Source organism: Ursidibacter sp. B-7004-1 (assembly GCF_053654055.1).
This window is the reverse complement of the sequence record NZ_JBSIUP010000010.1, coordinates 1-57,671: the sequence shown is the minus strand read 5'-3', so window position 1 is coordinate 57,671 and position 57,671 is coordinate 1. Positions and strand designations below refer to the sequence as shown.

Sequence of the window (57,671 nt, the reverse complement as noted above, 5' to 3'; positions counted from 1 at the left end):
CGATTGTCGCCATAGCGAAACCACGCTTTAAAACATTGCTTACTCGTTTCACGAGAGCCTCCCACAATTAAAATCAAAATGATAACTTTTCTTATTAAAACAATAAGATAAATCTATTAATACAAAATGAAGATTACTTAAAAACAGAGAAATTTACTAGGATTTACCTTCTGCTTTTTTTGAAATACATCAAACTTTTTGCAAAAAAATAACGGAACGGAATAAGAAAAACTAATTTGCTCTAAAAATAATCAACTATCGATTTTTATCTCTTTGTTTGATCAAATTCGTAAAAAACTTATCAGAAAAGACCGCTTGTTGTTCAAAAGTTGGTTGGATCGTTTAACAACCTATATTAAAATAGCTCTTTTTAACCTAGGGATTTCCCTTTAACCACAGAGAGCTTAAAATGAACTCAAACCGTAGTTTACTGATTATGGGCTTACTTCTTGTGTCGTTCTTGATTTTTACGCAATGGCAGCAGGACTATAATCCTGAAATCCAAGCACAAAAACAGGCACAAGCCCAACAACAAGTTGCCCAATCGAGTGATGTACCTGCATCGTCTAATGCAAGTTCACCTATTACTGAACAATCAACTAAAGGCAAAACAATCACGATTGAGAGTGATGTATTACGTTTAACCGTTGATACATTAGGTGGTGATGTTGTTGATTCGGATCTATTAAAATTCAATGCGGAACTTAATTCTCAAAACCCATTTGAATTGTTACAAGATAACGGAAAAATCCAGTATATCGCCCAAAGTGGTTTAGTCGGTAAAAACGGTATTGATACCAATTCTGGCCGTGCTCAGTATCAAGTAACAGCGGATAATTTCCGTCTAGCCGATGATCAAAATGAACTTACTGTTCCGTTAGTATTAGAAAAAGATGGTGTAACTTATACCAAAACCTTCACATTAAAACGTGGTAGTTATGATATTGCGGTAAATTACACTATTAAAAATAACAGTGCTGAAACTGTGGAAGTTCAACCTTACGGGCAAATTAAACATACTTTAATTGAAAGCTCAGGTAACTTCGCAATGCCAACTTATACTGGCGGTGCTTATTCATCTTCAGAAGTAAACTATAAAAAATATAGTTTTGATGAGATGGCAAAAGCAAACCTATCTATTGATACCAAAGCTGGTTGGGCGGCAATTTTGCAACATTACTTTGTATCTGCTTGGATCCCAAATCAAGATGCCGAGAATAACCTTTACACTCGCACAGCAAATGGTGTAGGTACTATCGGTTATCGTGGCCCTATTACTCAAGTTGCTCCAAATAGCGAAGCAACCATTAAGAGCAATTTATGGACTGGCCCGAAAGACCAAGATGCAATGGCTGTAGCAGCAAATAACTTCGATTTAACCGTAGATTATGGTTGGGCTTGGTTTATTGCAAAACCACTATTTATGCTTTTAACCTTTATCCAAAGCCTTGTAACTAACTGGGGTATTGCAATTATTGGGGTAACAATTGTAGTAAAAACAATTCTGTACCCACTCACCAAAGCTCAATATACCTCAATGGCAAAAATGCGTATGTTACAACCACGCATTCAAGAAATGCGTGAGCGTTTCGGTGATGACCGCCAACGTATGAGCCAAGAAATGATGAAATTGTATAAAGAAGAGAAAGTAAACCCAATGGGTGGTTGTTTACCAATTCTGTTACAAATGCCAATTTTCATCGCACTTTATTGGACATTTATGGAAGCAGTAGAACTTCGCCACGCTCCATTCTTTGGCTGGATTCAAGACTTATCGGCACAAGACCCATATTACATTCTGCCATTACTAATGGGTGGCTCTATGTTCTTATTACAAAAAATGTCGCCAACACCAGTTGCAGATCCAGTACAACAGAAAGTAATGAACTTTATGCCTGTACTCTTTACGGTATTCTTCTTATGGTTCCCGTCAGGCTTAGTACTTTACTGGCTAACATCTAACCTAATTACGATTGCACAACAGTGGTTGATTTATCGTAACTTAGAGAAGAAAGGTTTACACACTCGTGTGAAAAAATAATTCTATTTAGTTGAAAAACCTGTGTTCTTGAGCACAGGTTTTTTATTTCAAATTCATATAAGCATTCAACCCTAACAAGCGGTCAGTTACCGCCGATTTTTTACAAGTTATGACACAATTATGCCCTTGCCAATCTGGAAAAACCTATCAGGAATGTTGTCAGCCATTTCATCTTACACAACAATATCCTAGTACAGCAGAACAGCTAATGCGTTCACGTTATTCTGCTTATACTCAAGTAAACATTGATTATATTGTGGCAACCACAGTGCCAAACCAACAAGCTCTACTTGATACGCAAGCGATGGAACAATGGGGTAAATCAACTCGTTGGGCAGGATTAGAAATTTTGGAACATAGGCCTGCTATTTCAAAACAGCATAGCACCGTAGAATTTAGAGCCTTATTCCAAACTGAATCAGGTATAGAAGCTCATCACGAAATTTCGCTATTTGTGAAGATCAATAATCGCTGGTTTTTTGTCGATCCTACTGTTCCACTACCTACACAGAAACAACCTTGTATCTGTGGTTCAGGCAAGAAATTCAAGCATTGCTGTGGGATATTAGCTAATTTATAATGAAATTTAGGGAGGTAAACACACCTCCCCATAGTACATTTGTTAATAATCTTGGAACACAAGAGTGTATTACTAGTACTACTTTTTCCCGAACATTCCACCTAAGCCACCAAGTCCGCCTAGACCACCGCCCATCATTCCTTTCATTCCACGCATCATTTTAGCCATTCCGCCTTTACGCATTTTTTTCATCATACGTTGCATTTCATCAAATTGTTTGAGCAATTTATTCACATCTTGAACTTGAGTGCCTGAACCTAACGCAATTCTACGACGGCGAGAACCTTTGATAATATCAGGGTTTGCTCGCTCTTTTAGTGTCATTGAGTTGATGATCGCTTCCATTTTGATGAACATCTTATCATCAACTTGGTTTTTAACGTGATCAGGTAAATTTTTTGCACCAGGGAGCTTTTCAAGCATTGACATCATTCCACCCATTTTTTTCATTTCAACAAGTTGATCGCGGAAATCATCAAGGGTGAAGTCATCGCCTTTTTTGAATTTAGCTGCCATTTTCTCAGCTTTTTCTTGATCGACCGAACGTTGTAGATCTTCAATCAGAGAAAGCACATCACCCATACCTAAAATACGAGAAGCGACACGATCAGGGTGGAAAGGCTCTAAAGCATCAGTTTTTTCACCCACCCCTAAGAATTTAATTGGCTTACCTGTAATTTGACGAATGGAAAGTGCCGCACCGCCACGAGCATCACCATCTACTTTGGTTAAGATAACCCCTGTTAATGGTAGTGCTTCATTAAAGGCTTTTGCGGTATTAGCTGCATCTTGCCCCGTCATTGCATCAACCGTAAAGAGTGTTTCAATCGGGTTTAATACGGCGTGAACTTGCTGAATTTCACTCATCATTTCACTATCAACGTGTAAACGACCTGCGGTATCAACAATCAGCACATCAAAGAAATTAAGTTTAGCGTGCTTTAAAGCATTTTCAGCAATTTCAGTGGGTTTTTGGTTGGTTTCACTTGGGAAAAACTCAACTTTTAAGGCTTCAGCTAATGTTTGAAGCTGTTTGATCGCCGCAGGGCGATAAACGTCAGCCGACACAACCAGCACTTTCTTCTTGTGACGTTCTTTTAAGAATTTTGCGAGTTTCCCCACAGATGTCGTTTTACCCGCACCTTGTAAACCCGCCATTAAGATAACTGCAGGTGGCTGTGTGGCTAAATTCAGCTCCTCATTTGCTTCGCCCATCGCTTTTTCAAGCTCGGCTTGTACGATTTTTAGGAACTCTTGTCCTGGCGTTAAGCTTTTATTAACTTCTTCACCAATAGCACGTTCTTTGACTTTATTGATAAATTCACGCACCACTGGTAAAGCTACGTCAGCTTCTAGTAATGCCATACGCACTTCACGTAAAGTATCTTTAATGTTGTCTTCGGTTAAACGCCCTTTACCCGTAATGTTTTTTAGTGTTTTGGATAATCTATCCGATAAATTCTCAAACATAGTTCTCTCGTATGTAAAATTTTGTGGAAATCTGACCGCTTATATGCAGTGGAATATTGTCATTATACAAAAAAAGAGTGGAAGGCGGAGTTATATCTTTGCATAATCTTTGATTTCCCAACGTAAGTTATATTGTTCCTGTTATTCAACTTGAATAATTTTCATAATAAATACTAAAATTTATCATTTTGATTCACCAAAAAATTGTGATTTAATTTACCAATTTTAAAAAATAAGTAGGAAAAAACAGAATGACAACCCAATTCCAATGCCGTGTGCATACTGAAAGATTTGATGAAAATTACGAGCCTGCGAACAGTACTCGCTTAACCACCAACTTTGCTAACCTTGCTCGTGGCGAGAACCGTAAAGAAAACCTGCAAAACGCAATTGCAATGATTGATAAACGTTTTAACGATTTGGCGAATTGGGATAATCCGACTTCGGATCGTTACTCTGTCAATTTGGATATTGTTTCTATTGATCTTGATGTAGAAGGTAAAGGTGAGTTTTTCCCTGCATTAGAATGTCTTAAAACATCTGTAATTGACAAAAAAACGGGTAAAACTATTGATGGTATAGTGGGTAACAGTTTTTCTTCTTTCGTGCGAGACTACGATTTTAGCGTATTACTGCTCGATCACAACAAAGATAAGCCTGAATTTACCGTACCAGAAGGCTACGGAGATCTGCACGGTAAATTGTTCAAACATTTGCTAGCTTCTCCTGAATATACTGCACAATTTAAAAAGCTACCCGTGATCTGTTTGAGCGTGGCAACTACCCGTACTTACCACAAAACCACCAATGTTCATCCGATTTTAGGTGTAGAATATGAACAAAACGACTACTCATTAACCGATGCCTACTTTGCGAAAATGGGTTTAAAAGTGCGTTACTTTATGCCACCGAAATCAGTTGCACCTTATGCATTCTATTTTGATGAAAATGCGGATTTGTTGAACGATTACACCAACATTGAGCTAATCAGCACGATTGCGACAATGGAAGCGTTCCAAAAAATTTACCGCCCAGAAATATATAACGCGAATTCAGTGGCAGGGCAGGTCTATAAACCGAGCCTGACGAGCAAAGATTATTCTCTAACTAAAGTTGAATATGACCGTATCGAACGTGCTCAACTTGCCGTTCAACAAGGAAAATATGCCGAAGAGCATTTTATCAAACCTTATAAAGCGGTATTAGATGCTTGGTTAAATGAAAAATAATGAATAAAGGACAACATAAATTATGAGCAAAATTCTTTTACCCACTTCCACCGCAGGCAGTTTGCCGAAACCGTTTTGGCTTGCTGAACCTGAAAAACTGTGGTCTGAATGGAAATTTAATGGCGATGAGCTGTTACAAGCTAAACGTGATGCGTTGTTGATCTCCCTTGCGGAGCAAAATGCAGCAGGGATTGATATTGTTAGCGATGGTGAGCAAACTCGTCAGCACTTTGTGACAACATTTATTGAACACTTAGAAGGCGTAGATTTTACCAAGCGTGAAATTGTGCGGATCCGCAATCGCTATGATGCGAGTGTACCCAGTGTGGTTGGAACGGTTCGCCGTCCAAAATCAGTATTTGTGGAAGATGCAAAATTCTTACGTCAGCACACCGATAAGCCGATCAAATGGGCGTTACCAGGCCCAATGACAATGATCGACACACTGTATGATGGTCACTACAAAAGTCGTGAAAAATTAGCGTGGGAATTTGCCAAAATTCTCAATGAAGAGGCGAAAGAGTTAGAGGCGGCAGGTGTGGATATTATTCAATTTGACGAACCTGCATTTAATGTCTTTTTTGATGAACTCAACGACTGGGGTGTGGCAGCACTAGAGCGTGCGGCGGAAGGTTTGAAATGCCAAACGGCAGTACATATCTGCTACGGTTATGGTATCAAAGCTAACACCGACTGGAAACAAACGCTCGGCGGCGAATGGCGTCAATACGAAGAGAGTTTCCCGAAATTGCAACAATCTAAAATCGACATCATCTCGCTTGAATGCCAAAATTCAAAAGTGCCGATGGACTTGCTTGAATTAGTTCGTGGCAAAATCGTGATGGTCGGGGCGATTGATGTTGCCACCAACGTAGTCGAAACGCCAGAACAAGTCGCAGATACACTGCGTAAAGCGTTGCAATTTGTTGATGCAGACAAACTCTATCCAAGCACCAACTGCGGAATGGCACCTATGCCACGCCATATCGCTCGTGCAAAACTCAATGCCTTGAGCCAAGGGGCTGCGATTGTAAGAGAAGAATTGATCGGGAAATAGTGAAAATAGGGTAGATAGGATTGTGAATACCGTAGGGTTTACCTATGGTCAGATTATTGACAAAGTAATTTGATAGCTTCTTATCTTCCTTACTTCATTGTATATTCTGCCAAATCTCCCCTAACCCCTCTTTGCTAAAGAGGGGGATTAGATCACAGAAAGTTATACATTCATCAGAAAACTCAAAATCTTTTTAAAGAACTTCGATATTGAATTTTCGTTTGTACCAGTTCCCCTCTTTAGCAAAGAGGAGTTAGGGGAGATTTGGCAGAATATACAACGAAGTGAGAGAATGATAAGACAAGCGGTGCGTTTGTAGAGGAAATTTGCAAAATTCTTTATAAATCTCACCGCTTGCCAATGTATTTAATTATTTTTGCGTAATTCCTTTAACAGAGGAATAAACAACGTCTTCTGTGAAGCACTCAACTCTTGCCAATGGCGATCTAACTCCATTTCATCATTATTCCAACCAAACTCTTCCATACAATCCGCAAAAAAGTAGCTTATCGGTGTTTTTAAGAATGTTGCAATCGCAACCAAATGAGCCATATTGATTTTATTTGTCCCACGTTCGTAGCGGGAGAATTGAGGTTGAGAAATATCCACACATTCAGAAAGTTTTTCTGCCGTAAAACCCAACTCCTTACGTCTTCTTTGAATACGTTGCCCTATTAATCGATCAATCTCACTTGGAACAAATTTCGCCATATACACACACTTAGAATTATTCTATAAGTGCATATTTTCGTAGTTTTTATTCTTGCAATAAGCATCATAAAAGCATAGAATTTCAATAAATTCATTTATGTAATATTTTGAGATAAGGAGCATAAAGATGAATAAATTTGTTGTAACGCAACTCAGTATACTCACGCTTGTAGGCTGTGCATCATCGGGTACTTATGTCAACTCCAGTTTGCTTGCTCCAGGTATGACAAAGCAAGAAGTCATTTCCGTATTAGGAAAACTACCAGATAAAAAAGAAGCGAGAGGTAAAAAAGAACGGTATGACTACGCTAATGTTGAAATCTGTTTTGATGAAAATGGGAAGTTATATGAAGCTTCGGTAATTTGTTCTATTTAATAAAAGGAAGAACTGATGAAAAAACTATTATCTATTTTATTTGTATGCACGTTTCTTTCAAGTTGTGGCTCTATCCCTCCTAACACTAACTATGAAACACTATCAAGAAGTTTAGTGGTAGGAATGACAAAACAAGAAGTCATTTCTATCTTAGGAGAGCCTACTTCTAAAGAAATAAAAGGGAAAAAAGAAACATATAACTATAACTCTACAGGAGTATATCGTGTCATATATCAGATTTCTCCAGTCCCTCTACCTCGCCAAAGTACGTCTTATTTGCACGCCTATTTCAATGAAAATGGGCTATTGGAGAGCTTTAATGCGAGTACTTATTAAACCAATAACCTTTATGATACTTCTTGCTGGGTGCCAACAAACACCTTCTCATATTGCTATTCCAGAGATTAATAAACCGATTAATGATGTCGAAAAAATTATTAACAATATTCATATTGGCATGAATAAGAAACAAATTATAGAAATTTTGGGATCCCCACTTACTACTGAAGCGGATAAAAATAAAGAATGTTTAACTTACCCACTCACCACAAGATATAGCACAGAATTCATCTTGTTACTCGAGAGAGGTGTTTTGACTAAATACAACAAAAGTCAAAAATGTATTGATTTATTTAAATAGGAGAATATTGTTATGAACACTAATATTTTTTCTGTAAAGCAAAGTTACGTTTAATTAATAATAACGTTAAAACTCATCAGGAATTTATCGATTTACTAAAAGAATATAATTATTCTTTTGAAAAAATTGAAAACGAAAAATTAGAAACAAACAATGATGTACAACAAGTCCTTATATTTACCAAAATATTTGATATATCACATAGAAATAATTTAGATTATGAAGCAAGAAAAGAGTTATCTCAAATTCTCCCTATGCTAGAATATGATCAAATCATTGTTGAAGACATTGAAAAAAACTGACTTTTAAGAAAAAATCACTAGCACCTTTTAAAAAGTTAAAAACAAGCGGTCATTTCGCTAAAAAATTTTGCAAAATTTTCTGCAAATCTAACCGCTTGTTTTACAACGCCTCAACCCAAAACCGTTTCACTCTTTTGACTTGATTGAACTCAACGACAGACTCAAACTTTCCGCCGTTATTTAAAATCACCTTTTCAGAGCCTACATTACTTTCTTCACAGGTAATCAGCACCTTATCTAAGCCCAGCGTTTTTACCTTTGCTAAAGCTAATCTCAACATTTCCGAGCCGTAGCCTTGCTTACGAAAGTCCGGATGTATGGAATAACCGATATGTCCGCCAAATTGTCGCAGATAGTCGTTACTGAGATTGTGGCGGATATTAATTATTCCAACCACTCGATGTAATTGTGTATGCCACGCAAGATAGGTCGAATCTTGTACCTTGTTAAATCCCCAAGGGGTTAGATAGCCTTCAGGTTTTGCTAAATAATCCAGCCATTGAGAGAAATCACCAAATTTCTCTAACATTGCTCCGCTATCAATTGCATTATCTGAAAAAGCCTGTCGATATGCCATCACTTCGGCTTGATGAGTTTTATTTGGGACTAACAATGTGATACAGCTCATATTCTCTTTCCTTGATGCAAAACTGGTTTATTCTTTATAACAATTCTTCTAGAATAAACCGATTTTTTTACAATATGAGTATGCTATGTCGAAATCTATTTGTATCATCACAGGTAGCACCTTAGGTGGTGCGGAGTACGTCGCCGATCATCTCAATGATGTACTCACCGAACAAGGCTATCAGGTTGAGTTATTTAACCAAGCCGAATTAGCCGATATTCAACATCAAACTTCCCTTTTAGTCGTAACATCCACACACGGCGCTGGGGAATTGCCCGAAAATATCCAGCCACTTTTCCAACAACTTGCCGAAAGTAATCTTGATTTCAGCCAAATGAAATTTGGCGTGATTGGATTAGGTAGCTCCGATTACGACACTTTCTGTAATGCCGTGAATATTGTGGAAGAGGCGTTAAACTCTCTCGGTGCAACGCAAGTGTGCGAATCTTTACGCATTGATGTGGTAAACGATTTTGATCACGATGGTAGTGCTGAAGCGTGGTTACCAAACTTTATTGAGAAACTATAAATGAAAATCGGATTAGTACTAGAAGGCGGGGCAATGCGGGGAATGTTCACTGCAGGGGTGCTTGATGTTTTCTTAGATGAACAGGTTAAAATTGATAGTATTGTGAGTGTTTCTGCTGGTGCGTTGTTTGGGGCGAATTTCCCATCGCAACAAAAAGGTAGGGCTTTACGATATAACAAACAGTTTTTAAATGATAAACGTTATATCAGTTTACAAAGCTGGCTGACAACAGGTAATGTTGTGAATAAGGAATTTGCATTTTATGACGTGCCTTTTAAGTATGATCCTTTTGATAATGAACGCTTTAAGCAATCAGGCATTGATTTCTATGCGACCGTAACTAATGTGGTTACAGGAAAAGCAGAATATATCAAAATTAACGATCCTTTTGGTCAAATGGAAGCACTGAGAGCAACATCAGCAATGCCTTATGTTTCTAAAGTAGTCGAATACAACAATCAACTTTATTTAGATGGTGGTATCGCTGATTCTATTCCGATAGAAAAATGCCAAGCGTTAGGTGTGGATAAAATGATTGTGATATTGACTCGCCCATTGGAATACCGCAAAACACCATCGAATAAATTGATGAGTAAACTCTTTTATTACCGCTATCCAAATTTAGCTCGCACGCTAGATAATCGCTATCAAGAGTATAATCAAAAAGTAGAAAAAATCATTGCGTTAGAAAAACAGGGTAAAATTTTTGTGATCCGCCCCTCGCAAACTTTAGCAATTAAACGTATTGAAAAAGACCTTAGTAAAGTGCAAGCGATGTATGATCTTGGTGTATCTGATGCCAAGAACATAATGAGTAGGCTTAATCAATATTTATTGGGGGAATAATAATGGCAATTATTAAATTACAACTTGGTGGATTACATTGTAGCCACTGTGAAAAAAGCGTAAAAAATGCACTTGCAGAAGTTGCTAGTGAAGTAAAAATCGACTTAACTACCCAGATTGCTGAAATTGATAGCGATGAAACCGTCGATAAGCTAATTGACTGTATTGAAGCTATCGGCTTTGATGCTAAAGAGATCTAAATGCCTAAAGAACAACAATTTTTGCTTTCTGGTTTGCATTGTGCCGCTTGTGTACATCGTGTCGAGAAAGTGGTAGGAAAAATTCCTAATGTGGAGTTTGTGTCGGTTAATTTAGTCGATCAAACCGCTTTTATCGAAGGTGAGGTTTGCTCACAAGAGATTATCCAAACTATCACCAAAATAGGTTTTGGAGCGGAATTACTTGAGAGCGAAGAAACCCGTCGATCTAAACAACAAGCTCAAACCGCTCAGTTATTGAGAGCGAAAAAATGGCAATTTATCTTTTCTCTTGCAGTTGGAGCATTGTTAATGCTTTATGGAATGCTCGCAGAGATGCACCTTACTCCCGAAAATCAGCCGATTTGGTTTGGTTGGGCGGTTGTGACTGCTTTGACGCTCTATATCAGTGGTAAGCATTTTTTTATTGGAGCTTGGACAAGCCTGAAAAATTACTCTGCAAATATGGATACGCTCATTGCGGTAAGTACAGGGGTAGCGTGGCTTTATTCTTTTTATCTTACCTTAAACAGCCAATGGCATTCCCATCTATATTATGAAGCCAGTGTGATGGTTGTTGGTTTTGTGAATTTAGGTAAGTATTTAGAGTTAAAAGCCAAACAACGTTCTTCTTTTGCATTAGAGAAATTATTAGATTTAGCTCCGCAACAAGCGGTTGTTTTTGACGGGGAATTTGCAAAAAGTATTTCGGTAAAAGGCATAAAACCTGAAATGAGAGTGCAAGCCTTAGCGGGAGAACGCATAGCCGTAGATGGGCGTTTGGAACAAGGTGCTATTTGGGTTGATGAATCAATGCTAACAGGAGAAGCCTTACCCGTTGAAAAACATATTGGGGACAAAGTTCGAGCGGGTACGGTAGTGCAAGATGGTGCGGGTATTTATATTGCCGAACAAGTAGGTTCACAAACCGCTTTAGCTCGCATTATCAATGCAGTTCGCCACGCTCAATCAAGTAAGCCACCCTTAGCAAAATGGGTGGATAAAGTTGCCTCTATTTTTGTGCCTGTGGTTATATTGATTGCGTTATTGAGTACAGCCATTTGGCTTTGGTTAGGTAAAGAGTTTCAATTTGCGTTGTCGATTTTTACTACTATATTGATTATCGCCTGCCCTTGTGCTTTGGGCTTGGCAATCCCTCTTTCAACCATTGCTGGCGTTGCTCGATCCGCTGAGTTTGGCGTATTAGTGCGTAATATTGATGCATTACAAGCCTGTAATGAGCTTGATACCTTGGTCTTTGATAAGACAGGGACGCTAACCACTGGTGAAATGGAAGTAATCAATATTGAAACCTTGAATGGTTTTGCTCAAACTGAGTTACTTAGTTTAGTAAAAAGTGTGGAACAGCAGGCTACTCACCCAATTGCTAAAGCAATCGTAAAATTTTGCGATAATCATACCGCTTTTGAAATTGAAAATAGGGAAATAGATAAGTTACAAATTATTAAAGGACAAGGGATTATTGCCACCTATCAACAGCAACAAATTAAAGTGGGTAACCAGCAATTTGTTAATTTTACAGCGAATCTGACCGCTTATTCCCCTGCAACAACCTTTGTTTTTGTGGCGATTGATGAACAAGTTGTCGGAATTATTCAGTTACAAGATCGCTTACGCTCTGAAAGCCAACAGCTTATTCAACAATTCCAACAGCAAGGCTATTATTGTGTAATGCTAACGGGAGATCGCCAAGTCACTGCAGAGTACTACGCTCAACAGCTTGGGGTAGATCAGGTTATTGCGGAAGTATTACCTGAGCAAAAAGCTGAACAGATATTCAAGTTACAGCAACAAGGCAGAAAAGTTGCGATGATTGGTGATGGTATCAATGACAGCCCAGCTCTCGCTCAAGCAAATGTGGGGATTGCGATGTATAACGGGAGTGAAATTGCAATTGAAACGGCGGATTTATCCTTAATGCGTACAGGTTTACAGCCCCTAGCAGAGATTTTACCCTTTTCTAAACGGGTAATGCGTAATATGAGGCAAAGTTTAGTTGGAGCGTTTATTTATAACGTTATCAGTATTCCTGTGGCGGCAGGCGTATTTTATTCTCTAACTGGTTGGCTACTTAATCCGATGCTTTCTGCGATTGCAATGACGCTCTCATCTATCACAGTGGTCTTAAATAGCCAACGTTTGTTGAAATGTACATATATAAAATAGTCAATCATCTTTTTATTGAAAATCATTGACTATCTTATGTAATGTTATCACTTAATATTCCACAATCTCCTCAAAATCTAACAATTCTGGTGAAAGAATAATTCCTGTCAGATCCGCATAGACGTAGTCTTCAGGTAGGAAAGTTACGCCACCAAAATTGACAGGGGTATCAATTTCACCAATAGAGGTGTCTTCTGCACCTACTGGGATTGGTGCCAGTGCTTGAATACCAATATCTAAGGTTTCTAGCACATCAATTTGGCGTACAGCACCATTGACAATAATGCCTTCCCAGCCGTTATCTACCGCAAGTTGAGCCAATTCCGCATCAATCAATGCTCGGCGAACAGCACCACCACCATCAATTAATAAGACTCTGCCCTGACCGTCTTCTTCTAAAACTTCAGCAATTAAGCCATTACTTTCAAAACATTTTACTGTGGTAATTTTTCCGTAGAAGGTAGAGTTTCCTCCAAAGCTCGAAAAAATAGGTTCGACTACATCGACCTGATCGGAATAAATATCACAGAGTTGAGAGGTATCGACACGCATAGCGTCCTCCTTTTTATTATGAATATTGGGGTTGAAGTATAAACCTTTGCAAAAAATTGAGCAAATCTAACCGCTTGTTTTTGTATCTTGATGTTCTCGATGAATTCGCCATAACATTCTTGCATCTAAATTAGATGAAGATATCATCGTCAAAAAGACCGCAGCACCAAAATAGAACGCTGCATCGCCCACTGAAAAGCTAATAATTTGCCCACGTTCTACTAATGACATCATCAGTGCTAACACGAATAAATCCAACATCGACCAACGTCCCACAAAATGAACATAGTGCAGTAGCTTCATTTGCCAATGAATTGAGTGTTTCCAACGGAAATGGATAGCAAGTAATAAATATAAAATCACACCTACTTTGCTAAATGGTACTGCAATACTCGCAATAAATACGATTGCGGCTACCGTATAACTACCCATTGAGATAAATAATAACACACCGCTAATGAGCGAGTCTGCGGAAGTTGAACCTGCAAACTCAGTTGATGAGATGGGTAAAATATTCGCAGGGATCATCATAATCACCCCTGCAACAAGTGTTGCCCAGACACGTTGTAATTTTACACTATCAGAAATTGCTAAGTTAGTTTCACAGCGTGGGCAACGTTGTCGTCCTTTTTTATCGACAATATTTTCATCAAAAGTGTAATCACATTCAGGGCAGAGTGTTGGCTGTGATGGGTGATCGGGGGAAAGCGAATGATATTCAGGGTAAAATTCATTCCACAGTCGGTTCGGATCAATTTTGATAAACAGTAGAATTGTCAGAACAGTAGTTAATACAAAAGGAAGTAAATAAATATCAAAAGAAAGTGGAGCATATTCACGCACTTTAAATGCTGCAACCGCTAGAGCAACCAAATAAACATCAAGCATTACCCACTGTTTTGCCTTTTTGAGGAAAATCAGGGTGTAGCGAGGACGATGGCCTAATAAACGTTGTAAACGTAACGAAATCACTAATAATGCAAAAGAGATAGGCATTATTACTGAACAGATTAGGATCATAAATGCGGTATAAGGAAAGCCAGACGTTGCCATCTTCCATACACCGCCCCATACTGATGCATAAATAGGCACGCCTAGTAGATCGATATTCATCAACGGGAATAGTAGGGCAAAAGGTAATAAGATCAAAATAGAGATCGCAATAATCGTACAACGTCTTAGCCCCCAACGATTACCCGATTGCAAGACTTCATCACAATTTGGGCAACAAGCGGTCTGATTGTGCAGATCTTTTGCAATATTCACAACCGTATCGCATTCTAAGCAACGTTGTAAGTAGTGTTCTTCTTTTTTCATTTCATTAGAGCTTTAGCGACAGGAGCAAAACTTTTACGATGGAAAGGAGTTGCTCCCAATTTGGCTAATTTTTCAAAATGTAATTTGGTTGGATAACCTTTATGCTGTGCAAAACCATATTCAGGATAACGTTGGTCGAGTTCTGTCATTTCAAGATCTCTTGCTACTTTCGCAAGAATAGATGCAGCACTGATTTCAGCCACCAAGCTATCGCCTTTAACCACCGCTTGAGCAGGCATTGTTAATTGCGGAATACGATTGCCATCAACCAATACAAAATCAGGCTGAATCGCCAATCCTGCCACCGCCCGTTGCATTGCTAACATTGTTGCGTGCAAAATATTGAGTTTGTCGATTTCATCAGGTTCCGCACGCCCTAATGACCAACAGAGTGCTTTTTGTTTAATTTCTTCGGCTAAGGCCATTCGGCGTTTTTCAGATAATTTCTTAGAATCAGCTAACCCTGTAATAGGATTATTGGGGTCGAGAATTACCGCAGCAGTAACGACCGCCCCTACTAATGGCCCACGTCCTACTTCATCAACACCAGCAATAAGAGTCGCTTGTGGATAGACAAAATCGCTCATTATTTTTCTTCCAAAGAATATGGCAACGGAGCGATTGAGAGCATTACATTACCAAGGCGGAACACGCTATCTGCTTCAACCTCTTTATTCATTACCACTTGCACCCAAAGTTGCCCTTGATATTGCTGAGCGGCTAAAATTGTGCCTGTGGATTTCCAGTTTTGTTCAATTTGCATCTCAACACTTGAACTAATTTCTGGCAACGTGATTTCACCTTGAACATTACCCACTAACGTGAATAACGCTCGTTTATTTGCCCCACGATATTTTGCTCTTGCGACTGTTTCTTGCCCGATATAGCACCCTTTTGTAAAGGAAATTGCTTGATCAAGTTGCTGTAAATTTGTGGCTTGTGGTATCAATTCAAACTGATTTGCTTTATACAATAAAGGAATACCTTGTTGAATATCGAGTAAATCCCAATCGCTACCTTTCCCTGTGGTTTCTAAGGTTAAATTACCCCATAACAGATAGCGAGTCGGCTCAGTTGATATGCGACAAGCGGTTACATTTTCGTGAAATTTTGCAAAAATCTCACCGCTTGTTGTGCCATAAATCGCGTCCTCTGTTTCCGTAAAAGTTACTTTAGAAAATACAGCATATTTTTTTAATTGAATTAAGGCCTCAGGTAGCAAATCGACAGGCATAATTGCCACAAATTTTGTTGCAGATTGACGGAATAGGCGGAACAGAGCACTCATTTTGCCTTTAGGATCACAATGGCAAGTTAAGGTTTGTTCGCCTTCTGCAAGTTTTGTTACATCGCAAGTTAATTGACCTTGTAAATATTTTTCAGCATCCGCCCCTTCAATATCAATAATGCGATATTGTTCAAGCTTGACACATAAATCGGGTTGAGATGTTGTGATGAAAGAAAGTGTATCGCTCATATTTTGCTCTGTTTGTATTACGAGAATTTGTCGGAAATCATACAACGATTTTAGTAAGACAACAAATGTTGTTGTTTTGATAACCATAAAAACGGTATGCTGCCTAAAACTTTAACCAACATTGAAATCAAATTATGGCAGCTTTAGCTAATAAGGTTCTGTAAAAGACAAGAATTAGATGCCAATCTAACATATAGTGCTTGGAAATTATTCTCCGTATCTTATCGCAACAAGAAAAAATATTTTCCATAAAGAAAGGGCATAATTCATTACATCAAATATGATAAACTCCCCGATTATTTTTAAATGAGAGAATAGTATGACAACAATCACGCTTGCCAAACAAGCTAAACAAGCAAGCATTACCCTTGCTCAGTTTGGAAATGCTCAGAAAAATCAAGCCTTATTCGCAATCGCTGATGCGTTAGAAGAACGTAGTGCGGAAATTTTAGCTGTCAATCAACAAGATATTGCCTATGCCCAAACACAAGGTATTTCTCCTGCGATTATTGACCGCTTGTTACTCACGCCTGAACGAATTCAAGGAATAGCAAATGATGTACGCAATGTAGCGAAACTAGCAGATCCTGTCGGGCTGATTATTGACGGTGGCGTATTGGATAGTGGATTAAAAATCCAACGACAACGCGTTCCACTCGGCGTTATCCTTACCATTTATGAAGCTCGCCCAAATGTAACGATTGATGTAGCATCACTCTGTTTAAAAACAGGCAATGCTGTCATTTTGCGTGGCGGAAAAGAGACCAAGTTTACTAACGGTATTTTAGTTGATGTGATACAAAACGCATTGGAGCAAACAGGATTACCAAAACTCGCCGTACAAGCCGTTACTGATCCTGATCGAAACTTGCTCTTAGAATTACTTAAATTAGATCGCTATATTGATATGCTGATTCCACGCGGTGGAGCAGGATTACATCAATTCTGTAAAGAAAATTCAACAATCCCTGTGATTGTTGGTGGCATTGGGGTCTGTCATCTTTATGTGGAGCAGACCGCAGATTTATCTCGTGCGATTCAAGTGATTGCGAATGCAAAAACACAGCGTCCAAGCACCTGTAATACCCTTGAAACTTTATTAGTAGATAGGGCAATTGCCGAACAATTTTTACCAATGTTGGCAGAAAAACTCACAGCCTTAAAGGTTACATTGCATAGTGATGATTTCCCAAGTGAATTGCAAAAAAATGCCAATATCCAACCGCTTGATCTAGAGAAACTGTCGCAAGAGTGGCTCTCTTTAGATCTCAATGTGGTCGTTGTAGAAGGTATTAAGCAAGCGATCGAGCATATTCGTACTTACGGCAGTCAGCATTCTGAAAGTATCTTAACGGCGAATTACGCACTGGCTCAGCAGTTTGTTCAACAAGTTGATGCGGCGGCGGTTTATATCAACGCAAGTACTCGTTTTACCGATGGGGCACAATTTGGCTTAGGGGCTGAAGTGGCGGTAAGCACACAAAAACTACACGCTCGTGGACCTATGGGATTAGAAGCACTCACTACTTACAAATGGGTGTGTGAAGGGGATTACTTAACAAGAGCTTAATATGACATCACGAATTCTTTTTTTCATCAAACTGTTTTTGTTTCGTTCAGAGCAGAACCGCATTGCGATCTACTCGGGTTACTTAACTTATAACACATTACTATCACTAGTACCTTTGATTATGGTGGCATTTTCAATTTTTACCTTGCTCCCCATTTTCGACCAAGCCACGACACAATTAAAAGAGCTCGCTTATGATAACTTCGCTCCTAATGCGAGCCATATGGTGCAAGAATATCTTGATCTGTTTGTCGAAAATTCCAAAAAAATGGGGATTATCAGCATTCTCGGTTTAGTGGTGGTCGCAGTAATGTTAATTTCCAGTATCGACAATGCTCTTAATGAAATTTGGCACAATACCAAAAAACGCTCAGTAGTACTCTCTTTTGTGATCTACCTTGCGGTGCTAATTTTTGGCCCGATGTTTGCAGGGGCAAGTATTGCTATCAGTTCTTATATTTTCTCCTTAGAGATGTTTGAAACGGACGGTATCTTCTCATTTAGTCATCATCTTCTGAAGTTAATGCCTTTTTTCCTAATTTGGTTGTTATTTAGCTTTGTCTATCTCATTGTGCCGAATACCAGCGTTAAATTTAAACACGCTGCTATCGGGGCGTTAATGGCAGCATTATTCTTTACTTTGGGTAAACAGTTATTTGTTTGGTACATCACCACATTTCCTTCCTATCAAGCGATTTATGGCGTGTTAGCCACTATTCCGATTATGATTGTGTGGATTCATTTAAGCTGGAAAGTCGTGCTATCAGGCGGGCAAATTGCATCTGTTCTTAAAGATATGGAGATGATTAAGCAAGGCACACTAGAAAACCCACTTGCTAAGGAGACAAAATGATCGCACTTATTCAACGTGTAAAATGGGCAAAAGTAGAAGTTGAGCAACAAGTTGTCGGGAAAATTGCCACAGGTTTATTAGTGTTACTCGGTGTTGAGCAACAAGACGACCAAGCCAGTGCGGACAGATTACTTGAAAAAGTACTAAACTATCGTGTATTTGCCGATGAAAATGACAAAATGAATTTAAACGTACAGCAAGCTCAAGGAAGTTTATTAGTCGTTTCACAATTTACTCTTGCGGCAGATACGCAAAAAGGCTTGCGTCCGAGTTTTTCTCGTGGAGCCTCACCTAAACAAGCGGAGGCTTTATACGATTATTTTGCAGATCAAGCAAAACAGCGGATTACAACTCAAACGGGGAAATTTGCTGCGGATATGCAAGTAAGCCTTCAAAATGACGGCCCTGTTACGTTTTGGCTACAAGTTTAACCGCCGATAAATCGGTAAATTTTTTTGAAAAACTCACCGCTTACTATGCTAATTTCAACACTCCGCCAACAGTTAGCTATCCACACACCACAGCAAACCGATTTTTTAATCGGGTTAAGCGGTGGCGTGGATTCTGTGGTGTTACTTCATCTACTTTGCCAACTTCGTCAAGAAAACTCGCTAAATTTACAAGCTATCCATATTCATCACGGCTTAAGCCCAAATGCAGACAGCTGGGCAGAATTTTGCCAACATTTATGCCGAAAATGGCAAATTCCCCTAACCGTCTGCAAAGTAACCGTATCAGGAAAACAAGGTATAGAAGCGAATGCTCGCCAAGCTCGTTATCAAGCCATTGCACAGCATATTCAGCCCAATGAGATGTTAGTTACCGCCCACCATTTAGACGATCAAGTCGAAACCTTTTTCCTTGCGTTAAAACGGGGAAGTGGCATTACAGGGTTAGGAGCGATGCAAGCGGTCAGTTATTGGGAGAAAAATGCAAAATCATCATTTCCTATTTTCCGCCCGCTTCTTACATCACCAAAATCAACTATTCAGGCTTATGCGGCAAAGTATCGCCTAGAATGGATTAACGATGAAAGTAATGCAGATAGTCGCTACGAACGTAACTTTTTACGCAATGAAATCTTACCCTTGTTAAATCAGCGTTGGCAACAGTTTGATCAAATGGTAGCAAGAGCTGCACAACATTGTGCAGATCAACAACAATTAGTGGAAGAGCTGCTGAATGATGAGTTTCACTCACGTTTAAATCTTACCAAACAGAGTTTCAGTATTGAGAAATTCAACCTGCTTTCCCATTTAAAACAGCAACAACTGATTCGCCTTTGGCTTAAAAAGTGCCAAATGCCGATGCCAAGCGAAGTACAGCTTGAACAAATTATTACCAATGTGATTTTTGCCGAGCAAGATAAAAATCCTGAGTTTAGGTTAGCGGATAAAATGCTTAGACGTTACCAGCAACATCTTTTTGTAACTGAGATATTCTCTGACACACCACCGTTTGAACAGATTTTATTAGCAACACAGGGACAAGAATTCACCCTACCTGAAAATATCGGTACCTTAATTCGCACTAGCGATACTCTCATTTTTCGCAAAAAATCGGGGCAAACACACCGCTTGTTATTACCGCCAGAATTACAGCAAGAACCATTAACCATTAAATTAAACTATCGTGGTAAAGTGTCTCTTTATCCACATTCAAAACGAGAAGAGATGAAAAAAATTTGGCAAAAAAATAACGTGCCAGTCTGGGAAAGAACTCGCACGCCATTAGTCTTCTTTAATCAACAGCTCGTTGCAGTACTGACAACGCCTTAAACGCTTTTCACAATATAAATAAATATCCCGTAAAAGAGTATAAAACCTAAAGTGAGTAACCCTTTTGCGAGCGGTTTATTTGTTTGATAAATCTTATGTAATATTCCTGATAGTGCAAACAATACAAAAGGATAAACCCAAAATATGACCGAAAAACTATTGATTTGAAATTCACTTAAATTCGGGCTATCCGAAAACTTGGGTGAAACAAATAATGCTAATGGCCATAATGCAATGGGTAAACAGAAAAGAGCTAATGCCCAGCTAAATTTAGAAAAACCGTGTTGCATATTATCCTCTTGGGTGAAATTGTTGATGAAGTGATTTCAAACGTGCTTTGGCAACGTGAGTATAAATTTGTGTGGTAGATAAATCACTATGCCCTAATAACATCTGAACCACCCGCAAATCCGCCCCATTATTGACCAAATGTGTTGCAAAAGCGTGGCGTAGGACGTGGGGTGAAAGTTTATCACTATCAATCCCTGTTAGTAAGGCGTAATGTTTAATTCGATGCCAAAATGTTTGGCGGGTCATCTGTTTTGCTAAACGACTTGGAAATACAATATCCGATTGTGTATCGCCGAGCAAAGTGGCGCGTCCGTACTGAAAAAACTCACGCAACCAGTAATTTGCCTCTTCCCCCATCGGCACAATTCGCTCTTTATCGCCTTTACCAATCACTCGAACTAACCCTTGAGACAAACTGATATTTTCAATGGTTAGCGAAACCAACTCCGTTACACGCAAGCCTGTGGCGTAAAGTAGCTCTAACATTGCTTTATCTCGTAGTTCAATCGGATCGGCAGTGTTCGGCATATTGAGTAAATCCAATACTTGCTCTTCACTTAATGATTTGGGTAAATGAATCGCTTTGCGTGGTGATTTTAGTGTTTCAGTCGGGTCATCACTACGGTAATTTTCCATATAAAGAAAGCGGAAAAATTTGCGTAAACAGCTTAACATTCTTGCTGAACTTGATGATTTATAGCCTTGCTCCAACCGCTCACCAAGAAAGGTTTGCACATCGACATAATCTACCGTTAAAAAAGCCCTAGCTTCAGGCAACCATTGCACAAAGGCTTCTAAATCTAACCGATAAGATGCAATAGTATTTTCCGATAAATTATGTTCCAACCATAAATTATCCAAAAATTGTTCAATAATGGTATCGAGTTTAATCATATAAGCGGTGGGATTTTCTATACAAAGAGCATCGCATCATTTGGAAATAAACAAGAACACTCAAACCTGTCGTAGTATTTAGCTGTTGTACAAACATTTAATTTCTTTCATAGCACCCTCTACGAAGGAAATTAAATGTTTACCATTACGAACGTTTCATTACTTCAAAGAATTCATCGTTCGTTTTAGCCACCATCAGTTTATCAATTAAGAATTCCATCGCTTCAACTTCACCCATTGGGTTAAGAATTTTACGAAGAATCCACATTTTTTGTAATTCATCAGGTGTAGTGAGTAAGTCTTCTTTACGAGTACCTGAACGGTTAAAGTCGATTGCTGGGAATACACGTTTTTCAGCAATTTTGCGTGAAAGGTGTAATTCCATATTACCTGTTCCTTTAAACTCTTCAAAAATAACTTCGTCCATTTTTGAGCCGGTATCAACAAGAGCAGTCGCAATAATGGTTAAGCTACCGCCTTCTTCCACGTTACGCGCAGCACCAAAGAAACGTTTTGGACGGTGTAATGCGTTGGCATCCACACCACCTGATAAAATTTTACCTGACGCTGGAGTAACTGTGTTATAAGCACGAGCTAAACGGGTAATAGAGTCAAGTAAGATCACAACATCTTTTTTGTGTTCTACTAAGCGTTTTGCTTTTTCGATTACCATTTCAGCAACTTGAACGTGGCGTGTTGCTGGCTCATCAAAGGTAGAAGCAATAACTTCACCACGCACTGTGCGTTGCATTTCTGTTACTTCTTCTGGACGCTCATCGATCAAAAGAACGATCAATTCACATTCAGGGTAATTATTCGTAATGCTTTGAGCGATATTTTGTAGAAGAACGGTTTTACCTGCTTTTGGTGGTGCAACAATTAAACCACGTTGCCCTTTTCCGATAGGTGATGCTAAATCTAAAATACGAGCGGTTAAATCTTCGGTTGAGCCGTTACCACGTTCCATTCTTAAACGAGAGTTAGCGTGTAATGGCGTTAAGTTTTCAAATAAGATTTTGCTACGAGAAACTTCAGGCTTATCATCATTTACTTTATCGACTTTTAAAAGTGCGAAATAACGTTCACCTTCTTTTGGCGGGCGAATTTTCCCTTCAATCGAATCACCTGTTTGTAAATTAAAACGGCGAATTTGGCTTGGGGAAACATAAATATCATCAGGGCCTGCTAAATAAGAGCTATCGCCTGAACGTAAGAAACCAAAACCATCTGGTAAGATTTCTAACACGCCTTGCCCGAAAATGTCTTCACCACTTTTGGCGTGTTGTTTAAGAATAGCGAAAACGATGTCTTGTTTGCGTAAACGAGCTAAATTCTCTAGCCCCATTTGTTCTTCACCGATACGGACAAGCTCCGAAACAGGTGTATTTTTTAGTTCTGTAAGATGCATAGAAATGTTATATATGTTTAAGATTGGATTAAATATTAGATTAATTCAGGAATTTCAATAGAATTGAGTTGCTGAAGAATACAGCGAAATTGGCTTTTTTGCAAATTTTTTCTGAAATCTTACCGCTTGTTGCTTGAATTTTTATAAAATTCCCCCATCTTGCACGCTATTGTTTTGCTAAAGTAACTTGATAATGAAACAAAAAGAGACCGAAAACAACGATATTCGCCTAGATAAATGGTTATGGGCAGCTCGTTTTTATAAAACCCGTAGCATTGCGAAAGCTATGATAGAAGGTGGAAAAGTGCAATATAACGGACAACGAGCGAAAGTCAGCAAAATTGTTGAAGTTGGGGCAACCATTAAACTTCGTCAAGGGAATGAAGAAAAAGAGATTTTGGTTATTGCTTTAAGTGATCAACGTAAAGGTGCGCCTGAAGCTCAAAAACTTTATCAAGAAACTGAAAAAAGCATTCAAGAACGTGAGAAATTAGCTTTTGCTCGTAAAGCAAATGCACTTTCTATGCCACACCCAGATCGTCGTCCAAATAAAAAAGAACGTCGAGATCTGATTAAATTTAAACTGACTAACTCGGATACATTATGACCCAAATTCAAGCTCATCAAGATAATGATAAACTCTATCGCTTTCTTTTCCAAAATCGTGCCGTTCGTGGTGAATGGGTGCGTTTAAACAATACGTTTACTGAAACCCTTAATACTCATCACTACCCTAAAGCGGTACAAAATCTATTAGGGGAAATGTTGGTAGCAACTAGCCTACTCACTGCAACACTTAAATTTGAAGGGGCAATTACGGTACAAATTCAAGGAGATGGTGCATTAAAATTAGCGGTAGTAAACGGTAATGATCAACAACAATTTCGTGCTTTAGCTCGAGTTGATGGTGATATTGCAGATAACGCTACATTGTCTGAAATGATTGGCAATGGTGTCTTGGTGATCTCAATTATTCCCGAAAAAGGCGAGCGTTATCAAGGAGTTGTGAGTTTGGACAAACCAACTATTAGTGAGTGTTTGGAAGATTATTTTGCTCGTTCAGAGCAGTTAGCCACACAATTAGTGATTCGTGTTGGGGAGTATGCTGGACAAGCTGTCGCTGGAGGAACTTTATTACAAATCGTTCCAGATGGTACAGGTACGCCTGATGATTTTGAACATTTAGCCACACTAACATCAACAATCAAAGATGATGAATTATTTAGTTTAAGTGCAGAAGAGTTACTTTATCGCTTATTTCACGAAGAAGTGGTGGAAGTTTATCCTGCTCAACAAACTGAGTTTAAATGTGGTTGTTCAAGAGAACGTTCAGGAGCTGCGATTATGCTCGTTCCTGACGATGAGATCGCTGAAATGCTGGCTGAAAAAAATGGTGTGATTGATATGCAATGTGAATGTTGTGGTACACAATATTTCTTTGACGAAAACGCTATCAATGCACTTAAACAACAGGCATAACGAACTTCTCTTTCAAGCGGTTAGATTTTGTAAAAAATTTGCGAAATCTGACCGCTTAACGTCTATAATACCCCACCTATTTTACTAGCCTTTGAAGATAAAATGAGCGAACAACCAATACTACGCCAAGTAGTCCTTGATACTGAAACAACAGGAATGAATTTCAATGGTGCACCACATATTGGGCATAACATTATTGAAATTGGTGCGGTAGAAGTGATTAACCGCCGCTTAACAGGGAAAACTTATCACGTCTATATCAAGCCACCACGAGAAGTGGAAGAAGATGCAATAAAAGTTCACGGTATTACCAATGAAATGTTGGTCGATAAACCCACCTTTGCCGAAATTGCAGATGAGTTTCTTGAATTTATCAAAGGTGCTGAGCTAATTATTCATAATGCTCCCTTCGACGTAGGTTTTATCGATCACGAATTTTCTTTTTTAGATAATCCCCCTGACAAAGTTGCCGAAATGTGTACGGTAACAGATAGCTTGCAGCTCGCCCGAAAAATGTATCCTGGTAAGCGAAATAACTTAGATGCACTTTGTGATCGATTAGGGATAGATAATAGTAAACGTGTACTTCACGGGGCTTTACTCGATGCAGAAATCCTTGCCGATGTATTCTTGATGATGACAGGCGGGCAAATTGCTCTACTGGCAGATGATGAGACAGAAACAAATGCTATCGACAGTGATAGCCATTTTGTGCAAACCGCCATCAATAGTGAAGGTTTAATCGTATTACAACCGACAGAAGAAGAACAACAAGCACACTTAGATTATTTGAAGTTACTTGATAAAAAATCTAAAGGAAATTGCTTATGGGCAAAAATAGCCACTGATGATAATACTACGATAAACTAAAAAATGTGCGAACTGTATAGTAAAAAAGCAACCAAAATAAATTTTGAAAAAAGTATTTGACGCTACATAACGAAATTATTATTATACGCCTCGTTCGCTGCGGAGTGGTAGTTCAGCTGGTTAGAATACCTGCCTGTCACGCAGGGGGTCGCGGGTTCGAGTCCCGTCCATTCCGCCAACTAATTTAAACGTCATAATATACCTCCTTATTACGTTAGAAAGAGCCACTTAACAGTGGCTTTTTTCGTATTTGGCATTTATCTAGTTACTCCAACAACGATTTCAGATTCGCTTTCATTTTTGTGAGTTGTTCTGCATAAATTGCTTTATTTTCAAGCTCATCAATTAAGTAATGAATCGTTTCTGATAAAGTCATTCCCATATCAGTGGACTGTTTAGATAATCTCAGCCAGCTTGAATAGTCTAAATCAATGGATTTCTTGCGTGTCGATTGTTTCTCGGCATTAAAAAAGCGTTTACGTCTAGCACGAATAGATTGACGCATTTTTTTGCGTTGTTCGGAAGTCATTTCAGCCTTAATCCATTGCTCGATTTCTTCTGGTTCTTGTAATGTTGTCAGCAGCTGGACTTTTAACTCAATCAGCGTTTGCTCCGTATGTTTGGTAATGTTTTCGCCTTCTCGATGTTTTTTAAGTAGATATTTCCATTTCCAATTGGCTTCTTGAATTTCTAGTTTCTGATATCTCATTTTGCCTCCGAATAGATAGTCGATGAAATTTCCAAAATCCAGCGACTATATTGTGAAGTATAGCGGAATTCTAGGTATAATGGGGCAAATTTCTATAATGAGGCAATCTTGTGCAGTTCTCTCCGATTAAATGGCAATCACTAAATATTGAATATTCATTTTCAGATAAGCATAGCCCTGTCAGTTTTTTTGATTTTCAGAAAAATGCTCAAAATGCAATACAGCAATTTGGCTTAGCTGATACAGGCTCTTGTTTAATTCTAAAAACAGAAACACTTCCTGAATTTTTAACAGAGATAAATAGTTTCTTAGCTAAACAGCATATTCAGGTAACGATTAAAAATGAATTTAATCGTAATAGTTTATTTGGATATTATTTTTATTTAGAGAAAGAAAATCGAATTGAAAATGTAGAAGGTATTTTACAAACATTAGAGAACGGTGTTTTACTACTAAATATCAATAGCCTATTACTTGATCTCACTCAATGGGATAAGTTAAAGCAAGCCCTGCTGTTTAAACATTATGACCTCTGTATGGTTAATGCAGTTCCTAAAGCACAGCCAACCATTCAAGCGGAATTTAAACTGATTTTAGTGGGTAGCCGAGATGATATTGCAACACTCTACGCTTACGATGATTCACTATATCAATTCTGCCAATATGCAGAAGTGGAATCTTATCTCACTGTTTCAGAGCCAATACAAATTGAACAATGGGGCGATTATGTGCAAACTTTTACTCAAAAAATGTTGAATAAGAGTTTCTCACATAAAGCACTTAACCAATTACTTCGCCACTATATTCGTGAAAGTGAAAATCAGAAACTAATTTCAATTTCGCCTACATTGTTGAAAAAACACATTTTGGCAATTGCGACTTTTTATCCAAACCAAAATGAATTTACCGATATTCAGGATTATTTAACTACATTGGAACGACAATCTGCCGTATTAAATCAATATGTACTACAAGATATTTTAGATAACCAGCTTTATATCGAAACAGAAGATGAAGTTGTTGGACAAATAAATGCACTCTCCGTTGTTGAGTTTGATGGTGTACCTTACGCTTTCGGCGAGCCATTGCGTATCAGCTGTAACATTCAATATGGCGATGGTGAAATTCAGGATATTGAACGTAAAGTTGAGCTTGGAGGTAACATTCATTCTAAAGGGATAATGATTGCAGAATCCTGTTTAGCAAATTTACTTGAATTTCCAACTCAGTTACCGTTTTCAGCCTCTCTTGCATTTGAACAATCTTATGGGGAAGTCGATGGCGATAGCTCATCATTAGCAATCTTCTGTGTACTCATCAGTGCCTTAACAAAGCTCCCTTTACCTCAATCTTTTGCCGTAACAGGAGCAATCGATCAATTTGGAAATGTACTCAGCGTAGGTGGTGTAAACCAAAAAATTGAAGGCTTTTTCAATATTTGTCAAGCTAGAGAATTAACTGGTAAACAAGGGGTGATTATTCCAAGTGTTTGCTTATCTCATTTGAGTTTAAAACCTGAAGTACTTGCTGCAATTAAAGAGAAACAGTTTCATATATGGGCAGTAGAAAATGTGTCCGAAGCGATTCAAATCTTGTTACAACACGCATTTTATGATGAAGATCTCCCCGAAGACAGTGAGCAATCGTCGATCTATGCTTTAGTACATCAACAGATTGAAAATAATCAGAATGAAGGAACAAGCGGTTCGATTCTACAAAAATTTTGCAAATTATTTTTCGCAAGTCGCTAACTGATCCGACAAGTCAGCTTACAACTGTACGCTATTTTATAACTCTGTTACTATGATGGCATATAAACTGCCTAATATAATAGGCTTCTACCCATCTATTACAGGAAAAAATAATGAACAGTTGTACACCCAACATTAAATCTAGCTATGATTATCAAGATTTACTCGCATCAGGTCGTGGTGAATTATTCGGTGCAGAAGGCCCACAATTACCTGCACCAACAATGCTAATGATGGATAGAATTACCAAAATGGCACAAGATGAAGGCTTATTTGAGAAAGGCTACATTGAAGCAGAATTAGATATTCACCCAGATTTACCTTTCTTTGGTTGCCACTTTATTGGCGATCCTGTGATGCCTGGTTGTTTAGGCTTAGATGCAATGTGGCAACTTGTTGGATTTTATCTCGGTTGGATCGGAGGTAAAGGCAAAGGACGTGCATTAGGTGTTGGTGAAGTGAAATTTACAGGGCAAATTTTACCAACGGCGAAAAAAGTAATTTATCGCATCAATATGAAACGAGTAATCAACCGTAAATTAGTAATGGGCGTTGCTGATGGTGAAGTAGAAGTAGATGGTAAAGTCATTTATACGGCAACAGATCTGAAAGTAGGCTTATTCCAAGATACTAGCTCATTCTAATTTTTCGATCACGATCGCAAAATTATACTAACTTGCTATACAAATTTATACTCTAACTTAATATCTCCTTACCTTTTGGGAGATATTATGTATAGAGCATTCACTATTATTGAATTATTAACAACCCTAGCAATTTCAATTATTGCTACCTATTTCATTTCTCCTATATTTTTCAAAATACAAGATTACTTTATTTTGAACAACCATATTAACCAAATTAGATCATTCTTCTATCAGGTTCAATCAAAAGCCTATTATTCTAAACAGAATTATTCATTTACTATTCATTCGGATAAAAAAGATTGGTGCATTATTGCATTAGAGAAAGTCGATGACAAAAAGAAACTAAGTTGTGATTGTTTAAATCTCCCTAGCTGTAATATATCAGGAAATTATTTAATATATAAGCATAAACATTACGGTGTTAATTTTAGAAGTAAAAGTTTATATCCAAATACATTTATCAATTTAGATGGTAAATCAGGTCGAGTAGAATCAAAATGTTTAGGTTTATCAATTAACAAATTAAGTGAAACATTACATTTTGAACAAAATGGAGTAGTAAATGTTATTCAGAAAAATAAAAGATCAAACTGTAATACGAACTTATAGTGCTTTTACGCTTATTGAAATACTAGTTGTACTCTTTATTGGAACAATTATCTTATTCTCTATTGCTAACTTACTAAATAATTTTTACTTTAACCAATATAGACAAGAGAAATTATTTAACTTACAAAAACAGTCTCATCAAATTATCAATTATTTGCAACAAAACATACAACATCTTGCTTATCAAGGTGATTATCGAGAACAATCTAATTTTGAGTTATTCTCTGATAATGATCAATATTATTTCTTAAATAAACAGTGCTTTGCTTTTCTCTATGATCTCAATGGTGATGGTTGTATTGGTAATAGAAATAAAAAGCGAAGTTGCACTATCAATCAATTAAATAATACGAAAGAGATAAGTAAAGAGTTTTTCGGTTTCAGATTTGAGCATAATACTATTTATGTGTTTGAGGATAAGAATATTGATAGCTGTTATAATGAAGAATGTAAAACCTATTTACTTAACTGTCAAAAAGGAAATTGGCGTAAGATGTCTGATTTAGCTGATTATTTTGTTGAAAAGTTGATATTTAGTTGGAAAAAGAAAGATCATTTAATACATATTCACCTTATTACAGCTAATACTAATGATCCTAAAATCAAATATGAAATTAACAGCTATATTCATATATTAAATGGAGAATAAAATGAGCAGAATATCTCCTGCAAGTGCATTATTAACTTCATTACTACTCATTGTGAGCATTTTGGCTCTACTATTCTTATTTCAGCAAGATATTTTATATCGTGATCGCTATACACAGAATATCTATCATCAATATCTTAATCAGAAGTATCAATTATTACCCGAGTTACGGAAGTCTTTACCTGAACGAGATAATGAATGTAATCAAAATAAAAAAGAAAAGATCATTAAACAAGCTGGTGATATTCAATATCAATATAGCTGTGATTTTAAGAGTATTTTTATTCAACCTAAGCCAACTAAAGATAAATATATTCAAGTAGATAATATTCTTAATTGGCTAGATTTGAAAACATATCAAGCTGCTCTACATTATGTTTCTTCTTTAGATGAATTACCCCATAGTAGCGAAAATAACCCACAGATTGTCATAATGCAAAATGATATAGACGAGAGCCTAAAAAAAGATTTCTATGGAATTATTATCACCGATTATTATTTTGATATTAAAGGGAAAAAAATTTATGGTGTACTTTATTCATCTTATAACAACCTTCGTGAAGAACGTAATTTGACTTATAAACGATCTGTTGTTGATACCATAGAAAAACAATTCTCCTATTGGCAATATCTCCCAAACTCAAGGAATATATTAGCAAATGACTAAAATACTAAAAGCAGAAACACTAACAAGCCTACTTGTCACAATTACTCTCTTTATGGTTTTATTTTTAACTTATGCTAATTGGCAATCTTTACAAAATAAACAGGCAACCTATCTCTATCAACAGCAACAGGCCTTACAGATCGCAGAAAATCAGCTCAATTTGAAAGCCGTTAATGAACCTTGCGAAAAAATGGTTAAACAAAATAATCTTAATTTTGAAATCAGCTGTTTAGAGCAAAAAATTGCTGTTATCTTTCCGCTTGGAAAGGTAGAAATTGGTACTGCTGAGTAGGTAGATCATTCAAAGTGAAGAGGGTAAAATAGGCTATCACACAAAAGGAATGGCTATGTTTATTGTTTATCATTCAGATCAATTAGATCTACAAAAAGAACTCCTTATCCGTATTTTACAAGAAGATCCAAATCCTGACCCCTTTGAACCTGAAACTATTTTGGTACAAAGCCTAGGAATGGCACAATGGTTACAAATTCAAATTTCGGATAAGCTTGGTATTGCTGGGAATATTCAGTTTCCTTACCCAACAAGTTTTCTATGGCAACAGTATCGTTTACTTTTTCCTGAGCTACCTAAAGAGAACATTTTTGAACGTGATGCAATGATATGGCGTTTAATGCGCTTAATTCCTAACCATTTAGAACACCCTAATTTTTCACCACTCAAAGCCTATTTAAGTCCTTTTGAGCAGCTCAAATTGTTTCAACTCGCCAGTAAAATAGCTGATCTATTTGACCAATATTTAGTTTACCGTCCAGATTGGCTGATTGACTGGGAAAAAGGAAATCTCGAAAGCCATTTTGCTCAACTTAAACAACAGAGTCCCTTTATTTCCAAAGATGAAACCGAAATCTGGCAAAATATTCAATGGCAAAGTCTATTATGGAATGCGTTAGTTACCGATTTAAAACAGGATAGTGATGAAATTGTTTTTAATACTTCTCATCGTGCCTATTTACAACAACGTTATTTTGAGAAATTAGATAATTTAACTGAAATAGAAAAACAGAAACTACCCAAACGTATTTTTATTTTTGGTATTTCATCTCTGCCATTAACACAAATCAATGTCTTACATAAATTAAGTGAACATTGCCAAATACATCTATTTTTTACTAATCCTAGCCAAATTTTTTGGGCTGATAATCAAGAAGAGAAGTTATTAGAAAAGTTAGTATTAAAACATAAATTATCAAACCAAGAATTAGAAAATTCACTATATCAGGGAAATTATTTACTGAACGCTTGGGGGAAACAAGGTAAAGAATTTTTAAATTTATTAGTTGAAAAACAGCATCAAGAAGTCAATTTATTTACACCAATAGTGCAAGAAAATAGTGTGCTTTTAACACAGATAAAACAATCTATTTTAAATTTTGATCATAAACCTGAGTTATTTATTGCAGAAGATGATCACTCTATTCAAATTCATTCTTGTCATAGCAAAATGCGAGAAATTGAAGTTCTGCATAACCAACTTCTTTTTATGTTTGAGCAAAACCCAGAGCTATCACCTAAAGATATTATTGTAATGTCTGCAGATATTGATAGCTACGCACCTTATATCAATGCAGTATTTTCACGCTATGCTTATCAAGATCCCCGCTTTATACCTTTTACATTATCCGATCAAAAAATTAGCTATGTAAATCCGATTATTGCGAGTTTCTTACAATTACTCTCCTTTAAAGAGAGAAAAATGACAACAGAAGAAGTGCTAGATTTATTTGATGTAAGAGCTATAAGGGATAAATTTAATTTATCCGAAGAACAATTTTCGATAATTAAACAATGGGTGGTTGCATCAGGTATTCGCTACGGATTTAATAAAGATAACCTAGATTGGCAAAATTATAACTCTTGGGAAAATGGTATTAACCGACTATTACTCGGAACAAGTTTAAAAGAGCAAAATAATAGCTGGCAAGATATTTTAGCATTTAATGAGAGCTATGGGCTAAGTGCTGATCTTGTAGGTAGTATTGCAAAATTTATTGAACATCTCACCGCTTGGTTTGGTTTTATTCAATATGCTCAAGAAATTGATGATTGGAAAAGTCAATTAACAGAGTTAATTACCCAATTTTATTCAGATAATAATGAATACGCAGAAACAATTTTAGTATTACAACAAACTATTGAAAAAGTTGTTAATTATATTAAAACAGCTAAATTCACTGAAAAGATCAATATTGAGGTTATCGCCCAATTATTTGAACGCTATTTAAATCAAGAACGTAGTAATTTAAACTTCTTAATGGGTAAAGTGAATTTCTGTACATTATTACCAATGCGAGCAATTCCTTTTAAAGTCGTCTGTTTACTTGGAATGAATGAAGGTCATTTTCCACGTCAGCAAACCTTAAACAGTTTTGATTTAATGCAATATGCACCACAAAAAGGAGATCGAGCAAGACGTGATGATGATCGTTATCTATTTTTAGAAGCCTTATTATCAGCTCAAGATCTTTTTTATATTAGCTATATTGGGCGTTCTTTAACAGATAATTCAGAAAAATTACCTTCGGTGCTAGTATCACAGCTACTAAATTTTGTCCAAGACAATATTATTTCTGAAAAGAGCCACTATAAAGAGATCGAAATTATACATCACCCAATGACAGTATTTAGCCCTAAAAATATTCAACATAACCATATTAGTTATGATAAAGAATGGTTAGAAAATAATAAGCAAAGTACTGAAACTAAATCTTTTATTACTCCAATTCTTATTGACAATGTTGAATTACCAGCTGAAATTGATATTCAAAATCTAATTCAATTTCTACAATCACCTGTTAAATTCTTTTTTAATATTCATCTTGGGGTTAATTTTGATTGTTACGATGATGAAATCTCTGACACAGAACATTTTTCATTATCCCATTTAGATAAATTTATTTTATTAGATCACTTAGTTAAAGAAGATAAAGAAAATTTTGAACATTTTTTTACGAATGAACGTTTAAAAGGAAATTTACCTATAAAACATTTTGAAACATTATCTAAAGAGAATTTAATTGATAATGTAGAACTAGTTAAAGATAAAATTGATAGCTATTTATCTCAACCAAGTGAGATCATCGAAATTGATGAGAGATTTACACTATTAGAAAATAATTTTAGATTGGTTGGTAATATAAAAAATAAATTTAATGATGAAGTTGTTTTGTGGCGAGTAGGAAAATTGCGTGATAAAGACATAATTCAGATATGGATATATCATCTAGTCTTAACGTTATCTAATTCAGGGGTAAAAAAAATTAAATTCTATTATTGTGATAATCAAAATGTAAAAGTATTAACATTCTCAGCTATTAGCAAAGAAGAGGCGAGAGCATTACTTTCTCGCTATATTAAAGACTATTTAAATAGTGGAAGAATGTTACAAATTGCTATTAACTATAATCTTATCGGTTATTTTAAAGATCTAAATAAAAAGGATATAAATATAGAAAATTATTGTGCTAATGCAGTGTCTATATTAGACGATAATTATATTGGGCGTATTTTAATGCAACAAAATAAATTAAATTATCTTGAAATTCACCAACGTACACTTGATTGGTTTTCCACAATGATTGAACATATAAAAGGAGAGAAATAATGAGAAAATCTGCATTAAGCTATACATTGCAAGCCATTCTTGCTTTGGGAACAGTTAGTTCTACGCAAGTTTTTGCAAATTCTACGCAAAATCCAACCGCTATCACCGTTAGCCAACAGCAAAAAGGCTTTGAGCTGATTAACATCGCTATCAACAAAAGCCCCACAGATAAAGCCATTTATCAAGGGATTAAATTAGCAAATGGAATGGAAGTATTGTTGATTTCTGATGAGAAAGCGAATAAATCGTTGATGTCTGTTGGCTTACCAATTGGTTCAATGGAAGATCCGATATTACAGCAAGGGCTTGCTCACTACCTTGAACATATGATCCTAATGGGGTCAAAATCTTTCCCAGAAACCAATAGTTTAGATGGCTTTCTAACTAAAAATGGTGGCTACAATAATGCTTATACAGCATCAGATCGTACAGTCTATTATCTTGAGGTGAATAATAATGCTTTTGATGAAGCAGTGGCTCGTTTAAGTGATGCTTTCGCTCAACCACTATTAGCTGAAAGTAATGCGAAAAAAGAAGTCAATGCAGTGAATGCTGAAATGGTTCGAGCCAAATCAAACGATGGTTTTTTAATGCACGATGTTAATTTAGCTACTGCAAATCCTAATCACCCAATTACTAAATTTGCAGTAGGAAATAATATAACCTTATCAGATAAAGCAGATAGTAAATTACAAGAAGAATTAGTCAAATTCTACCAAAAATATTATTCTTCAAATTTAATGAAAGCCGTCTTATATTCTAACCAACCAATCGAAAAACTTGCTAAATTAGCTGAAAATACCTTAGGCAAGGTAGAAAATAAAAAATTATCTGAACCTAAAGTTACTGTGCCATTTTTTAGAGCAGAAGATAAAGGGGTATTTATTTCTTATAAACCTGTTAAACCTAATAAAATGTTAGCTATTTCTTTTGATTTACCTGAAGATAAATCAGCTTTTAAGGAAAAATCAGGGAGTTATTTATCTTATGTATTCAGCAATAATAGCGATGGCACATTATCAGATTATTTAATTAAACAAGGTTTATCCGATAGCGGTATTCAAGCAGCTGCATCTGATGATGTTAGCCGTAATCGTGGTGATTTTACTTTCTATATTCAATTAACTGAAAAAGGGCTTGTTGAAAAAGATAAAATTATCTCATTGGTATTCCAACAAATAGAAAAAATAAAACAAGATGGTATCCAAGATAGCTATTTTAAGGAATTAAAAGAGAGCTTAAATCAAGAGTTCCAACATTTACAAGTTGTAAAAAGTGGAAATTATGTTGCTCAACTTGTTAGCCAAATGTTGAATTACCCATTAGAACATATTATCGACCAACCTTATCTCGTTGAAAAAATAGACAAGAAAGCCATTCAAGCAAAATTAGCTGAAATGCACATTGATAATGCCAGAATTATGTTGATTGACGATAAAGCATCAACTGATAAAAAAACCAAATACTTTGAAGCCCCTTATTCTGTGGCAAAATTTAGTACGGAACAAAAACAGAAATGGTTGAATTTTGCGAATAATCCACAAATTAAACTACCAGAATTAAACCCTTATTTTGCAACAGATTTCTCACTAAATAAGGTGGATAATTCTCGTAAAAAACCACAGCTTATTGATAAACAAGATGGCACAGAAATTTATGCAATGCCGAGCCAGTATTTCCCGAATGAGCCTAAAGTTGCACTATTATTAGGATTAAAAATTTCACCCGAAATCATAGATTTAAAACAAGGGGTAAGTGCAGTATTACTGGGTTATATGGCAGATTTAGCTCGTACTAAATTAGCATTTCAAGCATCGGTTGCAGGAATGTCACTTTCCCCAGTTTTAGGTGAAAATGGAATTGCTATTAGAGTAGAGGGTTATACGCAAAATATGGCAAAATTTTTACAAGATAGTATTTTAAACTTTAAACAGTTTGAATTAAATGAACATTTTCTTGCACAAGCAAAACAGCGTTATTTAGAAGCATTGGATCGTTTAGATAAAGATAATGCAGCTCGTCAAGCAAATATGGCTTTAGGTAATTTTGCAAATTATCCTTATGCTGAAAATAGCAAAAAACGAGAAATGATTGCTCAAGTTAAATTATCGGATATTGCTTTTATTCGTGAAAAACTTTTAACTCAACCAACAAGTTTGCGTTTATTATCTGTGGGTAATTTATCTGATGAACAGGTAAAAAACATTGCATTAGAAACAGAAAAACTACTCAAAAATAATAATAAAACGTTAGATTTTGGTCGTTATTTGGATATTAACCAAAGCCAGCGTAAAATAAATTATATTAAACAAATTCCACATCAAGATAATGCTTTTGCTATTGCCTTTTTCCCAACGAATTATCTAGAGTTAGAAGGCATCAGCCGAGCATCATTACTGAAAAGCATTATTTCTCGTTGGTATTTTGACGATTTACGCACCGATAAACAGCTCGGCTATGTGGTCTATGCAACAACGACAACCGTAGGTAAAACATCGGGATTGCAATTCTTGGTGCAAAGCCCAACGGCATCAGCCCAAACCATTATGCAACACAACCAACGTTTCTTTACAGATACCTTCACTAAACTCAAAGAGATGCCACAAGCTGAGTTTAATAAATATCGCAATAGTTTGATTGAGCTATTACAGCATAAGCCAGAGTCACTAGAACAGGAGTTCGGCGAATACCTTGTTGATTTTACTCGTGGAAATAGCAAGTTTGACCGTAAGGCTCAAATTATTGAGCAAATTAAACAGCTAACCCAGCAAGATATTATCTCGTTTTACCAAAAAGCTGTGATTGAACAAAGTGGTTTTGTTTTTGCCAGTCAAGCGATTGGTGTTAATGACAAAATCAATCAACCTGCTAATTTGAACGGCTTCGAGAAAATCGACAGCATTGAGAAATTACAGCAAGAGTTTGAAATCAAGGCTTATTAGTTTTGAGAGATAATCAATTAAAATTGTAAAAAAGTCTCAGAAACTTACCGCTTGTTGAATGGCTCTGATTGCTCAATGTATAGCACTGGCTGAGTTTTTCATAAGCGGTAAGTTATGTTGTGTTTTTTGTAAATCCTAAGTGATAAGATAGTTTTTTGATATTTAAATCACTACATTGATAAAAAAGGAAACTTGAAGCTTGTAATATAAAACATCAAGTCTCCCTTCTAGTAACTATTTTTCTGCAGTACCTTTAAAGGCATTGTTAATTATAAGTCATTAAATCACAATCTCTGCAACGGCAATACCCACTAAGCAAGCCACGACAACACCAATTAAACCAGGCATCATAAAACTGTGGTTGAAGTAGTATTTACCAATTTTGGTTGTACCTGTTACGTCAAAGTTTACTGTGGCAATATCAGACGGATAGTTCGGGATAAAGAAGTAAGCATAGGTTGCTGGCATTAAACCAATCAATAATGGTGCAGGCAAGCCTAATCCAATACCCACAGGTAACATCATTACTGCGGTAGCAGCTTGGCTATTGATCACCACAGATACCGCAAAGAGTGCAAGAGCGAATGTCCAAGGATAGGCTTCAACCATACCTGTAATGCCAGCTTTGAATTGTGGCATTGCATATTGGAAGTAAGTATCGCTCATCCACGCGATCCCGAAAATGGCAATCGCTGCAACCATTCCAGATTTAAATACCACGCCGTTTGGTACGGTTTGTGGGTTAGTTTTAGTCGCAAGTAAAATGATCCCACCAAAGCAGAGCATCATCATTTGAATAATCAATGACATTGAAATTGGTTTGATTTTATCCCCTTCTCCAATTGTGCGAATTTCAGGGAGCATAGCAATAACTACGATTGCAACTAGCGAGAGCAGGAATAAGTAAACAGCTTTTTTAGCATTAGGCGGTAATGCATCATTTAAGGTTGTACTTGTGGTACTTAGAATACGCTCACGCCAAATAGGATCTTGTAAACGGCGTTGATATTCAGGATCGTCTTCTAACTCTTTACCACGACGTAAGCTATAAAGCGAAAGAGCCACAGTACCTGCAAAAGTCGCTGGCACAGTAACAGCAATAATGCTTAATAGGGTAACGTGTTCAAAGCCAGGTAAAGCGGAGATTTTTGCAAGATAAAATACCACTGCCGCAGAAAGTGGGCTTGATGTGATCGCTAATTGCGATGCGACAGAAGCAGCTGCCATTGGGCGTTCTGGACGAATGTTATTTTTAAGGGCAACATCAGCGATAATCGGCATTACAGAATAGACAGAATGACCCGTTCCAAGCATAAATGTCATTACATAAGTAACTAATGGCCCAAGTAATGTTACACGTTTAGGATTTTTACGCAGAATTTTTTCTGCCACCTGTAACATAAATTTCAAGCCTCCTGCTGCTTCTAAAATAGATGCACAGGTTACAACGGCTAAAATAATCAGCATTACATCAATAGGTGCTTTTCCGACAGGCATTCGAAGGATAAAAACTTCTACAACTAAACCAATTCCAGATACCACTCCTAAACCAATACCGCCATAGCGGCTACCTGCATATAAAAATGCAAGTAATAACAAAAACTCAAAATAGAGCATATTGACCTCGTTAAAATTAAAAAACTGACGCTATTTTACATTTAATTATTTTGATTAGTTTTAACTAAATCAAAGAAACTGATAATTATTCATTGAGAAGGAAAAATAGGCTGATTAGAATAGCCACCCTTGACTTAACTATTCGGAGTTTACAATGAAATTACTTACCAAAACGACAATGGCAACTATTCTTGGGTTAGTGATGGCGGTTTCTGCACAAACAGCCCCGAAAGAACCTTATACTCAAGCAGGGTTTAGTACAAGACAAGCAGAAGAGCAACAAGCACCGATCCACTGGGTTTCAATTGCACAAATTAAAGAAAGTTTGAAAGATAAGCCACCAATGAATGTTAGCTTTGATATCGATGATACGGTATTAGCGAGTAGTGGTTGTTTCTACTACGGTAAAGAGAAGTATTCGCCAAATGATTATAGTTATCTGAAAAATCAAGATTTCTGGGACGAGATCAATGCAGGTTGCGATAAATACTCTATTCCAAAACTGGTTGCAAAAGAGCTGATTGATATGCACCAAGAGCGTGGCGATCAAATCTTCTTTATTACTGGGCGTACAGCAGGTAAAGATGATCAGGTTACCCCATTGTTAGAGAAAACATTTAAGGTAAAAAATATGCAGCCTGTTAATTTTATGGGCGGACACGGTCAAGAACAGTTGAAAACCAAATATAATAAAGCAGCAGGTATTTTAAAACATAATGTACAGCTACATTATGGCGATAGTGATGATGATATTCTTGCTGCTAAAGAAGCAGGTATTCGTGGTATCCGAGTATTACGAGCAACAAATTCAACCTATACACCTTTCCCACAAGCGGGAGGTTATGGCGAAGAAGTTATTGTAAATTCTAGCTATTAATTCAGCGTCTATTCATTCTTAAGCGGTTAGATATGCGATATTTTTTGCAGATCTAACCGCTTTATTTTTCTCTGACATCTCTATTATTTTTGCTAAATTTGCTAAAAATGTGATCTAGGTTACAAAACTAAAACGTTTTAGCAAATTTTGCTTTTTAAGCTAAAACGTTTTAGTTTAGAATGTACACGATTAATTTTTATATTCAACACTCAAATAGGTGGTAACTATGAACTTCCCTCAAATTGCTCAGCAAGTGATAGATAAACTTGGTGGCAAAGAAAATATTTCAGCGGCGGCACATTGTGCAACCCGTTTACGTATGGTTGTAAAAGACGAAAATCTTATTGATAAAGAAGGTATTGAAAATATTGATGGCGTAAAAGGTCAGTTTTCAGTAGCAGGGCAATATCAAATTATTTTCGGTTCAGGCACAGTAAACAAAGTACACGCAGAATTAACTAAAATTCTTGGTATCGGCGATATGACAACTTCGGAAGTTGCTAGTGCTGGAGCAGAAAAACAAAATCCATTACAACGTGCAGTTAAAGGGTTAGCTGACATCTTTGTTCCGATTATCCCTGCAATCGTTGCAGGCGGTTTGCTAATGGGTATTCACTCAATGCTAACGGCAAAAGGGTTCTTTGCTGAAGGGGTTAATGTTGTCGATATGTATCCGGGTATTGCGGATCTAGTCGATCTAATGAACACCTTTGCTAACGCACCTTTTGTGTTCTTACCTGTATTACTTGGCTTCTCGGCAACTCGTAAATTTGGCGGTAACCCATTCTTAGGGGCTGCATTGGGTATGTTATTAGTTCACCCTGCATTAGCAGATGGCTGGAACTATGCTCTTACACTGGCTAACGGCAATATTCAATACTGGAATGTACTTGGTCTAGAAATTGAGAAAGTTGGCTATCAAGGTACTGTTATTCCAACCTTAGTTTCTGCGTGGGTATTGGCAACCTTAGAGAAAGGTTTCCGCAAAATTGTCCCTTCTTTCTTAGATAACTTAATTACTCCGTTATTCTCGTTATTTATCGCAGGATTCTTAGCATTTACTGTAATCGGGCCTTTAGGTCGTGAAGCTGGTTCATTGATTAGTGCAGGATTAACTTGGTTATATGATAGTTTAGGTTTCATCGGTGGGGCAATCTTCGGTACTTTCTATGCACCGATTGTTATCACAGGTATGCACCAAACCTTCATCGCAGTAGAAACGCAATTATTAGCAGAAGTGGCAAACACTGGTGGTACTTTCATCTTCCCAATCGCTGCAATGTCAAACGTAGCACAGGGTGCAGCTTGTTTAGGAGCGGCATTTGTAATGAAAGATGCGAAAACGCGTGGTATCGCAGTGCCTTCTGGTATCTCTGCTTTACTTGGTATTACCGAACCAGCAATGTTCGGTGTAAACTTACGCTTCCGTTACCCATTCATCGCAGCAATGATCGGAGCTGGTGTATCAAGTGCCTTTATCGCTTTCTTCAATGTAAAAGCAATCGCATTAGGTGCGGCAGGTTTACCAGGTATTCCATCAATTAAACCTGAAAGTTTAGGTATGTATTGTGTGGGAATGGCAATTTCAGCAGCATTAGCCTTTACTATTACGGTTATTTTGGGTAAACGTGCTCAAGCAAAAGCGTAAAAGTTAAATTAAGCTGATAAAAAAACCACCTAATCGTAAGAGAAGGTGGTTTTTTTGTTACTGTACGTCCTAAAATACGAGCCATTCTTGTCCTTGTTATGGTATATCGCTAAAGAAAACCATCAAACACAGGCAAATTTTATTAAAATGAGTTTTATACGACTGCATAATACCCAATTTACTCTCCCATATACAAACAGTGTAATGGGTAAAGTAGTGCTATTCATTACACCTATAAATTAGATGCCTCAATTAGGCGTTTAGTATAAGCGTCTTGTGGTTGTTCAAAAATTTGTTTTGAATCCCCCGCTTCTACTACATTCCCTTTACTCATTACAATCACACGATCGCTTAATGCTCTTACCACCGATAAGTCGTGGCTAATGAAGATGTAACTCAAGCCATATTTTTTCTGTAAATTATTAAGCAATTCAACTACTGTAATTTGCGTTGAGCGGTCAAGGGCGGAAGTTGGTTCATCAAGTAAGACAAACTTTGGCTCTAAAATAATCGCACGAGCAATTGCAATACGCTGACGCTGCCCACCTGAAAATTCGTGTGGATAACGGTTAATCATTGAAGGAGATAAGTTTACTTCTTCAAGGGTTTTCATTACTTTTTCACGACGCTGCTCTTTGCTCATTTGTGGATAATGCACTAACAAACCTTCGCCAATAATTTCACCAACGGTTAAACGAGGGGAAAGAGAGTTAAATGGATCTTGGAATACCATTTGCATATCTTTCTTCAATGCTTTACGTTCTTCCGCTGATAGTGCCGCAATATCTTGGTCTGCAAACGCAATTTTTCCACGATAGCCTAAAATTTGCATAATCGCTCGCCCAAGTGTTGATTTACCCGAACCCGATTCACCCACAATCCCTAATGTTTCACCTACTTTTAGATTAAGTGAAATATCTTTAACGGCAGTAAAGACTTTTTTCGGTTTACCAAATAGAGAACGTTTTAAAACGTAATCAACAAAAACATTTTCAGCGTTGATCAATACTTTAGTATTTTCATCAAGTGGCTGTTTAAGATTTGCTGGGATTGGCGTTAATAATTCAACAGTATAAGGGTGCTGCGGATTATTGAATACTTGTTGCGTATCACCACGCTCAATAATTTCCCCATTCTGCATTACACACACATAATCACTATATTTTTGTACTAGACGTAAATCGTGTGAAATTAGAATAATTGCCATACCCATATCTGCTTGTAAATCGTGCATTAAATCAAGAATTTCAGCTTGGGTAGTAACATCTAGTGCAGTAGTCGGCTCGTCAGCAATCAATAAATCTGGCTTATTGATAATTGCCATTGCGATCATAATACGTTGTAATTGTCCGCCTGAAAATTCGTGCGGATAGCACTTCATTTTTTTCGCTGCATCAGGAATTTTAACTTTTTCAAGCATTTCTAATGCGTGTTTATGTGCTTCATCTTTACTCATTCCTTGATGATGGGTACTCATTGCTTCAGCAACTTGTTCACCAATCGGTAAATAAGGATTTAGAGAAGTCATTGGTTCTTGGAAAATCATACCAATGCGATCACCACGCAATGTTCTCATCTCTTTTTCAGATAGACGTAGAATTTCTTTATCTTCAAAAACGATTGATGAATTTTCACCGTAGGTAACGATATTTTTTGGTAACAACTGCATAATCGACATTGATGTTACAGATTTACCTGAACCTGACTCGCCCACGATAGCGAGTGTTTGCCCTTTTTCGACACCAAAAGAAATATTACGAACAGCGTGAACCAATTCTTCATCTGTTTTAAGATATACGTCTAAATTTTTTACTTCTAATAATTTCATTTCGTTACACCTTATTTGTCTTTCGGATCGAATGCATCACGCAAGCCATCGCCAATAAAGTTAAAGCAGAACAGCGTTAAGCAAAGGAAAAATGCAGGGAAAGCTAATAGCCAAGGCGATGTTTCCATTTGGGCGGCACCATCACTCAACAATGCCCCCCAGCTACTCATTGGCTCTTGTGTTCCTAACCCTAAGAAACTCAAAAATGACTCAAATAAAATCAATGATGGTACTTCTAAAGAGGCATAAACCACAACAATACCTAATACATTTGGAATAATATGTTTCCAAATAATTTGGCGTTTCGGTACGCCACAAACAATTGCCGCTTCAATAAACTCTTTATTTTTTAAGCTGAGTGTTTGCCCACGAACAATACGAGCAAGGCTAAGCCACGCAATCATTCCAATAGCCACAAAAATTAACAAAATATTTTGCCCGAAGAACGTAACTAACAAAATAACGAAGAACATAAATGGGAACGAGCTTAAAATTTCAAGTAAACGCATCATTACCATATCCACTTTGCCGCCTACATAGCCAGAAATTGCCCCATAAATTGTACCGATAATAACGGCAATAAATGCACCTGCAATTCCAACCATTAACGAAATTCGCCCGCCCATTGCAATACGAACGAGCAAATCACGCCCTGAAGCGTCCGTCCCTAAATAGTGCTGAGATTCAATACTTGGCGGTGCACTCATCATATTCCAGTCTGTTTCGTCAAAAGAGAACGGCATTAACATTGGTGCAAAAGTAATAAATAGCACAATGAAAAATAAAATAATAAGGCTAGCTACCGCTGCTTTATTACGGAAGAAACGGCGGCGAGCATCTTGCCATAAGCTACGACCTTCAATAACCGCTTCGGTAGATTGTTGAACTAATTTATCTGCAAGTTCTTGATTCTTTTTATTTGCTAACATCTCACACTCCTTATGAATAACGAATCTTCGGATCGATAACTGCATAGAGAATATCGACAATAGCATTAAATAAGATAGTTAATGAGCCAACCATAATGGTTAAACTTAATACTAGTGAGTAGTCACGGTTTAATGCACCGTTTACGAAAAGTTGCCCAATACCAGGTAAACCGAACACGCTTTCAATTACCATTGAGCCTGTAATAATTCCCACAAAGGCTGGGCCTAAATAAGTAATAACAGGTAATAGTGCTGGGCGTAATGCGTGTTTGAAAATGATTTTATTCATAGGCAAACCTTTAGCGATTGCGGTACGAATAAAGTTTGAGTGAAGCACTTCAATCATTGAACCACGAGTAATACGCGCAATCCCTGCCACATAACCGATTGTTAAAGAGAGAACAGGCAATACCATATAATAGATCTGCCCACCGTTCCAGCCACCTGCAGGTAGCCATTTTAAATAAATAGCAAAGAAAAGGACGAGTAATGGAGCGAATACAAAACTTGGCATAATCACCCCAGTCATCGCAAAGGACATTATGATGTAATCCCACCTACTATTTTGTTTCAACGCTGCTACTGTACCTGCTAATAAGCCAATGGTTACCGCAAAACAGAATGCAATAATACCTAATTTGAATGAGACAGGGAAAGCAGACGCAATTAGATCATTCACCGTTTGATCTTTATATTTGAATGAAGGCCCAAAATCACCTTGAGAGAGATCTTTCAAGTAAATGAAATACTGTTTATATAACGGCTCATTTAGATGATATTTGGCTTCAATATTTGCCATAACTTCAGGGGAATAAGCACGTTCAGAAGTAAATGGGCTACCTGGTGCTAATCGCATTAAAAAGAAAGAAAGGGTAATAAGGAGAAAAAGCGTTGGAATCGCTTCCATAATCCTTTTCAAAATAAATTTCAACATTGGTAAATACTCCAATCCGTTCGGTAAAATAAAAATAAGCGGTAAGATTACTTAAAAAATTTACAAATTTTAAAAGTTATCCTACCGCTTTACATCAATTATTGCTTAATGAGATAGAGGTTTCTGAGATAGATATGATCTTGTGCATCTTTACCTGAATAACCTTTCACATAAGGTTTCACTAAACGTGTATTAACATAGTTATAAACAGGAATAACAGCTGCATCTTTAGCTAAGATCGCTTCAGCTTTAGCATAAGCGGCTTCACGACCTGCTGCATCTGTCGCTTTATAAGACTCTGCCACTGCGTTGTCATACTCTGCACTCTTATAGAAACCAGTATTGTTACTAGATGTTGATAAGAAGTAGTTTACGAATGTGGTTGCTTGGTCATAATCACCGCTCCAACCTGCACGAGCAATATCGTAGTTCCCTTGACGGCGACTATCGATATACGTTTTCCACTCTTGGTTCTCTAATTTCACATCAATTAAGCCTTTTGTATTTGATTTCCAAATAGAAGCGGCAGCAATTGCAATTTTCTTGTGGTTTTCATTTGTGTTATAGAGAATAGTAAATTTAAGTGGATTTGATTTGCTATAACCTGCTTCTTCTAATAATTTGATCGCTTTTTCATTACGTTCATTCATTGGCTGTTTAGAATATTCAGGTTGTTGAATTTGTCCACCTTCAGAAATATAGGTTGGCGTAAACACATAAGTTGCTTCTTGACCTTGTGCCAATACTTTATCTGTAATCACATTACGATCTAAAGCAAGGTTTAATGCTTCACGAACTTTTACATTATCAAAAGGAGCTTTCTTATTGTTGATTTCATACATATAAGTCGCAAGCGTTTTTGTAACAAATAATTCGTTTGGTAATTCTGCTTTTAATTTAGGGAATTGCTCTGGCGGTAAACCATAGTTTGTAATATCAATTTCGCCCGCACGATAACGTTGAACATCAGTATTTGAGCTTACAACCGCTAAGAAAGTGGCTTTATTGATGACGGTTTCTTTATCATTCCAGTAGCTTGGGCTACGTTCAAATACAATTTTCTCATTGATAACGTGATCTGCTAATTTATAAGCACCATTTCCTACATAGTTTTCTTTTTTCACCCACGCATCACCTAACTTTTCAACCACTTTTTGTGGTACAGGTAACATTGATTGGTGAGTTGTCATTCCCACTAAATAAGGAACAGGGTTACTTAATGTAACTTGGAAAGTGTAATCATCAACAGCTTTTAAACCGAGTTCTTCTGGTTTTTTCTTACCTTCAATCACCGCTTGTGCATTTTCAACTTGTAAGTAGTCTAAATAACTCGCATAAGGTGAGGCAGTAGTTGGGTTAGCTAAACGCTGCCAAGAGTAAACAAAGTCGTGAGCAGTAACAGGATCACCGTTTGACCACTTAGCTTCTGGGCGAAGTTTAAACGTCCATACTTTAAAATCAGGAGTACTTTCCCAAGAAACCGCAATACCAGGAATAATATTGCCATCGCTATCTTTAGTCACTAAACCTTCAAGTAATTGATAAACTACTTGTGATTCTGGCACACCTTCAGTTTTATGTGGGTCAAAGCTTTGAGGCTCAGCACTGTTATTGATGACAACTTCTTGTTTTTCTGCAAGTTGTGTCCCTTCTGGTACTTTTGCAGCAAAAGCAGAAACTGAAAGCCCCAACGCAACTGCTGAAGCAAGTAAAGAACGAGCGAATGTTGTTTGCATAAAAATTCTCCTGATTGGATTAATTTAACTAATTCCTGTAATTAGTATCTTAAAAAATGACTTTTGTAAAGTTTTTGTTAATCTTAAAGTTAAGTAATTTTTGGTTATGCGAATTACATCACGAAATTTAATCACTCAAGCCTAAAAAACAAGCGGTCTGTTTTTCTAAAAATCTTGCAAAAGATTTTGTTAAACAGACCGCTTATCGCTATTCAAATTTGGTCATTCCGAAGTGAGCATAAGTGCGTGATGTTGCTATTCTTCCCCTTGGTGTGCGTTGTAAAAATCCTTGTTGAATAAGGTAAGGCTCTAGCACATCTTCAATAGTATCCCGTTCTTCGCCAATAGCAGCAGCGAGATTATCTAACCCAACAGGCCCACCATCAAAGCGTTCTAATACGGCGGATAATAATTTTCTGTCCATAAAATCAAACCCTTCAGGATCAACATCTAGCATCGTTAAGGCTTGTTTGGCAATTTCTGATGAAATAATCCCCTTATTGCGAACGTCCGCAAAATCTCGCACTCGGCGAAGTAAGCGGTTTGCAATTCTTGGCGTTCCCCTTGAGCGACGGGCAATTTCAAAAGCCCCATCTTGCGATAAGTTGAGATTTAAACAGCTGGCACTTCGGCTAACAATAGAAGTCAGATCTTCAACTGAATAAAATTCCAAGCGTTGCACAATGCCAAAACGATCTCGCAATGGTGAAGTGAGAGAGCCTGCTCGAGTGGTTGCTCCAACAAGGGTAAAAGGCGGAAGATCTAATTTAATTGAACGAGCTGCTGGGCCTTCACCAATCATAATATCCAGTTGGTAATCTTCCATTGCAGGATATAAAACTTCTTCTATCGCAGGGGATAAGCGGTGAATTTCGTCAATAAATAACACATCATAAGGCTCTAAATTAGTTAGCATTGCAGCAAGATCACCTGCTTTTTCAAGCACAGGACCTGATGTCGTACGAATGTTTACGCCCATTTCATTGGCGACAATGTTAGCCAACGTTGTTTTTCCTAGCCCTGGTGGACCAAAAATTAACAGATGATCTAACGCATCATTACGCAATTTAGCCGCTTTAATAAAAATTTCCATTTGCTCACGCACTGAAGGCTGCCCTACATAATCCGTCAGCATTTTAGGTCGAATAGCTCGATCAATGGCTTCCTCTTCACGCTTTGGCGTGGCACTTATAATTCTATCGGCTTCTATCATAATGAATTTTTCAAGGCTTCTCGAATAAGCTGTTCACTTGTTGCATCAGCTTTATTGACTTTCTTAATCATCTTCTCTGCATCTTGTGGTTTATAACCTAAGGCAATTAACGCATCACGAGCTTCATCGGCTGGATCGGCTTTATCACTTGCGATAATTTGATGAGCTGGTTGTTCAGCAAAGAAATCGCTCTGCTCCATACCTTTAAATTTACCTTTCAGCTCAACCAATAAACGTTCAGCAGTTTTACGCCCAATACCGGGGATTTTGGTTAATTTTGCGAGTTCTTCTTGCTCTACGGCAGTGGCAAATTGTGAGACAGACATTGCAGAAAGAATAGCAAGGGCAAGTTTAGGGCCAACACCATTGGTTTTAATTAACTCACGAAAGAGCGTGCGATCTTGCTTTTGAGCAAAACCAAAAAGTAAGTGAGCATCTTCTCGCACAACGAGGTGGGTAAAAATAGTGGCCTCTTCGCCAACTTGGCCAAGATTATAAAAACTGGTCATAGGTAGCAAAATTTCATAGCCTACGCCTTGTACATCAAGCACCATTTCAGGTGGAGATTTTTCGAGAATTTTTCCGTGAAGTCTGCCGATCATTATCTTTATTGCTGAATTTAAAAGCCGTTAGCATAGCGGAAAACTGGATAAAATAACAGATCAAGCGGTGAGATTGTTGCAAATTTTTGCACCTAAGAATCCCCGTCTCTTACGACGGGGAAGGTAAGTAATATGGAATTATACGAGACTATGCATAATACATCTCAAATTCCACTGGGTGTGGAGTCATATTTAAACGCTCAACTTCTTTACGTTTCATTTCAATATATGTTTCGATGAAGTCTTTGGTAAATACGCCACCTTGAGTTAAGAATTCGTAATCTTCAGCAAGATTACTTAATGCTTCTTCTAGTGAGCTTGATACCGCTGGAATACCTTGTAACTCTTCTGGTGGTAAGTCATACAGGTTTTTATCCATTGCATCACCTGGGTGGATTTTATTGATAACACCATCTAAACCAGCCATCAATAATGCCGCAAATGCTAAGTATGGGTTAGCTAGTGGATCTGGGAAACGAGCTTCAACACGCGTTGCTTTCGGGCTAGTAACTGCTGGAATACGGATAGACGCAGAACGGTTACTTGCTGAGTAAGCGAGTAATACAGGGGCCTCAAAACCTGGTACTAAACGTTTATAAGAGTTTGTACTTGGGTTTGTAAATGCGTTTAGGGCTTTAGCGTGTTTGATAATACCGCCGATGTAGTAAAGTGCCGTTTCGGATAAACCTGCGTATTTGTCCCCCATAAAAACGTTTTTACCATCTTTGCTTAATGACATATTACAGTGCATTCCTGAACCATTATCACCAGTAATTGGTTTTGGCATAAAACACGCTGTTTTACCGTGTTCTACGGCAACGTTTTGTACTACATATTTATAGATTTGAGTTTCATCAGCTTTTAAGGTTAGGCTGTTAAAACGGGTAGCAATTTCATTTTGACCTGCGGTTGCAACTTCGTGATGGTGAGCTTCAATCACTAAGCCTAATTCTTCCATAATTAAACACATTTCAGAACGAATGTCGTGTGCGGTATCGTTTGGTGCAACAGCACAATATCCACCTTTTTTCAATGGACGATAAGCATTGTTTCCACCTTCGTAACGTTTATTTGTATTCCAAGCAGCTTCAATATCATCAACTTCATAAGAGTTGCCATTCATACCTACGCCAAAGCGAACATCATCAAATAAGAAAAATTCAGGTTCAGGACCAAATAACACACTGTCAGCAATGCCTGTTGATTTTAGATAATTTTCAGCACGAGTTGCGATAGAACGTGGGTCACGATCATAGCTTTGCATTGTGTTTGGGTCGTAGATACTACAGCGGATAGTTAGGGTAGGGATTTGAGCGAAAGGATCAACAGCAGCGGTTTCAGGGATTGGCATTAACAGCATATCGGCTTTGTTAATCGTTCGCCAACCTTCAACAGATGAACCATCGAACATTTTTCCTTCTTCAAACAAATCTTCTAAATCATCTGCAACTAAGGAAACAGGGAGAGAAACACCGTGCTCTTTACCTTTAATATCAGTAAATTTAAGCAGCACGAACTTAATATCGTTATCACGAATTAGCTTAGCTACATTCGCAATCGCGGTTGAATTAGACATATAGCAATCCTCTTAATAAAGTCAAAATCTATTGCTTTAAAAGCAACGCTACTAACATATCACACAAAAAGGAAACATTAATAGCCCACAGAGTAAAATAGCGTAAAAATTCTTAGGAAACTAAATATCATCTAATAAAATTTATAAAAACATAGAAAATATTCAATAATAATAACAATCTTATTGTTACCTATCTTTTGCAAAATATAATTGCGTTCTTACTGTTTACTCCTTACCATTAGGGGAATTCAAATGGTGAATAAACAGAATACTCCCTAAATTTTCTACTAAAATCTAGCTAAATTTAGATTAGATATTATTTAATCAGATCATTTAATTGAGAAACATTATCAATTTCTGTATAAGAATTTTCACTTTATATTAGATTTTTTATTGATTTAAATAAAAAAATCTAATATGTTTTATAGCCTATCATTTTGATTATTTTTTTACAATATAAAATTTGGATGTGGAACCTATGAAAAAACTTTATGAAAGCTCGTTTGAGCGAGAAAACTGTGGATTTGGTTTAATTGCCAATATTGATGGTGTCCAAAGCCACAAAGTTGTGCGTAATGGCATTTTAGGATTATCACGAATGCAACATCGTGGTGCTATTTTATCTGATGGTAAAACAGGCGATGGTTGTGGTTTATCGTTACAGATGCCCGAAGGATTTTTTCGTGCCATAGCGGAAGAAAATGGCTTTTCTCTCGCAAAGATTTTTGGTGTAGGGCAAATTTTCTTACCTAGAGATGAAGCCCTTGCGAAAGAATATATTGACATTATCAATGAAGAATTAACTCAAGAAACCCTTGGTATTCCTGCTTGGCGTGATGTACCTATAAATCCTGCTGTATTAGGGGAAATAGCCCTTGCAGATATGCCAACGATCAAACAGGTTTTCATCAATGCCCCAAGTGGTTGGCGAGTGCAAGATTTACAACGCCGTTTGTTTGTTGCTCGCCGCCGAATTGAAAAACGTATTACCCATCCAGATTTTTATATTTGTAGTTTCTCTAACCAAACTATCGTATATAAAGGCTTGTGTATGCCAAAAGATCTGCCTAAATTCTATTTGGATTTAGCAGATCTACGAATGCAAACCGCAATCTGTCTATTCCATCAACGTTTTTCCACCAATACTCAACCACGTTGGAAATTAGCACAGCCATTCCGATATTTAGCCCATAATGGAGAGATCAATACTATCTCTGGCAACAGAGCTTGGGCAAGAGCAAGAGCCTATAAATATCGTACACCACTTATTCCCGATTTATATACAGCGGCACCATTTGTGAATGAAACAGGCTCAGATTCTAGCTCGTTAGATAATATGTTAGAGCTGTTTGTTAGTGGGGGAATGGATCTTTTCAGAGCGATGCGTTTGCTTGTTCCACCTGCTTGGCAACAAAATCCTGATATGGACGATGATTTGCGTGCTTTCTACGATTTTAACTCAATGCATATGGAACCTTGGGACGGGCCAGCAGGGATTGTATTATCCGATGGTCGCTATGCTGCCTGTAACTTAGACCGTAATGGTTTACGCCCTGCTCGATATGTTATTACGGAAGACCGTTTAATTACGATAGCCTCAGAAGTTGGTATTTGGAATTATGCCCCAGATGAAGTTGTGGAAAAGGGACGTGTGGGGCCAGGACAGCTACTAGTTATTGATACGAAAAAGGGGAAAGTAGTTCATTCTGCTGAAATTGATAATGAAGTCAAAGCAAGACACCCTTATCGTGAATGGCTAACCAAAAATGTGCAACGTTTAATCCCATTTGAGCAGCTACCTGAAAATGAAGTCGGTGAAGCATCAATGGACGAAATACAGCTAAAAGTCTATCAAAAACAATTTTTATACGACAATGAAGAACTCGAAAATGTTATTCGTATATTAGGAGAAAGTGGGCAAGAAGCGGTTGGCTCAATGGGTGATGACACTCCTTTTGCAGTATTAAGTGAGAATTCTCGTACGCTCTTTGATTATTTCCGCCAATATTTTGCACAAGTTACTAACCCACCTATTGATCCATTGCGTGAAGCTCACGTAATGACGCTCGCAACCAGTATCGGACGAGAAATGAGTGTGTTTTTTGAAGCTGAAGGAATGTCGCATCGGGTGAATTTTAAATCGCCGATTTTAGTCTATTCCGATATGCAACAAATCTTACGTTTACCGTCAGAGCATTATAAACACACTATTTTAGATATTACTTATAATCCTGACCAACAAGGGCTAAAACAAGCACTTGAAGAACTGTGTGAAAATGCAAAAAAACTAGTTCAACAAGGCACTGTTTTACTCATTCTCTCAGACAGAAATCTAACCCAAGATCGCCAGCCTATCCCAAGTGCATTAGCAGTTGGTGCATTACAAAATTGCTTAGTGGAAGCAAATTTACGTTGTGATACAAACATTATCATTGAAACCGCAGAAGCTCGAAATCCACATCATTTTGCTGTTTTAATCGGATTAGGTGCAACCGCTGTATATCCTTATCTAGCCTATGAGACATTAGCTCAAATGGTTCATTCAGGGGCAATTCGTAAACCATTAAGAACGGTAACCGCGAATTTCCGCAATGGTATCAACAAAGGGCTATACAAAATTATGTCTAAAATGGGGATCTCTTGCGTATCGTCTTATCGTTGTTCGAGATTATTTGAGATTGTAGGGTTAAATAGTGAAATCACATCACTTTGTTTCCCTGGAATGAGTTCTCGCATTGAAGGTGCAAGTTTTGCAGATTTAGAGCAACAACTAACCGCTTGTCGTAAGCGTGCGTGGCGAGCTAGCCAAGATCTTGAGATGGGTGGCTATCTCAAATATAAACCGAAAGGCGAATATCACGCTTATAACCCAGATGTAGTGAATAGCTTACAAGCTGCGGTGAATATGGGAGATTACGAGAAATACAAACTTTTCCGAGATGTCGTCAATAATCGTCCAGTAACGACTTTACGAGATTTACTTCGCCTAAAAACAGAGGCAGGAAACAGCATCGCCATCGAGAAAGTAGAAGCTGCAGAACATTTATACAAACGTTTTGACAGTGCTGCTATGTCTATTGGTGCGTTAAGCCCCGATGCTCACGAAGCCCTTGCTGTTGCAATGAATAGATTAGGTGGATACTCTAACTCAGGTGAAGGCGGTGAAGATCCAAAACGCTATGGCACAGAAAAAGTCTCTAAAATAAAGCAAGTTGCATCAGGACGCTTTGGTGTTACGCCTGCTTATTTAATGAGTGCAGAAGTAATTCAAATCAAAGTAGCTCAAGGGGCAAAACCTGGTGAAGGTGGACAACTTCCAGGAGATAAAGTAACGCCTTATATTGCACAGCTCCGCTATTCAGTGCCTGGTTCAACGTTAATATCGCCACCGCCACATCACGATATTTATTCGATTGAAGATTTAGCACAGCTTATCTTTGATCTTAAACAGATTAACCCTAAAGCACTTATTTCAGTCAAACTGGTTTCATTACCTGGTGTCGGGACCATTGCAACAGGGGTAGCAAAAGCCTATGCCGACTTGATTACGATTGCTGGTTATGATGGCGGAACAGGGGCAAGCCCACTTACGAGCGTAAAATATTGCGGCTCGCCTTGGGAGCTAGGATTAGCTGAAGCACAACAAGCATTAGTCGAAAATAACTTACGCCATAAAGTCCGTTTACAAGTTGATGGTGGCTTAAAAACAGGCTTGGATATTGTAAAAGCTGCGATTTTAGGTGCAGAAAGTTTTGGTTTTGGTACTGCACCAATGGTCGCACTAGGTTGCCGATATTTACGCATCTGCCATTTAAATAACTGTGCAACAGGTGTTGCGACTCAAGATGATACTCTTCGCAATAAGCATTATCACGGGCTACCTGAGAAAGTTATCAATTACTTTAAATTTATTGCTCAAGATGTACGAGAAATTCTTGCTCAACTTGGCGTTGAAAAATTAACTGATTTAATCGGGCGAACCGATCTTTTAGAAGTTATTGAAGGCAAAACAAATAAACAGCGTGGTTTAGATTTAGACAAATTGTTGTACTCACCGAAAGTACCGAACGGAAGTAGCCGTTTTTGTACCCAATCTAATCCAACCTTTGACCAAGGTTTATTAAACAAAGCCATTGTTGCACAAGCTCAAAGTGCTTTTGAAAGTGGCTTATCCGTCAATTTAGATTTTGACATCAGTAATTTAGATAGATCAGTGGGAGCTACGCTATCAGGCTTAGTTGCCCACCGTTATGGAAACCGTGGTAATCCATTACAAGAATTTAATATCAATCTAAATGGTACAGCAGGGCAAAGCCTTGGTGTATGGCTTGCAGGGGGAATAAATTTAACCTTAACAGGAGATGCAAACGACTATGTTGGTAAAGGTATGGCTGGCGGACGTATTGTCATCAAACCACATACAGGCGTAGCGTTTAAAGCAGAAGATGCCACTATCGCAGGCAATACTTGTTTATATGGTGCAACAGGTGGGGAATTGTTTGCATCGGGGCGTGCAGGTGAACGTTTTGCAGTTCGTAACTCAGGGGCATTAGCAGTCATCGAAGGCATTGGAGATAACGGTTGTGAATATATGACTGGTGGCGTAGTAACCATTTTAGGTAAAACAGGCATCAACTTTGGTGCAGGAATGACTGGTGGATTTGCCTATGTGCTGGATATGGACGGTAAATTCTTGGACCGTATCAACACTGAATTAGTAGAAGGTTTATCTATCAATGATCTTGCAATGCACCAAGAGTATCTGAGAGGTTTACTTTCTCGCCACGTTGAGCTTACTCATAGTGCAGTTGGTGAACGCATTTTAGCTAACTGGGAGAACTATGTTTCTCGCTTTGTATTAGTGAAACCAAAAGCAAATGATGTTGATGCACTACTCGGGCATAAACGCCGTACAGTGAATGAACTTCGTGCAGTTATACAGTAAATAACTTATTGCTCTCATACTAATTTTTGAGAGCTATTTTAGCAGTGATTACCAAAGGACAAAAAATGAGCCGTAATAATGTTTACCAATTTATCGATCTACCGCGTGTCGATCCAGCCAAAATACCGCTTAATACTCGTAAAACAGAATTTATAGAAATTTACCAACTATTTAGCGACTCACAAGCAACATCACAAGCAGATCGTTGCTTAGAATGTGGCAACCCTTATTGCCAGCACAAATGCCCATTACATAATAATATTCCTAACTGGTTACGACTTGCCAACGAAGGAAGAATTATTGAAGCTGCGGAATTAGCACATAGTACAAACAGCTTACCTGAAGTCTGTGGTCGAGTTTGTCCGCAAGATCGCCTTTGTGAAGGTTCTTGCACCTTAAATGCAGAGTTTGGGGCGGTTACTATCGGTAATGTCGAAAAATATATTACCGAGAAAGCCTTTGAAATGGGGTGGAAACCACAAGTAAAAAATATCCCTAAAGCTCATAAAAAAGTTGCCATTATCGGTTCTGGCCCTGCAGGGCTTGGCTGTGCTGATATTCTGATCCGTAATGGTGTTGATGTCGTTGTTTATGAACGCCAACAAGAAATTGGCGGATTACTGACATTCGGTATTCCGTCATTCAAATTAGAAAAAGAGATAATGAGCCGACGACGTGAAATATTTCAAGAAATGGGAATTAAATTCAAATTAGGTGTTGATGTAGGCAAAGATGTCTTATTAACTGACTTAATTTCTGAATACGATGCCGTATTTCTTGCTGTTGGAACATATCAAGGCGTAAAAGCCAATATTCCAAATGAAAATGCTCAAGGGGTTTATTCAGCACTCCCATTCCTAATTGGAAATACACAACAATTATTAGGCTTTGATGCGCCTGATTATGTATCAATGGAAAATAAACGAGTAGTTGTGTTAGGTGGTGGAGATACCGCAATGGACTGCGTCCGCACCTCTGTTCGCCAAGGTGCAAGCGAAGTAACCTGTGTTTATCGCCGAGATGTCCTGAATATGCCAGGTAGCCGAAAAGAATATAGCAATGCTAAAGAAGAAGGCGTGGAATTTCAATTTAATGCCCAACCGATTGAAATCGAAGCAGATCCTGTTTCTATTGAAACTGACATCACAGGTAAAGTAACTGGCATCAAGGTGGCTAAAACCCAAATGGGTAAAGCAGATGCGAATGGTCGTAGCCAAGCAGAAATTATTGCAGGTAGCGAAGAAGTTATTCCTTGTGATGCAATTATCATCGCATTTGGATTTACGCCACATTCAATACCTTGGTTAGCTGATATAGGTGTATCTACTGACAGCAAGGGCAGAATTGCTACCCAAGGTCTTTTAAAACAGCAAACCACAAACCCGAAAGTCTTTGCAGGAGGCGACATTACTCGTGGTTCAGATCTTGTTGTAACTGCCATTGCAGAAGGGCGAGATGCAGCAGAAAGCATTATGGAATATCTAAATATCTAGTTATTTCTATCCACAAGCGGTAGGATTTACAAAAAAATTTCCCAATCCTACCGCTATTTTCTGTTTTCTATCTACTCCAATCCACTATAAAATACCCCTAATTTTTTATTCATAAAAGGAACAAGCTAATGGCACATATTACCCCACAACAAGTATTAGATGGTTTTCATTATCGTGCATCTACACGCAATTACGACCCTACTCGCAAAATTAGCCCTGAAGATTTTAACTATATTTTAGAACTTGGACGACTCTCACCAAGCTCTGTTGGTTCAGAGCCTTGGCAATTCTTAGTGATCCAAAACCAAGAACTTCGCCAAAAGCTCAAACCAGTTAGCTGGGGAATGGCAACACAAATTGATGATGCAAGCCACGTTATTGCCATTCTAGCGAAAAAGAACGCTCGATATGACTCTGCGTTTCTCAAAGATTCAATGATTAGACGTGGTTTAGTCAATGAAGAGCAACAAGCCTTTGCTTTCGAAAAATACCGCAAGTTCCAAACAGAAGATACAACTATTGCACAAAGCGAACAAACACTCTTTGACTGGGCAAGCAAACAAACTTATATCGCCCTAGCTAATATGCTCACAGGTGCTGCATTAGTTGGTATTGACAGCTGCCCAATTGAAGGTTTTGATTATGCTGCGGTAAACAAAATTTTGGCAGAAACGGGGGCTTTTGACCCAAATGAATGGGGTGTTTCAGTAATGGCAACCTTTGGCTACCGAGCGAAAGAAATCAAACCAAAAGCTCGTAAAGCACTTGAAGAAGTTGTTACTTGGATTGAATAATTTATTTGAGTGATTATTCACACATTGCTTAAATTGTGTTCTCTATTATTACCATTATCAAATATTCGGGCGGGCACAGGACCCGCCCCTACAATGGAATAATTTGGCTCCACTATACCTACCCCTAGCTTGCCTTATGTTTCCAATCAATCATCTTCTCAATTAACAACAATAGCTCCGCTCGCTCCACATCTTCAAGCTGATCTAATAACTTCTCTAAAGCTCTCGCCTGATCAATCGCTCGATAGCTTGTATCGGTGACCAAATCTGCAATTTCACATTGAAAGATTTCGGATAACTCAAGTAAACGTGTAATTGTTGGTATTGTTGTTCCCCGTTCCATTCGAGATACCGCATCATTTCCAATGCCTAAAATTTCCGCTAATTGAGCTTGTGTTAAACCACTGGCTTGCCGATATTTCGCAATCGCACGTCCAATCGTCTGCATTACTTGTTGATTTTTATCTAACACTTTTTGCTCCTTTTAAAAGAGCAAATCATAGGCATTGACTTTTTTTGATAAAGAGCTAAGAATACTGACTTTATACTCCATAGGTATAAAGCAATGATAAAGAAAATTTTTTCTTAGACTGATGACAA

The 57,671-nt window shown here is 37.6% G+C and carries 52 protein-coding genes and 1 tRNA gene (1 of these 53 running past the window's edge); 32 read left to right on the top strand and 21 right to left on the bottom strand.

Going from position 1 to position 57,671, the window contains the following annotated elements; all coding sequences use genetic code 11:
- Positions 1 to 13: the 5' portion of an ammonia-forming nitrite reductase cytochrome c552 subunit gene (nrfA, locus tag ACWIW0_RS04995; protein WP_454450396.1), read on the bottom strand. It extends 1,412 nt beyond the left edge of the window; 13 of the gene's 1,425 nt are visible here — the first part of the coding sequence; its start codon is at positions 11 to 13; its stop codon lies beyond the left edge, outside the window.
- A 396-nt stretch (positions 14 to 409) separates the two neighbouring features.
- Here nrfA and yidC point away from each other — a divergent pair, with 396 nt between their 5' ends.
- On the top strand, positions 410 to 2,041 hold the full coding sequence (gene yidC, locus ACWIW0_RS04990; protein WP_454452449.1) for a membrane protein insertase YidC: 1,632 nt from the start codon (positions 410 to 412) through the stop codon (positions 2,039 to 2,041).
- 109 nt (positions 2,042 to 2,150) lie between these two features.
- Entirely contained in the window at positions 2,151 to 2,621 is a 471-nt protein-coding gene (locus ACWIW0_RS04985; RefSeq protein WP_454452448.1) for a YchJ family protein, read from the top strand.
- Between the two features lie 78 nt (positions 2,622 to 2,699).
- Here ACWIW0_RS04985 and ffh read toward each other — a convergent pair whose 3' ends face one another.
- Positions 2,700 to 4,091 (bottom strand): signal recognition particle protein, encoded by a 1,392-nt coding sequence (gene ffh / locus ACWIW0_RS04980; protein WP_157395212.1) that lies wholly within the window; start codon positions 4,089 to 4,091, stop codon positions 2,700 to 2,702.
- Between the two features lie 251 nt (positions 4,092 to 4,342).
- Between ffh and ACWIW0_RS04975 the strand changes: the two genes are divergently transcribed.
- Entirely contained in the window at positions 4,343 to 5,320 is a 978-nt protein-coding gene (locus ACWIW0_RS04975; protein WP_454452447.1) for a DUF1852 domain-containing protein, read from the top strand.
- Positions 5,321 to 5,342: 22 nt separating this feature from the next.
- On the top strand, positions 5,343 to 6,377 hold the full coding sequence (locus tag ACWIW0_RS04970) for a methionine synthase (protein WP_157395210.1): 1,035 nt from the start codon (positions 5,343 to 5,345) through the stop codon (positions 6,375 to 6,377).
- 366 nt (positions 6,378 to 6,743) lie between these two features.
- Here ACWIW0_RS04970 and ACWIW0_RS04965 read toward each other — a convergent pair whose 3' ends face one another.
- Positions 6,744 to 7,088: a helix-turn-helix domain-containing protein gene (locus ACWIW0_RS04965; RefSeq protein WP_454452446.1), complete on the bottom strand. Its 345-nt coding sequence runs from the start codon at positions 7,086 to 7,088 to the stop codon at positions 6,744 to 6,746.
- Positions 7,089 to 7,215: 127 nt separating this feature from the next.
- On the opposite strand from ACWIW0_RS04965, the gene ACWIW0_RS04960 reads away from it, so the two are divergent.
- The 3 genes from ACWIW0_RS04960 to bamE (ACWIW0_RS04950) are packed head-to-tail and all read left to right on the top strand — an operon-like array spanning position 7,216 to position 8,104.
- Positions 7,216 to 7,464 (top strand): hypothetical protein, encoded by a 249-nt coding sequence (locus tag ACWIW0_RS04960; RefSeq protein ID WP_454452445.1) that lies wholly within the window; start codon positions 7,216 to 7,218, stop codon positions 7,462 to 7,464.
- A 15-nt stretch (positions 7,465 to 7,479) separates the two neighbouring features.
- Complete coding sequence (gene bamE / locus ACWIW0_RS04955) at positions 7,480 to 7,800, top strand: outer membrane protein assembly factor BamE domain-containing protein (protein WP_454452444.1); 321 nt, start codon at positions 7,480 to 7,482, stop codon at positions 7,798 to 7,800.
- A complete protein-coding gene (gene bamE / locus ACWIW0_RS04950) occupies positions 7,757 to 8,104 on the top strand; it encodes an outer membrane protein assembly factor BamE domain-containing protein (protein WP_454452443.1) in 348 nt (115 codons plus the stop codon). The genes bamE (ACWIW0_RS04955) and bamE (ACWIW0_RS04950) overlap by 44 nt, the downstream gene beginning before the upstream one ends.
- 402 nt (positions 8,105 to 8,506) lie before the next feature.
- On the opposite strand, the gene ACWIW0_RS04945 is transcribed toward bamE (ACWIW0_RS04950), so the two are convergent.
- Positions 8,507 to 9,034 (bottom strand): GNAT family N-acetyltransferase, encoded by a 528-nt coding sequence (locus tag ACWIW0_RS04945; protein ID WP_454452442.1) that lies wholly within the window; start codon positions 9,032 to 9,034, stop codon positions 8,507 to 8,509.
- A gap of 85 nt (positions 9,035 to 9,119) precedes the next feature.
- Here ACWIW0_RS04945 and mioC point away from each other — a divergent pair, with 85 nt between their 5' ends.
- The 4 genes from mioC to ACWIW0_RS04925 are packed head-to-tail and all read left to right on the top strand — an operon-like array spanning position 9,120 to position 12,793.
- A complete protein-coding gene (gene mioC, locus ACWIW0_RS04940) occupies positions 9,120 to 9,563 on the top strand; it encodes an FMN-binding protein MioC (RefSeq protein WP_454452441.1) in 444 nt (147 codons plus the stop codon).
- Positions 9,564 to 10,409 (top strand): patatin-like phospholipase family protein, encoded by an 846-nt coding sequence (locus ACWIW0_RS04935; RefSeq protein ID WP_454452440.1) that lies wholly within the window; start codon positions 9,564 to 9,566, stop codon positions 10,407 to 10,409.
- A 2-nt stretch (positions 10,410 to 10,411) separates the two neighbouring features.
- Positions 10,412 to 10,609 carry a heavy-metal-associated domain-containing protein gene (locus ACWIW0_RS04930; RefSeq protein ID WP_454452439.1) on the top strand — a complete coding sequence of 66 codons (198 nt, stop codon included), beginning with the start codon at positions 10,412 to 10,414 and terminating at the stop codon, positions 10,607 to 10,609.
- Positions 10,610 to 12,793 (top strand): heavy metal translocating P-type ATPase, encoded by a 2,184-nt coding sequence (locus tag ACWIW0_RS04925; protein ID WP_454452438.1) that lies wholly within the window; start codon positions 10,610 to 10,612, stop codon positions 12,791 to 12,793.
- A 51-nt stretch (positions 12,794 to 12,844) separates the two neighbouring features.
- Here the strand turns inward: ACWIW0_RS04925 and rraA are convergent, their stop codons facing one another.
- From rraA to ygfZ, 4 genes are all read right to left on the bottom strand, one after another.
- On the bottom strand, positions 12,845 to 13,345 hold the full coding sequence (gene rraA / locus ACWIW0_RS04920) for a ribonuclease E activity regulator RraA (protein ID WP_157395592.1): 501 nt from the start codon (positions 13,343 to 13,345) through the stop codon (positions 12,845 to 12,847).
- A 66-nt stretch (positions 13,346 to 13,411) separates the two neighbouring features.
- Positions 13,412 to 14,662, bottom strand: coding sequence for a PqiA/YebS family transporter subunit (locus ACWIW0_RS04915; RefSeq protein ID WP_454452437.1), 1,251 nt, complete (start codon positions 14,660 to 14,662; stop codon positions 13,412 to 13,414).
- On the bottom strand, positions 14,659 to 15,249 hold the full coding sequence (rnhB, locus tag ACWIW0_RS04910; protein WP_454452436.1) for a ribonuclease HII: 591 nt from the start codon (positions 15,247 to 15,249) through the stop codon (positions 14,659 to 14,661). The genes ACWIW0_RS04915 and rnhB overlap by 4 nt, the downstream gene beginning before the upstream one ends.
- On the bottom strand, positions 15,249 to 16,139 hold the full coding sequence (gene ygfZ / locus ACWIW0_RS04905; RefSeq protein ID WP_454452435.1) for a CAF17-like 4Fe-4S cluster assembly/insertion protein YgfZ: 891 nt from the start codon (positions 16,137 to 16,139) through the stop codon (positions 15,249 to 15,251). Before ygfZ ends, rnhB begins: the two co-directional genes overlap by 1 nt.
- 319 nt (positions 16,140 to 16,458) lie before the next feature.
- On the opposite strand from ygfZ, the gene proA reads away from it, so the two are divergent.
- From proA to tilS, 4 genes are read left to right on the top strand one after another with little or no spacing between them, the layout of a single operon-like run.
- Complete coding sequence (gene proA / locus ACWIW0_RS04900; protein ID WP_454452434.1) at positions 16,459 to 17,709, top strand: glutamate-5-semialdehyde dehydrogenase; 1,251 nt, start codon at positions 16,459 to 16,461, stop codon at positions 17,707 to 17,709.
- Position 17,710: 1 nt separating this feature from the next.
- On the top strand, positions 17,711 to 18,562 hold the full coding sequence (locus ACWIW0_RS04895; protein ID WP_454452433.1) for a virulence factor BrkB family protein: 852 nt from the start codon (positions 17,711 to 17,713) through the stop codon (positions 18,560 to 18,562).
- A complete protein-coding gene (gene dtd, locus ACWIW0_RS04890; protein WP_454452432.1) occupies positions 18,559 to 18,993 on the top strand; it encodes a D-aminoacyl-tRNA deacylase in 435 nt (144 codons plus the stop codon). The genes ACWIW0_RS04895 and dtd overlap by 4 nt, the downstream gene beginning before the upstream one ends.
- 45 nt (positions 18,994 to 19,038) lie before the next feature.
- The gene (gene tilS, locus ACWIW0_RS04885; RefSeq protein ID WP_454452431.1) at positions 19,039 to 20,340 is read left to right on the top strand and encodes a tRNA lysidine(34) synthetase TilS; all 1,302 of its coding nucleotides are present in this window, start codon (positions 19,039 to 19,041) and stop codon (positions 20,338 to 20,340) included.
- On the opposite strand, the gene ACWIW0_RS04880 is transcribed toward tilS, so the two are convergent.
- The 3 genes from ACWIW0_RS04880 to rho all read right to left on the bottom strand — a co-directional run bounded on the left by ACWIW0_RS04880 (position 20,337) and on the right by rho (position 22,933).
- A complete protein-coding gene (locus tag ACWIW0_RS04880; RefSeq protein ID WP_454447025.1) occupies positions 20,337 to 20,630 on the bottom strand; it encodes a DUF5389 family protein in 294 nt (97 codons plus the stop codon). The two genes, tilS and ACWIW0_RS04880, sit on opposite strands and share 4 nt — an antisense overlap.
- A gap of 1 nt (position 20,631) precedes the next feature.
- Positions 20,632 to 21,525, bottom strand: a complete 894-nt coding sequence (gene xerD / locus ACWIW0_RS04875) for a site-specific tyrosine recombinase XerD (RefSeq protein WP_454452430.1) — start codon at positions 21,523 to 21,525, stop codon at positions 20,632 to 20,634.
- Positions 21,526 to 21,670: 145 nt separating this feature from the next.
- A complete protein-coding gene (rho, locus tag ACWIW0_RS04870) occupies positions 21,671 to 22,933 on the bottom strand; it encodes a transcription termination factor Rho (RefSeq protein ID WP_157395668.1) in 1,263 nt (420 codons plus the stop codon).
- Between the two features lie 193 nt (positions 22,934 to 23,126).
- On the opposite strand from rho, the gene hslR reads away from it, so the two are divergent.
- The 4 genes from hslR to ACWIW0_RS04850 all read left to right on the top strand — a co-directional run bounded on the left by hslR (position 23,127) and on the right by ACWIW0_RS04850 (position 25,460).
- A complete protein-coding gene (gene hslR, locus ACWIW0_RS04865) occupies positions 23,127 to 23,540 on the top strand; it encodes a ribosome-associated heat shock protein Hsp15 (protein ID WP_454445909.1) in 414 nt (137 codons plus the stop codon).
- Complete coding sequence (gene hslO, locus ACWIW0_RS04860; RefSeq protein ID WP_454452429.1) at positions 23,537 to 24,412, top strand: Hsp33 family molecular chaperone HslO; 876 nt, start codon at positions 23,537 to 23,539, stop codon at positions 24,410 to 24,412. The genes hslR and hslO overlap by 4 nt, the downstream gene beginning before the upstream one ends.
- A gap of 102 nt (positions 24,413 to 24,514) precedes the next feature.
- On the top strand, positions 24,515 to 25,282 hold the full coding sequence (gene dnaQ / locus ACWIW0_RS04855; protein WP_454445907.1) for a DNA polymerase III subunit epsilon: 768 nt from the start codon (positions 24,515 to 24,517) through the stop codon (positions 25,280 to 25,282).
- A 101-nt stretch (positions 25,283 to 25,383) separates the two neighbouring features.
- Positions 25,384 to 25,460: transfer RNA gene (locus tag ACWIW0_RS04850), tRNA-Asp, on the top strand.
- An 87-nt stretch (positions 25,461 to 25,547) separates the two neighbouring features.
- Here ACWIW0_RS04850 and matP read toward each other — a convergent pair.
- Positions 25,548 to 25,991, bottom strand: coding sequence for a macrodomain Ter protein MatP (gene matP, locus ACWIW0_RS04845; RefSeq protein WP_454452428.1), 444 nt, complete (start codon positions 25,989 to 25,991; stop codon positions 25,548 to 25,550).
- Between the two features lie 110 nt (positions 25,992 to 26,101).
- Here matP and ACWIW0_RS04840 point away from each other — a divergent pair, with 110 nt between their 5' ends.
- The 8 genes from ACWIW0_RS04840 to ptrA all read left to right on the top strand — a co-directional run bounded on the left by ACWIW0_RS04840 (position 26,102) and on the right by ptrA (position 36,879).
- A complete protein-coding gene (locus ACWIW0_RS04840; RefSeq protein WP_454452427.1) occupies positions 26,102 to 27,742 on the top strand; it encodes a S16 family serine protease in 1,641 nt (546 codons plus the stop codon).
- A gap of 113 nt (positions 27,743 to 27,855) precedes the next feature.
- Positions 27,856 to 28,386 carry a bifunctional 3-hydroxydecanoyl-ACP dehydratase/trans-2-decenoyl-ACP isomerase gene (fabA, locus tag ACWIW0_RS04835; RefSeq protein ID WP_454444320.1) on the top strand — a complete coding sequence of 177 codons (531 nt, stop codon included), beginning with the start codon at positions 27,856 to 27,858 and terminating at the stop codon, positions 28,384 to 28,386.
- Positions 28,387 to 28,473: 87 nt separating this feature from the next.
- A complete protein-coding gene (locus tag ACWIW0_RS04830) occupies positions 28,474 to 28,998 on the top strand; it encodes a pilus assembly FimT family protein (RefSeq protein ID WP_454452426.1) in 525 nt (174 codons plus the stop codon).
- Positions 28,952 to 29,647 carry a prepilin-type N-terminal cleavage/methylation domain-containing protein gene (locus tag ACWIW0_RS04825; protein ID WP_454452425.1) on the top strand — a complete coding sequence of 232 codons (696 nt, stop codon included), beginning with the start codon at positions 28,952 to 28,954 and terminating at the stop codon, positions 29,645 to 29,647. The genes ACWIW0_RS04830 and ACWIW0_RS04825 overlap by 47 nt, the downstream gene beginning before the upstream one ends.
- 1 nt (position 29,648) lies before the next feature.
- Positions 29,649 to 30,314, top strand: a complete 666-nt coding sequence (locus tag ACWIW0_RS04820) for a DUF2572 family protein (RefSeq protein WP_454452424.1) — start codon at positions 29,649 to 29,651, stop codon at positions 30,312 to 30,314.
- Positions 30,307 to 30,606 carry a DUF5374 domain-containing protein gene (locus ACWIW0_RS04815; protein WP_454452423.1) on the top strand — a complete coding sequence of 100 codons (300 nt, stop codon included), beginning with the start codon at positions 30,307 to 30,309 and terminating at the stop codon, positions 30,604 to 30,606. Before ACWIW0_RS04820 ends, ACWIW0_RS04815 begins: the two co-directional genes overlap by 8 nt.
- Before the next feature lie 55 nt (positions 30,607 to 30,661).
- Positions 30,662 to 33,937, top strand: a complete 3,276-nt coding sequence (recC, locus tag ACWIW0_RS04810) for an exodeoxyribonuclease V subunit gamma (RefSeq protein ID WP_454452422.1) — start codon at positions 30,662 to 30,664, stop codon at positions 33,935 to 33,937.
- Complete coding sequence (gene ptrA, locus ACWIW0_RS04805; protein WP_454452421.1) at positions 33,937 to 36,879, top strand: pitrilysin; 2,943 nt, start codon at positions 33,937 to 33,939, stop codon at positions 36,877 to 36,879. Before recC ends, ptrA begins: the two co-directional genes overlap by 1 nt.
- 279 nt (positions 36,880 to 37,158) lie before the next feature.
- On the opposite strand, the gene ACWIW0_RS04800 is transcribed toward ptrA, so the two are convergent.
- Positions 37,159 to 38,496 (bottom strand): anaerobic C4-dicarboxylate transporter, encoded by a 1,338-nt coding sequence (locus ACWIW0_RS04800; RefSeq protein ID WP_454452420.1) that lies wholly within the window; start codon positions 38,494 to 38,496, stop codon positions 37,159 to 37,161.
- Positions 38,497 to 38,650: 154 nt separating this feature from the next.
- On the opposite strand from ACWIW0_RS04800, the gene aphA reads away from it, so the two are divergent.
- Together aphA and ACWIW0_RS04790 are read left to right on the top strand one after the other, a co-directional pair.
- Positions 38,651 to 39,373: an acid phosphatase AphA gene (gene aphA / locus ACWIW0_RS04795; protein ID WP_454452419.1), complete on the top strand. Its 723-nt coding sequence runs from the start codon at positions 38,651 to 38,653 to the stop codon at positions 39,371 to 39,373.
- 226 nt (positions 39,374 to 39,599) lie between these two features.
- Positions 39,600 to 41,021 (top strand): sucrose-specific PTS transporter subunit IIBC, encoded by a 1,422-nt coding sequence (locus ACWIW0_RS04790; protein WP_454447043.1) that lies wholly within the window; start codon positions 39,600 to 39,602, stop codon positions 41,019 to 41,021.
- 232 nt (positions 41,022 to 41,253) lie between these two features.
- On the opposite strand, the gene ACWIW0_RS04785 is transcribed toward ACWIW0_RS04790, so the two are convergent.
- The 7 genes from ACWIW0_RS04785 to glnA all read right to left on the bottom strand — a co-directional run bounded on the left by ACWIW0_RS04785 (position 41,254) and on the right by glnA (position 49,839).
- Positions 41,254 to 42,849, bottom strand: coding sequence for an ABC transporter ATP-binding protein (locus ACWIW0_RS04785; protein WP_157394985.1), 1,596 nt, complete (start codon positions 42,847 to 42,849; stop codon positions 41,254 to 41,256).
- 11 nt (positions 42,850 to 42,860) lie between these two features.
- Positions 42,861 to 43,778 (bottom strand): oligopeptide ABC transporter permease OppC, encoded by a 918-nt coding sequence (oppC, locus tag ACWIW0_RS04780; protein ID WP_157394984.1) that lies wholly within the window; start codon positions 43,776 to 43,778, stop codon positions 42,861 to 42,863.
- Between the two features lie 10 nt (positions 43,779 to 43,788).
- Positions 43,789 to 44,712 (bottom strand): oligopeptide ABC transporter permease OppB, encoded by a 924-nt coding sequence (gene oppB / locus ACWIW0_RS04775; RefSeq protein WP_157394983.1) that lies wholly within the window; start codon positions 44,710 to 44,712, stop codon positions 43,789 to 43,791.
- A gap of 98 nt (positions 44,713 to 44,810) precedes the next feature.
- On the bottom strand, positions 44,811 to 46,448 hold the full coding sequence (locus ACWIW0_RS04770) for an ABC transporter substrate-binding protein (protein ID WP_157394982.1): 1,638 nt from the start codon (positions 46,446 to 46,448) through the stop codon (positions 44,811 to 44,813).
- Positions 46,449 to 46,656: 208 nt separating this feature from the next.
- Positions 46,657 to 47,661 (bottom strand): Holliday junction branch migration DNA helicase RuvB, encoded by a 1,005-nt coding sequence (gene ruvB / locus ACWIW0_RS04765; protein WP_454452418.1) that lies wholly within the window; start codon positions 47,659 to 47,661, stop codon positions 46,657 to 46,659.
- Positions 47,658 to 48,263, bottom strand: coding sequence for a Holliday junction branch migration protein RuvA (gene ruvA / locus ACWIW0_RS04760; protein WP_454452417.1), 606 nt, complete (start codon positions 48,261 to 48,263; stop codon positions 47,658 to 47,660). Before ruvA ends, ruvB begins: the two co-directional genes overlap by 4 nt.
- A 148-nt stretch (positions 48,264 to 48,411) precedes the next feature.
- Positions 48,412 to 49,839, bottom strand: coding sequence for a type I glutamate--ammonia ligase (gene glnA, locus ACWIW0_RS04755; RefSeq protein WP_454452416.1), 1,428 nt, complete (start codon positions 49,837 to 49,839; stop codon positions 48,412 to 48,414).
- Positions 49,840 to 50,317: 478 nt separating this feature from the next.
- Here glnA and gltB point away from each other — a divergent pair, with 478 nt between their 5' ends.
- From gltB to ACWIW0_RS04740, 3 genes are all read left to right on the top strand, one after another.
- Positions 50,318 to 54,784, top strand: coding sequence for a glutamate synthase large subunit (gene gltB / locus ACWIW0_RS04750; RefSeq protein WP_454452415.1), 4,467 nt, complete (start codon positions 50,318 to 50,320; stop codon positions 54,782 to 54,784).
- Between the two features lie 65 nt (positions 54,785 to 54,849).
- The gene (locus ACWIW0_RS04745; protein WP_454452414.1) at positions 54,850 to 56,277 is read left to right on the top strand and encodes an FAD-dependent oxidoreductase; all 1,428 of its coding nucleotides are present in this window, start codon (positions 54,850 to 54,852) and stop codon (positions 56,275 to 56,277) included.
- Positions 56,278 to 56,405: 128 nt separating this feature from the next.
- On the top strand, positions 56,406 to 57,071 hold the full coding sequence (locus ACWIW0_RS04740) for an NAD(P)H-dependent oxidoreductase (RefSeq protein ID WP_454452413.1): 666 nt from the start codon (positions 56,406 to 56,408) through the stop codon (positions 57,069 to 57,071).
- A gap of 124 nt (positions 57,072 to 57,195) precedes the next feature.
- On the opposite strand, the gene ACWIW0_RS04735 is transcribed toward ACWIW0_RS04740, so the two are convergent.
- A complete protein-coding gene (locus ACWIW0_RS04735; RefSeq protein WP_454452412.1) occupies positions 57,196 to 57,543 on the bottom strand; it encodes a helix-turn-helix domain-containing protein in 348 nt (115 codons plus the stop codon).
- Between the last annotated feature and the right edge of the window lie 128 nt (positions 57,544 to 57,671).

Coding starts and splice junctions, on each gene's coding strand:
- ACWIW0_RS04915 (WP_454452437.1), bottom strand. CDS start 14,662: ATGAAAAAAGAAGAACACTACTTACAACGTTGCTTAGAATGCGATACG.
- dnaQ (WP_454445907.1), top strand. CDS start 24,515: ATGAGCGAACAACCAATACTACGCCAAGTAGTCCTTGATACTGAAACA.
- ACWIW0_RS04790 (WP_454447043.1), top strand. CDS start 39,600: ATGAACTTCCCTCAAATTGCTCAGCAAGTGATAGATAAACTTGGTGGC.
- ACWIW0_RS04800 (WP_454452420.1), bottom strand. CDS start 38,496: ATGCTCTATTTTGAGTTTTTGTTATTACTTGCATTTTTATATGCAGGT.
- ACWIW0_RS04985 (WP_454452448.1), top strand. CDS start 2,151: ATGACACAATTATGCCCTTGCCAATCTGGAAAAACCTATCAGGAATGT.
- rho (WP_157395668.1), bottom strand. CDS start 22,933: ATGCATCTTACAGAACTAAAAAATACACCTGTTTCGGAGCTTGTCCGT.
- ffh (WP_157395212.1), bottom strand. CDS start 4,091: ATGTTTGAGAATTTATCGGATAGATTATCCAAAACACTAAAAAACATT.
- ACWIW0_RS04815 (WP_454452423.1), top strand. CDS start 30,307: ATGACTAAAATACTAAAAGCAGAAACACTAACAAGCCTACTTGTCACA.
- ACWIW0_RS04895 (WP_454452433.1), top strand. CDS start 17,711: ATGACATCACGAATTCTTTTTTTCATCAAACTGTTTTTGTTTCGTTCA.
- rraA (WP_157395592.1), bottom strand. CDS start 13,345: ATGCGTGTCGATACCTCTCAACTCTGTGATATTTATTCCGATCAGGTC.
- ruvA (WP_454452417.1), bottom strand. CDS start 48,263: ATGATCGGCAGACTTCACGGAAAAATTCTCGAAAAATCTCCACCTGAA.
- glnA (WP_454452416.1), bottom strand. CDS start 49,839: ATGTCTAATTCAACCGCGATTGCGAATGTAGCTAAGCTAATTCGTGAT.
- ACWIW0_RS04935 (WP_454452440.1), top strand. CDS start 9,564: ATGAAAATCGGATTAGTACTAGAAGGCGGGGCAATGCGGGGAATGTTC.
- ACWIW0_RS04785 (WP_157394985.1), bottom strand. CDS start 42,849: ATGAAATTATTAGAAGTAAAAAATTTAGACGTATATCTTAAAACAGAT.
- ACWIW0_RS04975 (WP_454452447.1), top strand. CDS start 4,343: ATGACAACCCAATTCCAATGCCGTGTGCATACTGAAAGATTTGATGAA.
- dtd (WP_454452432.1), top strand. CDS start 18,559: ATGATCGCACTTATTCAACGTGTAAAATGGGCAAAAGTAGAAGTTGAG.
- tilS (WP_454452431.1), top strand. CDS start 19,039: ATGCTAATTTCAACACTCCGCCAACAGTTAGCTATCCACACACCACAG.
- hslR (WP_454445909.1), top strand. CDS start 23,127: ATGAAACAAAAAGAGACCGAAAACAACGATATTCGCCTAGATAAATGG.
- fabA (WP_454444320.1), top strand. CDS start 27,856: ATGAACAGTTGTACACCCAACATTAAATCTAGCTATGATTATCAAGAT.
- rnhB (WP_454452436.1), bottom strand. CDS start 15,249: ATGAGCGATTTTGTCTATCCACAAGCGACTCTTATTGCTGGTGTTGAT.
- ACWIW0_RS04740 (WP_454452413.1), top strand. CDS start 56,406: ATGGCACATATTACCCCACAACAAGTATTAGATGGTTTTCATTATCGT.
- ACWIW0_RS04745 (WP_454452414.1), top strand. CDS start 54,850: ATGAGCCGTAATAATGTTTACCAATTTATCGATCTACCGCGTGTCGAT.
- ACWIW0_RS04880 (WP_454447025.1), bottom strand. CDS start 20,630: ATGCAACACGGTTTTTCTAAATTTAGCTGGGCATTAGCTCTTTTCTGT.
- ACWIW0_RS04830 (WP_454452426.1), top strand. CDS start 28,474: ATGTATAGAGCATTCACTATTATTGAATTATTAACAACCCTAGCAATT.
- ACWIW0_RS04925 (WP_454452438.1), top strand. CDS start 10,610: ATGCCTAAAGAACAACAATTTTTGCTTTCTGGTTTGCATTGTGCCGCT.
- mioC (WP_454452441.1), top strand. CDS start 9,120: ATGTCGAAATCTATTTGTATCATCACAGGTAGCACCTTAGGTGGTGCG.
- gltB (WP_454452415.1), top strand. CDS start 50,318: ATGAAAAAACTTTATGAAAGCTCGTTTGAGCGAGAAAACTGTGGATTT.
- ACWIW0_RS04945 (WP_454452442.1), bottom strand. CDS start 9,034: ATGAGCTGTATCACATTGTTAGTCCCAAATAAAACTCATCAAGCCGAA.
- aphA (WP_454452419.1), top strand. CDS start 38,651: ATGAAATTACTTACCAAAACGACAATGGCAACTATTCTTGGGTTAGTG.
- ACWIW0_RS04820 (WP_454452424.1), top strand. CDS start 29,649: ATGAGCAGAATATCTCCTGCAAGTGCATTATTAACTTCATTACTACTC.
- oppB (WP_157394983.1), bottom strand. CDS start 44,712: ATGTTGAAATTTATTTTGAAAAGGATTATGGAAGCGATTCCAACGCTT.
- oppC (WP_157394984.1), bottom strand. CDS start 43,778: ATGTTAGCAAATAAAAAGAATCAAGAACTTGCAGATAAATTAGTTCAA.
- ACWIW0_RS04825 (WP_454452425.1), top strand. CDS start 28,952: ATGTTATTCAGAAAAATAAAAGATCAAACTGTAATACGAACTTATAGT.
- ACWIW0_RS04965 (WP_454452446.1), bottom strand. CDS start 7,088: ATGGCGAAATTTGTTCCAAGTGAGATTGATCGATTAATAGGGCAACGT.
- hslO (WP_454452429.1), top strand. CDS start 23,537: ATGACCCAAATTCAAGCTCATCAAGATAATGATAAACTCTATCGCTTT.
- ACWIW0_RS04970 (WP_157395210.1), top strand. CDS start 5,343: ATGAGCAAAATTCTTTTACCCACTTCCACCGCAGGCAGTTTGCCGAAA.
- ygfZ (WP_454452435.1), bottom strand. CDS start 16,139: ATGAGCGATACACTTTCTTTCATCACAACATCTCAACCCGATTTATGT.
- bamE (WP_454452444.1), top strand. CDS start 7,480: ATGAAAAAACTATTATCTATTTTATTTGTATGCACGTTTCTTTCAAGT.
- bamE (WP_454452443.1), top strand. CDS start 7,757: ATGAAAATGGGCTATTGGAGAGCTTTAATGCGAGTACTTATTAAACCA.
- matP (WP_454452428.1), bottom strand. CDS start 25,991: ATGAGATATCAGAAACTAGAAATTCAAGAAGCCAATTGGAAATGGAAA.
- ACWIW0_RS04930 (WP_454452439.1), top strand. CDS start 10,412: ATGGCAATTATTAAATTACAACTTGGTGGATTACATTGTAGCCACTGT.
- ruvB (WP_454452418.1), bottom strand. CDS start 47,661: ATGATAGAAGCCGATAGAATTATAAGTGCCACGCCAAAGCGTGAAGAG.
- proA (WP_454452434.1), top strand. CDS start 16,459: ATGACAACAATCACGCTTGCCAAACAAGCTAAACAAGCAAGCATTACC.
- ACWIW0_RS04960 (WP_454452445.1), top strand. CDS start 7,216: ATGAATAAATTTGTTGTAACGCAACTCAGTATACTCACGCTTGTAGGC.
- recC (WP_454452422.1), top strand. CDS start 30,662: ATGTTTATTGTTTATCATTCAGATCAATTAGATCTACAAAAAGAACTC.
- ACWIW0_RS04770 (WP_157394982.1), bottom strand. CDS start 46,448: ATGCAAACAACATTCGCTCGTTCTTTACTTGCTTCAGCAGTTGCGTTG.
- xerD (WP_454452430.1), bottom strand. CDS start 21,525: ATGATTAAACTCGATACCATTATTGAACAATTTTTGGATAATTTATGG.
- yidC (WP_454452449.1), top strand. CDS start 410: ATGAACTCAAACCGTAGTTTACTGATTATGGGCTTACTTCTTGTGTCG.
- ptrA (WP_454452421.1), top strand. CDS start 33,937: ATGAGAAAATCTGCATTAAGCTATACATTGCAAGCCATTCTTGCTTTG.